The 57,671-nt window shown below is 46.1% G+C and carries 46 protein-coding genes and 1 pseudogene; 35 read left to right on the forward strand and 12 right to left on the reverse strand.

Going from position 1 to position 57,671, the window contains the following annotated elements; all coding sequences use genetic code 11:
- The 7 genes and pseudogenes from LPW36_RS06545 to ggt all read left to right on the forward strand — a co-directional run.
- Positions 1–110, forward strand: a 110-nt coding sequence (locus tag LPW36_RS06545) for an IS1 family transposase (protein ID WP_230608631.1), incomplete at its 5' end; no start/stop codon positions are given.
- Positions 80–958, forward strand: a complete 879-nt coding sequence (locus tag LPW36_RS06550) for a hypothetical protein (RefSeq protein ID WP_230608709.1) — start codon at positions 80–82, stop codon at positions 956–958. The genes LPW36_RS06545 and LPW36_RS06550, both read left to right, overlap by 31 nt.
- 13 nt (positions 959–971) lie before the next feature.
- Positions 972–1,532, forward strand: a complete 561-nt coding sequence (locus tag LPW36_RS06555; protein WP_230608710.1) for a LemA family protein — start codon at positions 972–974, stop codon at positions 1,530–1,532.
- A complete protein-coding gene (locus LPW36_RS06560) occupies positions 1,513–1,902 on the forward strand; it encodes a hypothetical protein (protein ID WP_230608711.1) in 390 nt (129 codons plus the stop codon). Before LPW36_RS06555 ends, LPW36_RS06560 begins: the two co-directional genes overlap by 20 nt.
- Before the next feature lie 419 nt (positions 1,903–2,321).
- A pseudogene (gene rlmF / locus LPW36_RS06565) lies at positions 2,322–3,296 on the forward strand (23S rRNA (adenine(1618)-N(6))-methyltransferase RlmF).
- 89 nt (positions 3,297–3,385) lie between these two features.
- A complete protein-coding gene (locus LPW36_RS06570; RefSeq protein WP_230608712.1) occupies positions 3,386–3,781 on the forward strand; it encodes a GFA family protein in 396 nt (131 codons plus the stop codon).
- 209 nt (positions 3,782–3,990) lie between these two features.
- Positions 3,991–5,718, forward strand: a complete 1,728-nt coding sequence (ggt, locus tag LPW36_RS06575) for a gamma-glutamyltransferase (RefSeq protein WP_230608774.1) — start codon at positions 3,991–3,993, stop codon at positions 5,716–5,718.
- A gap of 310 nt (positions 5,719–6,028) precedes the next feature.
- Here ggt and LPW36_RS18075 read toward each other — a convergent pair whose 3' ends face one another.
- The 5 genes from LPW36_RS18075 to LPW36_RS06595 form a co-directional block, all read right to left on the reverse strand.
- Positions 6,029–6,277 carry a DUF1540 domain-containing protein gene (locus tag LPW36_RS18075; protein ID WP_476738493.1) on the reverse strand — a complete coding sequence of 83 codons (249 nt, stop codon included), beginning with the start codon at positions 6,275–6,277 and terminating at the stop codon, positions 6,029–6,031.
- A gap of 236 nt (positions 6,278–6,513) precedes the next feature.
- Positions 6,514–7,086, reverse strand: a complete 573-nt coding sequence (locus LPW36_RS06580; RefSeq protein ID WP_230608713.1) for a LemA family protein — start codon at positions 7,084–7,086, stop codon at positions 6,514–6,516.
- The gene (locus LPW36_RS06585; protein WP_230608714.1) at positions 7,086–8,120 is read right to left on the reverse strand and encodes a hypothetical protein; all 1,035 of its coding nucleotides are present in this window, start codon (positions 8,118–8,120) and stop codon (positions 7,086–7,088) included. The genes LPW36_RS06580 and LPW36_RS06585 overlap by 1 nt, the downstream gene beginning before the upstream one ends.
- Before the next feature lie 106 nt (positions 8,121–8,226).
- A complete protein-coding gene (locus LPW36_RS06590; protein WP_230608715.1) occupies positions 8,227–9,387 on the reverse strand; it encodes a serine hydrolase domain-containing protein in 1,161 nt (386 codons plus the stop codon).
- Positions 9,388–9,451: 64 nt separating this feature from the next.
- Positions 9,452–10,372 carry a Gfo/Idh/MocA family protein gene (locus LPW36_RS06595; protein ID WP_230608716.1) on the reverse strand — a complete coding sequence of 307 codons (921 nt, stop codon included), beginning with the start codon at positions 10,370–10,372 and terminating at the stop codon, positions 9,452–9,454.
- 114 nt (positions 10,373–10,486) lie between these two features.
- On the opposite strand from LPW36_RS06595, the gene LPW36_RS06600 reads away from it, so the two are divergent.
- Positions 10,487–11,230 (forward strand): hypothetical protein, encoded by a 744-nt coding sequence (locus LPW36_RS06600; protein ID WP_230608717.1) that lies wholly within the window; start codon positions 10,487–10,489, stop codon positions 11,228–11,230.
- Positions 11,231–11,300: 70 nt separating this feature from the next.
- Here LPW36_RS06600 and LPW36_RS06605 read toward each other — a convergent pair whose 3' ends face one another.
- The 4 genes from LPW36_RS06605 to LPW36_RS06620 all read right to left on the reverse strand — a co-directional run bounded on the left by LPW36_RS06605 (position 11,301) and on the right by LPW36_RS06620 (position 14,094).
- Positions 11,301–11,612 carry a hypothetical protein gene (locus LPW36_RS06605; RefSeq protein WP_230608718.1) on the reverse strand — a complete coding sequence of 104 codons (312 nt, stop codon included), beginning with the start codon at positions 11,610–11,612 and terminating at the stop codon, positions 11,301–11,303.
- 782 nt (positions 11,613–12,394) lie between these two features.
- Positions 12,395–12,628: a hypothetical protein gene (locus tag LPW36_RS06610; RefSeq protein ID WP_230608719.1), complete on the reverse strand. Its 234-nt coding sequence runs from the start codon at positions 12,626–12,628 to the stop codon at positions 12,395–12,397.
- Between the two features lie 22 nt (positions 12,629–12,650).
- A complete protein-coding gene (locus LPW36_RS06615; protein ID WP_230608720.1) occupies positions 12,651–13,385 on the reverse strand; it encodes a hypothetical protein in 735 nt (244 codons plus the stop codon).
- A 58-nt stretch (positions 13,386–13,443) separates the two neighbouring features.
- A complete protein-coding gene (locus LPW36_RS06620) occupies positions 13,444–14,094 on the reverse strand; it encodes a 4'-phosphopantetheinyl transferase family protein (RefSeq protein WP_230608721.1) in 651 nt (216 codons plus the stop codon).
- Positions 14,095–14,416: 322 nt separating this feature from the next.
- Here LPW36_RS06620 and LPW36_RS06625 point away from each other — a divergent pair, with 322 nt between their 5' ends.
- The 8 genes from LPW36_RS06625 to LPW36_RS06660 all read left to right on the forward strand — a co-directional run bounded on the left by LPW36_RS06625 (position 14,417) and on the right by LPW36_RS06660 (position 33,691).
- Complete coding sequence (locus tag LPW36_RS06625) at positions 14,417–14,818, forward strand: hypothetical protein (RefSeq protein ID WP_230608722.1); 402 nt, start codon at positions 14,417–14,419, stop codon at positions 14,816–14,818.
- 253 nt (positions 14,819–15,071) lie between these two features.
- Positions 15,072–16,913 carry an AAA family ATPase gene (locus LPW36_RS06630; protein ID WP_230608723.1) on the forward strand — a complete coding sequence of 614 codons (1,842 nt, stop codon included), beginning with the start codon at positions 15,072–15,074 and terminating at the stop codon, positions 16,911–16,913.
- Entirely contained in the window at positions 16,913–17,542 is a 630-nt protein-coding gene (locus tag LPW36_RS06635; RefSeq protein WP_230608724.1) for a 4Fe-4S single cluster domain-containing protein, read from the forward strand. The genes LPW36_RS06630 and LPW36_RS06635 overlap by 1 nt, the downstream gene beginning before the upstream one ends.
- Positions 17,543–17,563: 21 nt before the next feature.
- Positions 17,564–23,887 carry a protein kinase domain-containing protein gene (locus tag LPW36_RS06640; RefSeq protein ID WP_230608725.1) on the forward strand — a complete coding sequence of 2,108 codons (6,324 nt, stop codon included), beginning with the start codon at positions 17,564–17,566 and terminating at the stop codon, positions 23,885–23,887.
- Complete coding sequence (locus tag LPW36_RS06645; protein ID WP_230608726.1) at positions 23,884–25,251, forward strand: hypothetical protein; 1,368 nt, start codon at positions 23,884–23,886, stop codon at positions 25,249–25,251. The genes LPW36_RS06640 and LPW36_RS06645 overlap by 4 nt, the downstream gene beginning before the upstream one ends.
- A 66-nt stretch (positions 25,252–25,317) precedes the next feature.
- Entirely contained in the window at positions 25,318–25,881 is a 564-nt protein-coding gene (locus tag LPW36_RS06650; protein WP_230608727.1) for a LemA family protein, read from the forward strand.
- Positions 25,882–25,904: 23 nt separating this feature from the next.
- Positions 25,905–32,600 (forward strand): Ig-like domain-containing protein, encoded by a 6,696-nt coding sequence (locus LPW36_RS06655; protein ID WP_338085970.1) that lies wholly within the window; start codon positions 25,905–25,907, stop codon positions 32,598–32,600.
- Between the two features lie 86 nt (positions 32,601–32,686).
- Positions 32,687–33,691 carry an OmpA family protein gene (locus tag LPW36_RS06660; RefSeq protein ID WP_230608728.1) on the forward strand — a complete coding sequence of 335 codons (1,005 nt, stop codon included), beginning with the start codon at positions 32,687–32,689 and terminating at the stop codon, positions 33,689–33,691.
- A 63-nt stretch (positions 33,692–33,754) separates the two neighbouring features.
- Here the strand turns inward: LPW36_RS06660 and LPW36_RS06665 are convergent, their stop codons facing one another.
- Positions 33,755–35,089 carry an NCS2 family permease gene (locus LPW36_RS06665; RefSeq protein WP_230608729.1) on the reverse strand — a complete coding sequence of 445 codons (1,335 nt, stop codon included), beginning with the start codon at positions 35,087–35,089 and terminating at the stop codon, positions 33,755–33,757.
- A 256-nt stretch (positions 35,090–35,345) separates the two neighbouring features.
- Between LPW36_RS06665 and yieH the strand changes: the two genes are divergently transcribed.
- The 4 genes from yieH to mdtD all read left to right on the forward strand — a co-directional run bounded on the left by yieH (position 35,346) and on the right by mdtD (position 39,774).
- Positions 35,346–36,014 carry a 6-phosphogluconate phosphatase gene (gene yieH / locus LPW36_RS06670; protein WP_230608730.1) on the forward strand — a complete coding sequence of 223 codons (669 nt, stop codon included), beginning with the start codon at positions 35,346–35,348 and terminating at the stop codon, positions 36,012–36,014.
- A 113-nt stretch (positions 36,015–36,127) separates the two neighbouring features.
- Positions 36,128–37,372: a multidrug efflux MFS transporter MdtG gene (gene mdtG, locus LPW36_RS06675; protein ID WP_230608731.1), complete on the forward strand. Its 1,245-nt coding sequence runs from the start codon at positions 36,128–36,130 to the stop codon at positions 37,370–37,372.
- A gap of 284 nt (positions 37,373–37,656) precedes the next feature.
- A complete protein-coding gene (locus tag LPW36_RS06680; RefSeq protein WP_230608732.1) occupies positions 37,657–38,376 on the forward strand; it encodes a FadR/GntR family transcriptional regulator in 720 nt (239 codons plus the stop codon).
- Between the two features lie 3 nt (positions 38,377–38,379).
- Positions 38,380–39,774, forward strand: coding sequence for a multidrug transporter subunit MdtD (gene mdtD / locus LPW36_RS06685; RefSeq protein ID WP_230608733.1), 1,395 nt, complete (start codon positions 38,380–38,382; stop codon positions 39,772–39,774).
- Between the two features lie 262 nt (positions 39,775–40,036).
- Here mdtD and kup read toward each other — a convergent pair whose 3' ends face one another.
- Positions 40,037–41,905 (reverse strand): low affinity potassium transporter Kup, encoded by a 1,869-nt coding sequence (gene kup, locus LPW36_RS06690; RefSeq protein ID WP_230608734.1) that lies wholly within the window; start codon positions 41,903–41,905, stop codon positions 40,037–40,039.
- Positions 41,906–42,115: 210 nt separating this feature from the next.
- Between kup and ravA the strand changes: the two genes are divergently transcribed.
- Complete coding sequence (gene ravA / locus LPW36_RS06695; protein WP_230608735.1) at positions 42,116–43,633, forward strand: ATPase RavA; 1,518 nt, start codon at positions 42,116–42,118, stop codon at positions 43,631–43,633.
- On the forward strand, positions 43,633–45,087 hold the full coding sequence (viaA, locus tag LPW36_RS06700) for an ATPase RavA stimulator ViaA (RefSeq protein ID WP_230608776.1): 1,455 nt from the start codon (positions 43,633–43,635) through the stop codon (positions 45,085–45,087). Before ravA ends, viaA begins: the two co-directional genes overlap by 1 nt.
- Here the strand turns inward: viaA and asnA are convergent, their stop codons facing one another.
- Positions 45,088–46,077, reverse strand: a complete 990-nt coding sequence (gene asnA / locus LPW36_RS06705; RefSeq protein WP_230608736.1) for an aspartate--ammonia ligase — start codon at positions 46,075–46,077, stop codon at positions 45,088–45,090.
- A 154-nt stretch (positions 46,078–46,231) separates the two neighbouring features.
- On the opposite strand from asnA, the gene asnC reads away from it, so the two are divergent.
- The 13 genes from asnC (at position 46,232) to LPW36_RS06770 (ending at position 57,637) form a co-directional block, all read left to right on the forward strand.
- Entirely contained in the window at positions 46,232–46,693 is a 462-nt protein-coding gene (gene asnC / locus LPW36_RS06710) for a transcriptional regulator AsnC (protein WP_230608737.1), read from the forward strand.
- A 92-nt stretch (positions 46,694–46,785) separates the two neighbouring features.
- Positions 46,786–47,235 carry an FMN-binding protein MioC gene (mioC, locus tag LPW36_RS06715; RefSeq protein WP_230608738.1) on the forward strand — a complete coding sequence of 150 codons (450 nt, stop codon included), beginning with the start codon at positions 46,786–46,788 and terminating at the stop codon, positions 47,233–47,235.
- A gap of 372 nt (positions 47,236–47,607) precedes the next feature.
- Positions 47,608–49,497 (forward strand): tRNA uridine-5-carboxymethylaminomethyl(34) synthesis enzyme MnmG, encoded by a 1,890-nt coding sequence (gene mnmG / locus LPW36_RS06720; protein ID WP_230608739.1) that lies wholly within the window; start codon positions 47,608–47,610, stop codon positions 49,495–49,497.
- A gap of 9 nt (positions 49,498–49,506) precedes the next feature.
- The gene (gene rsmG / locus LPW36_RS06725; RefSeq protein WP_230608740.1) at positions 49,507–50,124 is read left to right on the forward strand and encodes a 16S rRNA (guanine(527)-N(7))-methyltransferase RsmG; all 618 of its coding nucleotides are present in this window, start codon (positions 49,507–49,509) and stop codon (positions 50,122–50,124) included.
- 604 nt (positions 50,125–50,728) lie between these two features.
- On the forward strand, positions 50,729–51,112 hold the full coding sequence (gene atpI, locus LPW36_RS06730) for a F0F1 ATP synthase subunit I (protein ID WP_230608741.1): 384 nt from the start codon (positions 50,729–50,731) through the stop codon (positions 51,110–51,112).
- Between the two features lie 25 nt (positions 51,113–51,137).
- Positions 51,138–51,956, forward strand: a complete 819-nt coding sequence (gene atpB / locus LPW36_RS06735) for a F0F1 ATP synthase subunit A (protein ID WP_230608742.1) — start codon at positions 51,138–51,140, stop codon at positions 51,954–51,956.
- A gap of 47 nt (positions 51,957–52,003) precedes the next feature.
- Positions 52,004–52,246 (forward strand): F0F1 ATP synthase subunit C, encoded by a 243-nt coding sequence (gene atpE, locus LPW36_RS06740; RefSeq protein ID WP_108900914.1) that lies wholly within the window; start codon positions 52,004–52,006, stop codon positions 52,244–52,246.
- A 53-nt stretch (positions 52,247–52,299) separates the two neighbouring features.
- Positions 52,300–52,770: a F0F1 ATP synthase subunit B gene (gene atpF / locus LPW36_RS06745; RefSeq protein WP_108900913.1), complete on the forward strand. Its 471-nt coding sequence runs from the start codon at positions 52,300–52,302 to the stop codon at positions 52,768–52,770.
- A 14-nt stretch (positions 52,771–52,784) separates the two neighbouring features.
- Positions 52,785–53,318: a F0F1 ATP synthase subunit delta gene (gene atpH, locus LPW36_RS06750; RefSeq protein ID WP_230608743.1), complete on the forward strand. Its 534-nt coding sequence runs from the start codon at positions 52,785–52,787 to the stop codon at positions 53,316–53,318.
- Positions 53,319–53,330: 12 nt separating this feature from the next.
- Positions 53,331–54,872, forward strand: a complete 1,542-nt coding sequence (gene atpA / locus LPW36_RS06755; protein WP_230608744.1) for a F0F1 ATP synthase subunit alpha — start codon at positions 53,331–53,333, stop codon at positions 54,870–54,872.
- Between the two features lie 46 nt (positions 54,873–54,918).
- Entirely contained in the window at positions 54,919–55,782 is an 864-nt protein-coding gene (gene atpG, locus LPW36_RS06760) for a F0F1 ATP synthase subunit gamma (protein WP_230608745.1), read from the forward strand.
- A 33-nt stretch (positions 55,783–55,815) separates the two neighbouring features.
- The gene (gene atpD, locus LPW36_RS06765) at positions 55,816–57,195 is read left to right on the forward strand and encodes a F0F1 ATP synthase subunit beta (protein WP_108900909.1); all 1,380 of its coding nucleotides are present in this window, start codon (positions 55,816–55,818) and stop codon (positions 57,193–57,195) included.
- 19 nt (positions 57,196–57,214) lie between these two features.
- Positions 57,215–57,637: a F0F1 ATP synthase subunit epsilon gene (locus tag LPW36_RS06770; protein ID WP_230608746.1), complete on the forward strand. Its 423-nt coding sequence runs from the start codon at positions 57,215–57,217 to the stop codon at positions 57,635–57,637.
- Positions 57,638–57,671 lie beyond the last annotated feature (34 nt).

Below are 57,671 nucleotides of genomic sequence, written 5' to 3' on the forward strand. Positions count from 1 at the left end.
TGCGAACCCATCTTAAACGGTTGACCCGCAAGACTATCTGCTTCTCAAAGTCAGAAGAAATGCACGATAAGATCATCGGATGGTATCTGACGATCAATCATTACCACTAAATCTGCGTCACGACCCTTTTATCTACCAATTCTTCAGCGGATTAAAAGAGCGTTTTATTGAAGAACAGCAAAAAAGCCAATCCACGCCAAAAACCATTCTCAAATTTATTGCCTCCGGATTACTGCTACTGATTTTTTACGGTGCATTAAGCTACGGCCCTATCGCTTTCGTTGGCCTGTTTTTGCTGATTTTTATTATTTCCTGGCTGAAACCCACCACTAAAGGCCAGTTTTTTAAGTTACAGCAAATCTTACCCACATCGAAAATTCGTTCACTGGCCATGGGGCTGGTTGAAGTTGAAGGGAAAGTATCGTCATCAAAGCAGGTCGCCGCCCCGCTCAGTAAAGAAAAGTGTATTGCTTATTACTATACAATACATGAAGTCAGCCGGGACTCAGATGGTGATAAGCACTATCGCCTGATCTCCACTTCAGAAGAGTATCTGCCGTTTGAAATCACAGATGATACCGGAACGGTTTCTATTGTACCGGAAGGTCTGGAACTGGTGAGTTTTTCTCCTTCCGCCGAACAGGAGTATGGTGGCCGTAGTTATACGGAGTATGCATTGTTTAATAATGACAAAATGATGTTGATTGGTGCAGCCAGTGAGCAAAACAATCAGGTCGTTATTGTTAAAGACCGGATAAAAAATATTCTGGCTATATCTCCCGTGACCAAGGTGTCCATGTGGAATAAAAGCCGCCCATTGGTAAATACCGTGCTGGTGTTTTGTGGTACTACCGCTTTTCTGATCGCTATCATATTAACCATCCCCTATACCTTTGATGGTCACACGCTAACGCTAAACTTTTGGCAGTCGCCGTTTTTCAGTTGGCTAAAACCATAACAGGATGAATGAAATGAATTCACTGATTGCATTGGTTATTGTTGTGGTGCTGGCTCTACTGGTCGTTCGCTATCTGGTGGTGCTGTATAACAAAATCGTGATGCTCAAAAATTATGTGGAAAAGTCTTTTGCCAATATTGATGTATTACTGAAACAGCGGATCGATGAGATCCCTGAACTGATTAAAGTGGCAGAAAAGGTAATGACACACCAAAGCGAGTTGTTTATTCAGTTAGCTCAATTACGCGACCGCTATTTGAACAGCCGAAAAACGGAAGAAAAGGTTCAGGTGACGAACCAAACCGATACGTTACTCAACCAGGTTTTTATGCTGGCGGAAAACTACCCGGAATTAAAATCCATTCACAGTCTGGTCGCATTACAACAGCGGATCTCTCTGCTGGAAAACCGCATCGCCGATCGTCGGGAGTTTTTTAACCAGAGCGTCATGTTATATAACATTGGCATTCAGGAGTTTCCCAATATCATTCTGGCCAAACTGCTGGGCTACCAAACCCGTTCATTATTGAATATCACTGAGGGAGAGAAACAATATGATGGAATTACCCTTTGAGCTGTTTGGTTTTACCCAATTTATTGAAAATGAACCGGCGAGGATGGCATTTGTTGCCTCGTTTGGTGTACTGATAGCGGCTTTTATTATTGCGCTATTTATTCGCCTTCCACTCTTAAAAACTTTTTTCGGCATTATTGCCGGAGGATTGGCTTTGGCGCTGTTTCCCGGATTTATTGTCTGTATGATTTTTGCTTTTTCCGGCATTGCCGGTATGCATATCTTCTTCTCCTGGATAGTGAATGTTATCTCTTGTACGGTGTTTGTGATGTTTAATCACCCGAGGTTGACGGGCATGGTAGGTGATTTAACGCTGGTAAAAGACAACGGCACTAAAAAGCGTACATCAAAGAAAAAGAAATCGCGGTAACTATCCCAATTTCATCCCATTGATTTTAAAACTTGAAATACCGTTTCAATTCGTCCAGCATGTGCGACTACAGCCATAGCATTACCGTCTTATATGACCGTTAAACAGGAACATCGCCGTGCAGGACAAAAGCGTATTCTTCACCCAAAAACATGCGGCTGCTTTTTGCTGTCTGCTTTAGGGAAGCGCCTATCCGGCAATTAAGCTACTGAAAAAGAATATTTTCCAGTGGAAATATGCGGTGGCATTAGTGCTGGTCTGCACCGGTATTTATCTGGTGAATCGGGTGAAAAAAATCACCTGAAGTGCAAAGCTGATTTCTTCTGCCAGTCGGTTTCTAATTCACGTACAATGCCCCCATTGTGGTTCAGTTAACTGAGCCTGACGTTTCACCTTCTGCAATGGTAGCTGACCCCACTATGACGCCATCTAAAAAGCCGTTTCCGACGCAAAAATCAGAATTACACCCGCATAACCTGCATCGCCAACGCTATGATTTTCCTGCGCTGATGGCCAGTTGCCCTGAACTTGCCCCTTTTGTTTCGCCCAATAAGTATGGCGATCTATCGGTCAATTTTTCCGATCCTGCGGCAGTCAAAATGTTGAATAAAGCGCTGCTAAAACACTTTTACCATATCGAACAGTGGGATATTCCGGCAGGCTACCTTTGCCCGCCGATTCCCGGTCGGGCCGACTATATTCACTATCTGGCAGATATTCTGGCACAAAATAATGGCGGACAAATTCCACGGGGTAATTCAGTTCATGCGCTGGATATCGGCGTTGGAGCTAACGCCATCTATCCAATTATTGGTCATATCAGCTATGGCTGGAAATTTGTAGGTACCGATATCGATCCGGTATCGGTCAGCAGCGCCAAACTGATTGCAGAAGCCAACCGTAACCTTTCGAAAGCACTGGATATCCGCCTGCAAAAAGAAGCCGGGCGTATTTTCAGCGGCATAATCAAACCCACTGACCGGTTTGATATAACCCTGTGTAATCCCCCGTTCCACGCTTCCGCTCAGGAGGCCGAAGCGGTTAACCTGAAAAAACAGCGCAATTTAGGCCATCTGAAAAATGACGATAAGCCGGTACTTAACTTTGGCGGTAAGAATCATGAGCTCTGGTGTGAAGGGGGAGAAGAACAGTTTGTACGTCAAATGGCACAGGAAAGCGCAACTTTTGCCCGACAGTGCCTGTGGTTTACTACACTGGTATCTAAAAAAACCACCTTACCAATTTTGTATCATGCCCTGCGTTATGCGGGAGCCACTGAGATAAAAACCATCGATATGGCCTAGGGGCAGAAAGCCAGCCGTATTGTGGCATGGACTTTCTTATCCAATGAACAGCAGGAACAATGGGCCGTCACCCACTGGAAAAAGGCCTGATGTAATCAAGGCTGACGTTGCCAGATTTGCAGCATCAGCCGATAAGTATATATTTTAATCTATCAATGATTATCAACCCGGAGCGTATCATGTTAAAAGGCAGTTGCCTGTGCGGCGCAGTAACTTATCAATTAGATGAACCCATTAATCAGCTCTTTTTCTGTCACTGCTCTAAGTGTCGTAAAGCAACGGGAACGGCGTTTAATTCCGCTGCTTTGATTCATTCTGACAAATTCACTTTGCTAACCGGCAAAGCGAGTTTAAAAAGCTTTTCGTCTACTCCGGGAGTTCATCGTATTTTCTGTGGTGAGTGCGGCTCTCCACTTTACAGCGCCAGAGATAATCAACCCGAAGCCTATCGTCTGCGAATAGGTACGCTGGACACACACATTAATCCGGCAGAGAAGATGCATATTTTCACCGCTTCAAAAGCGGAATGGGAAGATCTCTGTGACGATAATCCCAAGTTTGAAGAACGCCCTTAAAGATGACGTTCAGGGGCAATGCCCCTGAATCGATTTTTGTTCCATTGATTATTACAAAACGCCTGTTTTGTTTTAAAACGTGATGTCCCCCAAATTTCTGCCCCTGTTCTTGCCATTTCTTTGCTGGTCAAAGCCTGAATAATCCTCTAATGTAAATTTATTGTTACAAATCTGAGCTATTTCATCACAGAGGAAACGTTATGTTGAGTATGTTAAGAAAAGGCAGTGTGCGATATCTGATCTTAGCTTTTCTGCTGTTCTGGCAGGGAACATTAGCTGCGAAAGTCGTCTCCTACGGTGTTGAAGAGGATATCTTCCACCCGGTGTATGCAAAAAACGGGATGGTTTCTTCCGTTAATAGCACTGCAACTCAGGTAGGAGTCGAGGTACTGAAACAGGGGGGTAATGCTGTCGATGCCGCTGTGGCTATTGGCTATACGCTGGCGGTTACTCATCCGCAGGCCGGAAATATTGGCGGCGGTGGCTTTATGCTTATTCGTACCAAAGATGGCAAAACAACCGCTATCGATTTCCGGGAAATGGCACCGTCAAAAGCGACGCGGGATATGTTTCTGGATGAAAAAGGTAACGCTGACAGCAAAAAATCACTCACCAGCCATCTGGCGTCAGGGGTTCCTGGTACCGTTGCCGGTTTTGCTTTAGCCAATGAGAAATATGGCTCAATACCCGTGGCAGAACTATTAAAGCCTGCCATTAAGCTGGCAAAAGAGGGCTTTGTGGTAAATGATGCGCTGGCAGATGATTTAGCGGTTTATGGTCAGGAAGTTCTGCTTGATAACCCTAATAGCCGCGCCATCTTTATTAAACCGGATGGTACTCCGTGGAAAAAGGGTGATACGCTGGTTCAGGCCGATCTGGCAAACAGCCTGAGTATGATCGCCGCTGACGGTCCCGCCGCTTTTTATCAGGGCAAGATTGCCGATGAAATAGCCGACGAGATGGCAAAAAATGGCGGTCTGATTACCAAACAGGATTTGGCCGCGTATAAAGCCGTTGAGCGCACGCCGGTTTCCGGTACCTATAAGGGCTATGAAATTTACTCAATGCCAGCCCCTTCTTCGGGCGGTATTCATATTATTCAGATTCTGAATATTCTGGAAAACTTCGATCTGAAAGCCATGGGGCAAAACAGCGCTGATGCTATTCACGTTATGTCAGAAGCGATGAAGTATGCTTATGCCGACCGTTCAGAATATCTGGGCGATCCGGACTTCGTTAAAGTACCGGTTAGCGCGCTGACCAGTAAGAAATATGCTAAACAGTTAGCTTCACAGATTCATCTCGATAAGGCTAATCCATCCAGCACGATCAAGCCGGGCAAGCTGGAGCCATATGAGAGTGACCAAACCACTCACTACTCGGTAGTTGACTCTCAGGGTAATGCCGTTGCGGTGACCTATACCCTGAATACTAACTTTGGTAGCGGTATTGTGGCGGGAAAAAGCGGTATTTTGCTGAATAACCAAATGGACGACTTTTCCGCCAAGCCGGGTGTTCCCAACGTTTATGGTTTAATCGGTGGCGAAGCCAACGCGGTTCAGGCCGGTAAACGTCCGCTGTCGTCTATGTCACCAACCATCGTGACTCAGGACGGCAAAGTGGTTCTGGTAACGGGTAGTCCGGGGGGTAGCCGTATCATTACGACGGTATTACAGATTGTTCTTAATACCATCGAATTCAATATGAATATCGCCGAAGCGACTAACGCACCGCGAATTCACCATCAGTGGCTGCCGGAAGAGATTCGGGTTGAGAAAGGCATCAGTACTGACACTATTAAGCTGTTAGAGAAAAAGGGCCATAAAGTCAGCGTTAAACCAACAATGGGCAGCACACAGAGTATTATTGTTACGCCAGAAGGGCTGTTTGGGGCAGCGGACCCGAGGTCTAAGGATGATTTAGCGGCGGGGTATTAAGTAATATTTCGATCGGAAGATCATCTGCACTTGATTCTGGTGTTCGGCGGGCTAAGCCCGCCGATTGATATTTTACTATTGGCTGCTGTGGGTATTTCGGCCGTAAACACGGTGTTGCTCATATTATCTTTGTGCTCGGCCGGAAGACCATTTGTACTCTAGTTCAGAGAGCTTCAGGCCAGCGCTAGCGCTGTTCAAACAGGCGAAGCCTGTTTGTCGTTGGCTTACGCCAAGTCGACCCCCACGGCGGTCTCTCCCTCCGATTGGCAATGCTAACTACCTGTCAGATGATTCATTCAGGCATTTATTATTATATTTTGCCCTTTGCCCTTTGCCCTTTGCCCTTTGCCCTTTGCCCTTTGCCCTTTGCCCTTTGCCCTTTGCCCTTTGCCCTTTGCCCTTTGCCCTTCAGGTTAAAGCATCCGAATGTTGCCTCAGCCAATAAAAAAGTAGCACGACCAACATGAATGTTGGTCGAGGCGCAGCGACGTCGGACAAAATTGTAGGAGCAATTTTGAACAGCACAAAGTGCTGGCCCAAAGGGCCGAGCCTCATGGATGAGGCGAGTACTCCGGCTCTGCGCCGGTGCGTCATTTTTTTGCTGACTGAGGTTGCCGCCGCAACGCGGCGGTCAACAATCGGCTGCGCAGGCGCGGGGAGTGCAGAGGGGCGTTCGCCCCAACGCCCCTTTGCTCGACGCAAGCTCCACCGCCAAGACAAACACAACACTTAAAGCGGCGAAACTTACACCAGACCAAACATTCAAACCTCAACGCTAAAACACCACCCAAAGCATCAATGTATATCCGGTCGATACTCAAACCCGCTCTCAGCCTGTGCATCACTAAACGTCTTCAGCTTTCTCTTTTTATTAAACAGGCTGTTAATCAGCGAATTGGGTACCACTTCGATGCCGTTATTAAAATCTTCCACATTCTGGTTAAAGATGCGGATAGCAGCACCAATATTCTCCTGCTGTTCTGAAATTTCAGCCATTAGATTGTTATATAAAGATGATGCCTTCAGGTCCGGGTAGTTTTCTGCTACGGCATACAGCCCGCTTAACAGGCTGCTGGTTTTAGTCCGGGTTTCTGACAGCATTGCCAGATCCATATCTTCAGTATTCAGACGATTCAGGGAAGTGCGCAGCTCAGTCACCTTGGCCATAATGGATGACTCATACTGGCTGTACTGGGCAGCAATCTTTTCCAGATCGGGAATAATATTGTTCTTTTGCCGTTCCTGAACCACGACATCGGCCCAGGCACGGGCGACGGCGTTCATGCGGCTAACGATACCGTTATAAATCACGATACCAATAACAATCACCAGTACGATGATGCCTAAAGGGATCCATAGTTCTAACATTATGAAGTTTTCCTGAAGTTACTGTCTGAATAGACCATTAAAGTTTCAATATGCGCTAATGCTGCTTTTAGCTTTGGTAGTTCGTTATGCTGCCTGATTAACTGAATAAAATCATCAGGGGCATTAAAATCGCTGCTTCTTTCCAGCGTAATTACGTTGCTGTCCCTGAAGGACATGCAGAGTTCAGCCTGTGAATTGAATTCAAAATTCAGCTCACTCAACGTGGCTGAAATTTCCTCACAGGCAAGCACCAGAGCAGGCTTAAGAAATTTTGCTGCAGTCATTTCGCTATCGCCAACCACACGATAAAGCTTATTAAAGCGATTAGAGGCGGGCTTATAGATGGAGCCAGACAACCCGCTCACCGATTTACCAACCAAAGCTAAACTGCTGACGTAATTAAAGAGTAAATAGATGCCATAGCGGTCGTAATGATCGTAGGTTGTATGAGTTCTGGGCCGCCCTTTGCTGTCAGTGGTTACCGTGGTTCGCTTATCCACATAGTGGAAATGGTAAAAATGATAATCAAAGGCGTGATCTTTTCCCTGATAATGCCCCTGATACAATGCCTTAATCTCTTGTGAGTAGTTGCCCCGATTAAACTCGTGAAACCGTGACATTAATTCGCCCACGGCCTCTTCCGGTTCAACAGCGACCTGTCGCAGACCGTTATCAAACAGTAAATCCTGTTGAAACAGCTCATCCGCCAGTTTGTTAATAGAACCGTTTTTACGCCAGCTCCAAACCATCATGGCGATCGCCGTAATTGCCAGTAGCACCAGCAAAATGGTGGTACCGCTACTCAGATGACGATACTGATACCATTGAACACCCGCGATAATAAAACCAGCCAGCACGGCAACAATAGCCACCGCATAGCGCTTACCGTGGTTAAATTTTAACGGTCCGCCAAAAGCCTTAACCTGCTCAATGGCATCAATCAGTTGCTGTTGATCCTGCGCGACACTTACTTTCTCTTTTACCGAAGTTAAAAGCGCGCTCAGTTTTTGATTATGGGTTTTAGGTTCAACCATATGGAATGGTTACATCCTTGTCATATTGGCCAATATCCTGGCTATCATACCCTATTTTCCACCACACATTATCATCAACCATCACATCCGGTAGCGACTCCTCATATCAGGATGCCTTGGCCAGTAACGCCATATAAACCGCATCGCGAATATCTTCAATAAACTCCCCAAACAGCCCTTCCGGAGCAGTATTGGTCATCACCACCACGCTGAGATCCTGTTCAAAATCGATAAACCAGCTATGGCCGTATACGCCTCCCCAACCGATAGTACCCGGCGACTGTGGAGAGTTAGCTAACAGTGGATCTCTTAACACCTGCCAGCTGGAAGCAAACCCCCAACCAGGGTTGAACTCCAGCTCTCCAGCCCGATCGGTTAATAACTGGTTTAGCGTCTGCTTACCAAACAGTGGATGGCCTCCGGTCCTGAACACCTGTAATAGCCGCTCAACATCTTCTGTTGTTCCCACCATACCGGCCCCACCAGAAAAAAACTCCGTGCTCTCCAGCGCCCTGCCGGGAGAAAAATGGATGCCGCCAGCAATACCGGCTTCAGGATCCACCAGCCATTCATCGGCTTCCATTCTTCTTGGCTTTGGTGAACTGTTGACATAAGGCACCGCAAGCCGTTCCGGTTCAGAAACCATAAACCCGCTCTCGGTGATCCCCAGTGGTTCCGTGACCAGTTGATGAATCACCTCCGCCAGATTAGTGCCACACACCTGCGCAATCACTGCCCCCAACACATCCGTTGCCACTGAATATTGCATTGATGTTCCCGGTGGGTATAGCAACGGCACGCTGGCTATACGTTGCAGATTTTCCTCCAGCGTTAATCCGGAAATATCCAGCCCATCTGAAACCCCCAACTGATGATAAGGGCCATCAGGTTCTTCAGAAAAACCATAATTTAACCCAGCAGAGTGAGAGAGCAGATGGGCAATAGTAATATCGGGTTGGCTACCATCCGGTAAAGATGGCGTAAAATCAGGCAACCACTTAGTAACAGGATCGCTCAGTTCAATTTTCCCTTGCTCCAGCAGCACGCCTGCCGCTGCCGTAACAAAAGGTTTAGTGACCGATGATAAACGAAACAATGTATCCATCATCATCAGGATCCGGTTTTCCCGATCGGCATATCCGGCTGCCCGTTGATATAACCGTTTTCCACACTGTGAAACTAATACCACTGTACCAACAATAGTTGGCGTCAGGCCCGCTTCTGGCTGAATGGCTTCCTCAATGACTTTATCTAAAGAACGCTGCATAGTCGTATCCTCGTTGGCGGGGTATTAAGCCGGGTAATTCATCTCGGAATATATCTATTTTAGGTTACTCACCACAGCTCTGCAGAAGTTGTTCTACAATCCTCTGGGCATAAATCGCTTGTTCACCGGAGGTTTCAGCCTGAGTCTGATTACTTACTGTATCAATAAAATGGCGAATCGCCCCGTCAAAACCGCGCTGCTCGAGGGTGGTTTGCCAGCCAGGAGCCGGTAATTCAATGATTCCCTGAGCGCTTTCATTTTGCCAACGGCGCATATCATCAACCTGAAAAACCGCTCCGGAAGCGATTGCCTGTACGCTTTCTCGCTGGCTACCCGCCTGTCGATGCATACTGGTAGTCACAATAAGATTGCCACAGCGGAAGTGATGTTCAGCATACAGCATCTGTTTTTCCTGGTTTACCTGCAACTGTTCACTCATCAGTTTAGCGTCCTGACCAGCCAACCAGAGGGCTGTATCTACAACATGCAGATAATCATCCAACATGGTAAAACGTACATCATTTGGTCCTACGCTATTGGTTCGGTGTTTATCCATACGTAAAGAACAAGCTTGAGCCATATGCTGTTTAAGCTGCTGATACAGCGGTGCAAAACGTCGGTTAAAACCAACCATTAAGGTTTTTTGCTGTCGGTGAGCCAGTTCAATCAATTGCTCTGACTGCTCCAGAGTTTCCGCCAGCGGCTTATCAACATAAACATGTACCCCCAGTTTTAACAGTTCACTAACCACCTGAAAGTGGCTGGCGGTACTGCTGTGAACCAAAACCGCATCACAGTGACGAGCCAGTTCAGACAAGCTGGAAAAGCACGAAATACGGTAGCTGTCACAAATCACTTTAGCCTTTTGCTGATTTGGCGAAAACGCCCCAACCAGCGCCCAGTTTTCACTCCGGCTGAGTATCGGTAAGTAAGCTTTTTGAGCAATACCGCCTAACCCGGCAACACCAATGCGTAATTGAGACATCATCTCTCCAGAGAATAAAAAGTTTCTGATATTGTTTAGTTTATATGAAGCAGGTAAGGTTCCCTCATCAATTCCTGTCATCACATTGATTATAAAACGATCCCACTATTTAAAATGATAGATAAATCAATACCTTCTTCTGAAATAAAAGAACAGTACCTGACAGATCTGGCTGAACAGACTGACGATCCGACCTATATGCTGGCACTCACCGACTTCTATCTGACAGAGCAACATCAGCCGCAAAAGCTTTGGTACTGGCTGAATAAACTGTTAGCAAAAGATTACCTGCCCGCCAGTCTGGTACAGGCACAGCTGTACTTATCGGGTAACACCGTGCAGCAAGATTTGGATAAAGCCGCCGAAATATTCAGGCAACTGGTAGAACGTTATGGTCAACGTGAAGATATCGAAGATAACCTCCATCAGTTAGCATTTTGCCACCTTTCTCTGGCGCGGATATCTCACACCCAACACCATACCGCTCTTATGCTGATGCACTACTTCTATGCTTTACAGTTTGATAGTGTGGAAGCAGCGGAAGACTTAGCCGCTATGTTCTCGCCGGATCGGGCGGAAAACTCACAGATGACAGGGTATCTGGCGATACGACAGTGCGTTTTCTTAACGTTAAGCGCCGTATTTTTACAGCAGCAAAGCGACAACAGTAATGATGAACAACAGCAGCAAAGATTGTTGCAATATTATGCGAAAAGAAAGAACCAGATACTGGAGAACATCACCCGTTATCAGTTAACTTCCTCTCAACGTGACGACATTCGCCAGCGAGTGAATCAGTGGAACAAGGGTGAACATCAATATTTGATGGAAGAAGTTGTTAGCTATATCAATAGCTGACAAGGATTATATATTATGAATAAAGAGGAATATTCGGGGATAACTACCCCCGAAATAGAAGATATATTAATTAACCATCGGTCACCATATAGGCATACAGTTGACCGTCTTCGGCCATACCCAGTAAGGTCTGGTCATTACCTGTGGCATAGTAATCTTCAATAACAATTGCTGGTGTTGAATCACCTTCAAGAATTACATTCAGATTATCGCCATTACGCTGGAGCGTTATATTCTCTGGTGCAAAGTTATCATCTTCATTTTTCAGAACATATTTACTTCCCGGTTGGATTTTTATCTTGATAGTTTTTTGGGCATTAAGAGAAATAACTTGAGAGGTACTGCTTCCTGAATTCACTAATAAACTGGCGTTCTTACTCATGTGGATAGCTCCGTTAGACTGTGTTCGTTTACCCGAAATTAGCGTTTATCTAATAATGATGTGTTGTTACCATCGTTTAGATGCAGCAAACGCGAACAACATATTTGTTTTTCGCGTCATTTATACGGGGTGTGGGAATATAATAGTTGTGTTGTTTTTTGTTTTCGCTGTCTGATAACGGATAGGGGATTTCTGAATGAATTTTAAAGTTGTTTTTTTTATTTTTTGGAGATCGTTTATATAAGGTTTAAATATAGTTTTTCTATATTAATATAAATTATGTTAATTAATTTTATTTATTACATTGATTTTACTTGTATTTGTTCTTTGTTGATAATTTTTTTAACGATTTATTGGGGTTTTTAATGTATGGTTTTTTATGTAATGAATATATATTTAAGTTAATGTTAATTGGGTTGTTGTCTTTTAAAGGATACCTGTTGGCTATTGATAATGAATAAAAAGACCCGATGGTAGTTACCCTATCTGATATCAGATAGTAGTCAAAGTGACTGATAAAGAGGTAGGGATAAATAAACACGATTTATTCATTTTTAATATCGTTAAATAATTACTCAGAAAGTTATTAAATGGATACATTTAAACCAAATTTTTTAGCCAGGAAACCAGTAGATAATGTGAATCTGCTGATTGCCTGACATCGCCCGATGGCTAATTCAGTTAATGGGCTCGAATGATCGGGGAGTCAGGTGAATCAGAGTGAACCTCCGTCCATTTTCCTCACTGACAGCCGGGTGGGTATCCCGATAGGCTTTAAGGAATTAGCTGAAGAATCCATTCGTTGGATACCATTTATCGTCTTTCTTGATGACTGGCATATCGATATGTAATTCCAGCTCTTTATTTTTTTGGGTTTCGCCCAGTCGGCTAAACAGGCTATCGTCATAATCAATTGCAAGCGGGCATATATAATAAGGATCTGTTGCTACCTCACATTCACCAAGTGTTTTTTCAGTGCTGCTAAAACGCTCTGAATAATCATTGGATGATCGCAATTTGCCACCACTATCGGCTCTGCTATTGAAGGTACTGGTTGTTCCGAACGGGTTGATGGTGCTCCGAAGTCGGTGGAATATCAGCTACCGGCAATGGAGCAATAGATTCAGAACGCTGAGGTGTAGAAGCAGGATTATTCGTCTTGCTGCATTTATTTACCCAGCTAATTAACATCATAAATATAATAAAGGGCAACAGTTTACCCTTTATAAATCCTCTCTTTTTCTTTGGCTGATTGACTGTTCCTGGTGGTGGCTGCTGAACCACTACCGGTTCACTGGCTTCTCGCTGTATCGAGTGCTGGGTTGCCGCATGGTCGGCTTGCTCTTGAGCAATTCCCTGTTCCACCAGCCATAAGAAAAGGCGGTAAGAGGTATTAAATTTAAGATTATTATTGCTTAAAAGCAGCGAGCGGGCGGCAACAAACTGTTGGTCATCAATAAAATTGGTATTGTGAAGCTGAGTCAGCAAATCGATATGTTGCTGTTGCTGAGGGCTAACGCGGTTTTCTGGTTGAGTGATTCTGGCCGAGAGTTGTGCCGCTGATGGTGTTGTTTCAGAAGCTCTCTCTTCTGGCAGTGCGTCAATAATTTTGTTATTTAGCAACCAGGTGATAGCACTTGATTCATTGTCAAAGCTGTTGGCCGTTCCGGATAACAGGCAGGCCGTTGCTTTTCGTCTTTCCTGATCGGTAATTACGTTTTGACTGGCGAGTTCTTCTAATAACGCGATCTGTTTATCGATGGAGAGTGCCATAATTGAGCTGAAAATTCCCTGTCTGTTTTCCTGATAGTTTGTTATAGCATTTTTTAGGCTACTTTGGTGTAGTGAACCCCACTAACTCCGGTAATGCCATAGGGATAAGTGCACACTTTTCACTGTCTGCCAGCCAGCTTTCAATATGCTGAATGGGCAAATTAGTGCTGATAGCCCAGGCAATATCCTGATGGCGGCTGGTAATGCAAAACAGCTCGGGCTGGAAGTCTGCAAATAGCTTTTTCTCTTGTGGCATAACCTGAATTTGCTTCATCTGCCAGACGCCTTTAGCGGAGAGTTTTAGTACTGATTCTCTCAGGGTCCAGAGTTGCCAGAAACCGTCGGTCTGTTTTGACTCCGGTAAGTTTCTCAACCACTGATATTCATTATCACTGAAACTGTATTGTGCTAATTCCATCAGTTTTCTTCTGGGGCGAATGTGTTCTACATCCAGCCCTATTCGAGCGTTTTGTGTCAGCGCCACCATAATGTATTCACCGCTGTGGCTGATATTAAAATCAGGCAATCCGGCATCAATAAATATTGGGCGTCCATTATCTGAGGTAAGGACAGCAGGAAGTTCGGAGCAGCCCAACTGATGGAACATCAACTCGGCCAACAGCCAACGACCTGAAATAAATTGCTGGCGACGCTTAGGGTTAAACTGTTCCCCTTGTTGCCGTATGGATAGCGGAAGCCGCGATTGCATCGATGGCAGCCATTCCTCATTCGGTAGGCGTAGCGTGGCGATGGTAATTTTCGTTGAGTTTAGATTCATTGTGTCATGATAGGCTTGCGGAATTGTACTGTCAAAAAGCCATAAAGATTTCAGGTCAGTAATGCGTTTGTTCTTGAAATAGCTTTGGTTTATCGAGTTATTCCATAAAATTTAATTAGTTATCGTAAAACGATATTTTTCCTCAGTAGCTAAATGGTAAAGTATTGCAGTATTATTCAGGCAGGTAATAATCAGGACATATGAATAACTATTGATAGTTAGTTCAGAGATATATTAATGGAGAGCAGATAGCATGAATATGAAAAGAATAAAGTCATTGCTGCTGGGTGTGCTGGCAGTTGCGCTTATTGCAGGTTGTAGTACCCGAGTCGCCCGTAATGTGAACTCAGATATTAATGGTGCTTTTGTTATGCCTCAAGTAGAAAAAGCGATTATTGATTCAGGCAGAGCGCAGCACTGGGAAATGAAAAAGATGCGTGACGGGTTGATTATCGGCAAGCTGGTCACTGATGATAGTTTGGCAGAAATCCGTATTCCTTATACATTAGCTAATTATTCAATTGAATATGTTGGTAGTCAGAATCTGAATTCTGGCACTGATAAAGTACCAAGTGGTTACAACGATTGGGTATCCGATCTGAATAAAGAAATTCAAAACCGTTTATTAGCGCAGCAACAACTTTATAATAAATAAGATAATTTAACGGATAGTTATTTAATAACTATCCATTATCATTTTTTCTCCTGATGGTTTTCTCCCTTTTAAATTATCCTTCTGTTTTTTCGTGTGTTTTTATTAACCAAACGAATACATTGGACGACGTTATTCTGTCTGTAATAATGGCTAAATATTTACCATATTGAATCGGCTATCCGGATGGTTCGGATTTTTATTCTGAGGGAGTACAATCACCACACCCTCAGAAAAAGAACAGAAAGGAATCTTAATGCAGCATTATCAGAAGCCTCGTTGGATGCGTGATTTACTCCGCTTTCTACCACTGAAAAGCCAGTTTGTGCTTTCTGGTAATGTTCGGGATCTTCAGGCCAGCGAAATTACTCCCGAAGTAGTGACCCCTCTCCCCTTTAATCATGCGTTACATAATGCGCTAAGAGAGGCGGGCTATCGGCATATCATTGTGTTTAATCCGCTCAATGGTTTTTCGCCAATGGTACCACCGGGGGAGGATCCGGTTCCCACGCAGAAGTTACTCAGTCAGCTTGGTCTTAACGTGGTTGAGGGGCGCGTTAGCGGTGGGATCGATCTGTTGAGCAGTACGCTGGAGAGATTAATTGAACTACCGGGAGAGCCGGTTGCGTTGATTGTCGATTTTGCCTCTTGTCTGATTAACCACCGGGATAACCTTTCTCCTGTAGAACATAACCTGTTTACCCGTGCGCTGGTGCTTTCCCATCAGGCTCGTGCGCGCCCCTGTGGTGAACAGCGTCAGGCTTTCTTTAATACTGTACTGTGGGTGGTGGAAAAAGAGGGTGATTTACCTGACTGGTTTCTGATCAATAATCCGCGTATTCGCCATATCCCGGTTGCTAAACCGGATCGCATTGCCCGTCGGGCATTAGCACCAGCGCTGCTGCGTTCATTACCGGGGCAGCCTGAAGATATCGCAATGCAAGAAAAAATCGCGCAGGATTTTGTTGATGAAACCGAAGGGTTATTGCTGCTGGATATGAATGCCATTGCTCAACTGGCTCGTATTGAGGGCGTTAGTCAGGAGCGAATCAGCGATGCGGTTCGCCGTTATAAAGTCGGTATCACTGAAGATCCGTGGTTAAAAATTGAAAAAGATAAAATTCGTAGCGCCGGAACTATCATTCAAAAACGGGTGAAGGGGCAGACTCACGCCGTTACCCATATGCTGGACATTATTAAGCGAGCTGTAACCGGGGTCGGTGGCGGAAAGCAGGGGGGAAGACCGCGGGGCGTGGTATTTCTGGCCGGGCCTACCGGGGTGGGGAAAACTGAACTGGCGAAAACCGTTACTCAATTGCTGTTTGGTGATGAAAGTGCCTACATCCGCTTTGATATGTCAGAATTTAGCGCGGAACATGCAGACCAACGCCTGATTGGTGCACCGCCGGGTTATATTGGTTATAACGTTGGCGGTGAATTAACTAACGCCATTCGGGAAAAGCCGTTTAGCGTCGTGCTGTTTGATGAGATAGAAAAAGCTCACCCACGGCTGATGGATAAATTTCTACAGATTATTGATGATGGTGTACTGACTTCCGGTCGTGGCGATAGGGTCTATTTTTCTGAAGCGCTGATTATTTTTACCTCCAATCTGGGCATTTACCGTTTGGATAGTGGCGGCGAACGGGTTGCTAACGTGCGGCCAGAAGAACCCTTTGAAACGGTACAAAAAAATGTCAAAGCAGAAATTGAGCGCCACTTTAAGCTGGTGCTCAATCGTCCTGAACTGCTTAACCGTATTGGGGAAAATATAATTGTCTTTGATTTTATTCGTCCCGATGTGGCAGAGCAGATATTCAGTCAGATGGTGGAGAATACGCTGGAAGGGTTAACCAAGCTTGATTTGACGGTAACCATCAGCGAGACAGCGTTACATGCCTTACGCCAACTCTGTCTGGCGGATTTATCTAACGGTGGACGGGGGATTCGTAACCATCTGGAAGCGCATTTGGTTAATCCTCTTTCCCGAGCCCTGTTTGATATGGATGCCCAGCCGGGAGATAGCTACCAGATAGCAGGTTTACTCACCGGCGAATCAACACAATTAGCACTGACTAAGCAGGGACAGCCGTTCTGATGGTCGTTGGCCTGTCGCGTTTGCATTTTCCGGTCACTACGCTGGGGCCGGGAAAACGTATTGGTATTTGGTTTCAGGGGTGCTCGATTCGTTGTGCTGGCTGCCTCTCACCAGAAACCTGGCGCTTTACTCGCGACAAGATAGCCATTGATACGTTGATAGAACAGATAGCGCCTTGGTATTCACAGGCGGATGGCATCATCATTTCCGGAGGCGAGCCCTTCGACCAGCCTGAAGCATTAAGTGCACTGTTATGCGCTATTCGCCAGGATTTTCACGGCGACGTTCTGGTGTTTAGCGGCTATTCATTGGCGGCAATTGGTACGCATCTTAATGCGATGCATGGGCTGATTGATGCACTGGTTTCCGGCCCCTTTGAGCAGCATAGCCCACAGACTATGAGGCTTAGAGGCAGTGATAATCAGGTTTTACACCGGTTGACGGAGTCAGGAAAGACAAACTTTCGTGACTTTGATCGGCCGTTAAATGATGAAGAAAAAGTACTGGATATGACTATTGATGGGCAGGGTGTTGTTAACCTGATAGGTATTCCCCGTCGCGATGATATGACTCGTTTACAGGCGATTCTTCAACAGCAGGGGCATCATTTCGCCCCCATCACTAAATAACCCGGTCCGGAATTTATCGCTATGATGCGTTTTTGCCCAAATTGCCACACGGAACGTGCATTAACAGAAATTTTCTGTGAGGGGCACATTGACGATCATTCCTGCGGTTGGGATCTCTCTTCTGAGCCCGTCCATGCCGAAGGCTGGCGGCCTGTCGCCATTGTTAGTGTGGAAGATGTCCTTCAGGAGACGACAGAAAGTGTCGTAATCCCATCTGCGGCTACTCATTGCCAGAATGGTCATCTGATGGAGGAAGGGGATCTAATTTGTATGTTGTGCGGCGCGGATGCTGCCACCGTTATTTTAGATAATTTTGATGTTTCAGCACCCGATATTACCGAAGGGGTTGATACGAATACGGTGACCCGCATTGGCAACTGGCAAATTCTGCGGCGAATTAACCGCAATGACAGTATTCGTGAACGTTATCAGGTACAGAATCAACAAAGCGGTCAGCAGGCGGTATTAACCCTGTATACCTATGGTGCAGAACCCGACCCGGCCATCTATGAAGTTATTCGCAGGCTACCCCATGAACATGTCCCGGATATTATAGAAACAGGCCGCTGGAACGATCGGGCCTGGCAAGTAGCCGAAGAGTTAACCGGCGGCTCACTGGCAGACTCGGCAACCCGAGGGGATTTCTGGCTGCCGGATGAAATACCCCATATTGTGCGTGAATTGGGTAGCGCATTATCCAGTTTTTCTGAGCATGGCTTGCGCCATCGCGACCTTCGGCCCGGTAACCTGCTGATCCGTACCCGTCATCCGCTGGATATTGTAATTATCGAGTTTGGTTCGGCCTGTCTGTCTGAATTTGATTTGGATATTGTTTCTCCGCTTGATATTAGTCGCTATAGCGCCCCAGAAACGTTAGCGGGCGGCGTTGCTGCTGCGTCTGACTGGTGGAGCTTAGGCATTATATTGTTGGAGCAGGTGACTCAGGGGCGCTGCTTTGAAAATATTCATCCACATGCATTTTTAATTCAGGTCCTGGCCAATGGCGTGACGCTGCCTGAAACCCTTGATGCGAATTTACGCCTTCTGCTGCGTGGATTATTAATTCGCGATCGTCACCAGCGTTGGCAGTGGCCGGAGGTACAAGCCTGGCTGGAGGGCCGACCGGTTGCGGTAGCGGATGAAACCCTCTCTGTTTCCGGTAAGCAAAACTTTGGCATTACCCTAAACCAGCAACACTATACTCAACCTGCCATTTTTGCCCTGGCAGCCGCTAAACATCAATGCTGGCAAGAGGCTCTGGAGCTGATGCAGCGCGGTGCCATTACCTCATGGGCAGAACAGGTAGGATTGGCTGACTCGTTATTAACCATGTTGCAGCAGGTGGCTGAGTTAACGGACCTGGATGATAACTATCGCCTGATGTTGGTGTTAAAGCTGCTGAATCCAAATATGCCGCTGATTCTTCAGGGGGAGATAGTTACTCCTTCCTGGCTGCTGGAACATCCGCTGGAAGGTTATGAATTATTACTCAGCTCATTGCCCGATTTACTTGGTCAGATGGAATCGGGCCATTGGCTGTCACAAATCAAAGTACGGCAGGTAAAAGTTCGGCAGCGGGGAAAAAGCCTGAAAATAGCCTTCGATGAAGAGGCTCTGCGCATTCATTTGTTGGCCACTTCCCGGGCACGATTGCTGGCTATCTGGGAGGAACAGCGCAAGCTTTTCCCGGATACTACCCATAATGGACTGAGAACGCTGATCGACAGGCGTAATCTGAACGAAGAAGAGCTGATTCTGTTGCTGAGTGCGGATATCGGGCAGTTTACCTCAGCAGAAAGTTTGCTGGTGCAAGCCAGCGGGTTAGCAGAACGCTATAACGTGATGAGTTTCGATAGGGAAGAGTCGCGGGCATTATTAACGCTTCCTCGCGCTGATATTTATCAGCAGTTGGCGGATCGTCTGGATGGTTTTAACCGTAGTAATATTGCCGATATTGATAGTTGGGCCGAACGCTTTTTACTGACGCGTCGCCTGCCACTGGAACAGGTTTTGGTGATGCTGGCGATTCCGCCAGAGCACTGGATGGTGCCGGAAAAGCAGCGCTATATTCATCAGGTTCTGGATTTCTTTACCCGAAAAATTACCGCCTCCACCATGCGCGGCTCACTGGTTCGTATGAGTATCAGCCCCCACGCAGGGCGAGTGGACCTTTATGAATTGGGGGGCGAGAAAAAAAGCTCAGAAGCGCTGCTTAACCATCTGTTGACGCGCAACCGGCAGGCGATTCCCGTTGATAGTCAAACCCTGCTGGATAATGAACTGGTCAGTGGGCGCTTACGTGCTTTGAACGCCCAAACTCAGCTCTATATGCGGGATACCGGCATTAACGGCATGTATCTTGGTTTTCCTTTTTTGTTGATTAATACCCAGCCTAAACAGATGAAACCGCGGATTGCGCCACTGCTGCTGTGGCCGGTGAATATCAATATGGAAGCCGGTATTCGAGGGGTTGCCAGCCTGCGTTTCGATCACGATCGGGGGGCGGTACGTTTAAACCCGGCGCTGGAGAATTTTGTTGGTATTCCGGCAATAAAGCGCTGGCAAGAGGTAGCAGACCAACTGCTGAGTCAGGCGGCTTTAAGTGTTGAAGAGGTGATGGAGAGTTTTGCTTCACTGGTGGCCGCCAGAGAAAATCAGCTGGTCAGGTTACCGCCGTTGGATGTTGAAGTTCCGGAAAATGCCAGTCAACTGGTGTGCTCTGCGGTATTGTTTCACGCCTCTTTTATTGGTCAGGCTATCAGTGAAGATTTACGCCAACTCAGCACTCAATCTCCGGGGGGAACCTCGCTGGAAACGGCGCTGGGCCTGAATCGTGAAGTGAGTGCCGTAGCGCAACCTGTCGGTGCCGGTGAATGTTATTTTACCGCCGCCAGCGACCCTTCTCAGGAGTCTGCCGTTCTGGCAGCCCGCAATGCTCCCGGATTATTGATTGAAGGCCCTCCGGGCACCGGCAAAAGTCAGACTATCGTTAATATGGTGGCCGATGCCATTGGGCAAAAACGCAGTTTGTTAATTATCTGCCAGAAGCCAGCGGCCCTTGAAGTGGTGTTTAAACGCATAATGGCGGGTGGGCTGGGCGACCGGATTGTAATGGTTAAAGATGCACAAAAAGATCGCGATACCATTATCCGTAACGTGCGGGCCCAGCTTGAGACACTGTATAAACCCGCTGAAACCGGTGAAGTAAATCCGTGGGTCACCTCCAGAGAAAATAGCGGTCGCCATCTCGACAGGCTGGAGCAGGAGCTGGATAACTATTATCAAGCCCTGTATCAACCCGATGAGCAAATGGGTATTAGCTATCGCTCACTGTTAGGTGAGCTGATGAAGCTGGAAGCCTCCCCGGATCGTCTGGAGATTCCTGCGTTACAACCAATAGTGCAGCATTGCTCTTTTGAGCAAATTGAAGTGATTAAGCAGGCGATTATTCCCGGTATCGCCCTATGGCTGGAAGCAAATTATGAGCAGAGCCCGCTGGCACAGCTGAGTCCCTTCTTATCGAATCAGGCAACGTTGCTTGATTTTACCCACCGCTTTGAGCAGTTTTGTCAGGTGGAGCGACAAAGGGATGTGATTCTGGCTAACCCGCATCGCGCTTTCGAGGTAACGGAAGAGAGTCAGCACCGGGAAAGTTTAGCCAATTGCCGGGCATCACTAACATTGTTAACTCTCGCCGGGTGGGAGAATCTGGCCCGGTGGTTACCGTTATTTTACGCTTATAACGGTAGCATTGTGCAGGGTGAGCAGATACTGGCCCAGTTGGAGCAATTGTCTGGTCGGTTACAGCAGATAGACTCTTCCGGCAGCGATCCACTGCTGTTTGAACCTCTGGCTCATTGTGACAGTCAGCAGTTATTACAGCTCATTGCAGCAGCAGCGGCAGAAACCGAAAAGCGCGGATTTTTGCAGGCATTGAATCCGTTTTATTACCTGCGTCGCAGTAAGTTGAACGCATTTTTGTTGCAACGAGGGTTACAAAACAGTCATGACACCGTGGTTCGTTTACTGATTTCTGCACGTTCAGAACAGCAATGGCGCGGGGTCAGAACAGAGCTTAATCGCCTGCATCAGCGTTTGAGCTTGCCGCAGGTAGAGCTGCCAGACAGTCTGGAGCTGGCTAATCAGTTGGGTTCCACCCTGAGGGATTTCCGACACATTGCTTCACTGTATCAGCCGCTGTCTGTTTCTCCGGATATTAACCGCCTGGTGCCGGCGATTATTGAGCGTCAGCAAGCGGGGTTTGAGAGTGAATGTGAGGAAATCATCGCTGCTATTGAGCGCAGTCAGGCGCGGGCTGTAAGTTTAAGCGCGCTGGAAAACCTGCGAGACTGGCTGGAAGCATCGGCAACGGATGAATTTACGTTAGCGATTAACCATAATCATCCGCTGACCGACGCGCTTACCGCCATTACAACAGCGTTACCTTCTCTGGCTGCTTATCAACAGTTTCGCCCCGTGGCGGCTCAATTGGATAATACTTGTCTGACGGTGCTGGGAATTTTGCGTCAACAGCAGGAGGCTCTGAAAGGTTTCAGTCAATCGCAACTGGAGCTGGTGGTTGCCAGAGCGCTGGATCGTGAAGTGCGCTTAGTCTGGAAGCAGCAACTGGAATGGCGCTCACCCATACTGTTGCAGGAACAGAGCACTATCAATGACAAGATTGAACAACTGGCACAGGCGGATAGCCAGATGCGGGCATTGAACCGGCTGGAATTGACCGAAGTTTTCAAGACTCATCATATTAGCCCATTGCGGGCATGGGAAGAGATCACCCGTCTGACGGGAAAACGGGCGCGGCGATTGCGGGAGTTTATGGAGCAGGGTAGTACGCTGGGGCTAATGCAGCTAAGACCGGTGTGGTTAATGACCCCGGACGTTGCCAGTCAGGTATTACCGTTAAAAGCCGGGCTGTTCGATACGGTGATTTATGATGAAGCCTCGCAGATGCCGGTAGAATATGCCCTTCCCACCCTGTTTCGCAGCCGTAACATGGTGGTCAGCGGTGATGAGAAGCAGATGCCGCCATCCACGTTCTTCTCCGGCAGGGGGATTGTTGATGAGGATGCTGATGATAACGACGATGAGCTTGAAGTGGACAACAACCAGCAGGAAGAAGCCGCCGAGAGCTGGAACTATCGACAAATTAGCGACTGTCCGGACTTGCTGCATCTGGCCCGAACCGTATTACCGGTACAAACCCTGGAAATTCACTATCGTTCCGCCTATCGGGAGCTGATTAACTTCTCCAATCATGCCTTCTATGAAAACCGTTTAAATATTCCGGTACAGCATTCCGGCAAAGTTATTGGCTCAGTTAAACCCGTTTCCCTGATGATGGTGAATGGGCTGTATCAAAACCAGAGTAATCAGCAGGAAGCGGAGCAGGTTGCCGCGACGCTGGCAGAAATCTGGCAACAACCTTATGCACAGCGCCCTTCTGTTGGTGTAGTGACCTTTAACCAGAAGCAGGCGCAGCTGATTCAAAACGTACTGGAAGCAAAAGCGGAACAGAATGAGGGATTCCGTCTGGCTTACTATGAAGAACAGCAGCGGCTGGAAGATGACGAAAATATGTCGTTCTTTGTGAAGAATGTGGAAAACGTACAGGGGGATGAGCGGGATGTGATTATCTTCTCTACCACCTTTGGACGTAACCGGCAGGGGACTTTTCGCCGTAACTTCGGCATTCTCGGTCAACAGGGGGGAGAACGGCGGTTAAATGTCGCGATTACCCGGGCCAGAAAGCAGGTCATGATTATGTCCTCTATGCCAATTGAAGAGATCTCGGATTTACTCTCTACTCGTCGTCAGCCTGATATTCCCCGCGATTTTCTGCAAGGGTATCTGGAATACGCCCGTAGCCTGTCGGCGGGTGAATTCGCCAGCGGTCAGGCGCTATTGACCAGAATGAACCGGACAGAATTAGCGGGCAGGGCACAGGCAGAACAACAGGATGGCTTTATTGCCTCAGTTGTTGAGTATATCTGTTCTCAGGGCTGGTTGATTGCGGAGTCCCGTCAGGAAGGCGCTTTCTATTTTGACTGTATTATTGAAGATCCGCTAACGGGACGCTATCTGTTGGGAATTGAGTGCGATATGCCGCGTCATGGCTTATTACAACATGCCAGAGCGCGTGAGTTATGGCGTCCGTCAGTATTGAAACGGGTTACCCCATTCCGCCATCGTATCTCAATACAAAACTGGTATAACCATGGCCCACAGGAACAGGTTCGTTTAAAACAGGCCATTTTACAGGCAATTAATTCAGAACAGCCCGAGGCAGCGATTGTGACCTCTCATAACATAAACGAGGAAGCCCCATGAGTTCATCAGTACATATTATTCGTGCCAGAAGTGAGGATATCGCAGAGTACCGCCGCTCAATGGCCTGCCTGAGCGCACTGATGAAGCAATGGGAAGCGATTAACCGGCAATATACTGAGGCGGATACACTAAAGATAGAACAGATACGCCAGCGTTTTCAGGAGATAAAGCAATATCAACAGAATATCCGCCAGTATAGTGCGGAAGCGTTTGCCCGCTTAACCGAACAAATCCCCGGGATGATTGAGTTTATTGGTCAGGATATTGAGCAGATGCAGGAAGCGCTGATTGAACAACATCCTGTGCAACGTCAACATCAGCGTGTGCAGCAGGAAAATGCAGCAATGTTGTTAAACCTTGTGCAACAGAGAATGCCGGAACAGCAGGCATTGCTACAACAGCTTGCCGCAGTGGCAAAAGGTGAACAAACCGGCAGTGCAGAACAGATATTAAGCCAGGCTGTCATGATGATTGGCCAACAGCCCACCCGCCTGACGGAGGCTCAACAGGTACTGGCCCGGCGCTTAAAAGAACCAGAGTCTGAAAACACTCAGGCCAGCGTTCAGCAGGATGACCATTATCCTGGTCATCCTTTGCAGCGTATTGATCGACATATTGCCGAACTGGCGGTGCTGGACCCTCAACAGGATATCGCTTCTTTTATTCAGCGGGCAGCGGAGCTGGAACGGCAGGTACAGGATCCAAACTGGAACATGCTAAGTGATTCACTGATTCTGGATTTAGCACAGGCTACTCGCAACGCCAGAGCCCTGATGGAAAAAAGGCAGCAGCTTGGTTTGCTGATAGCCGGGCTGGAGAGTTATCACGCTTCTGAGGTGACCGTACTGATTGAGCGACTGAATCTGGCGCTCACTTCCCGCGAGTTATCACCGCTGGTTGAAGCTATCGCCGCCGCACAGGCCGCCACAGAACAACAGCAGCAAAATATTGCTGCCTTAGCCAGACGTGAAGCCGTTCTGGAAGGGTTGGCAAAATTAGGTTATGAAGTTCGTGAAAGCGACGCAGAAGCATGGCTGGATGATGGCAAAGTGGTGATTCGTAAACCGGCGACACCGGGCTACGGTCTGGAATTAGCGGGTGCTAAAGGCAGCGAACGTTTTCAGGTTCGGGCTGTGGCGTTTTCAGAACAGCGGGATACCCAGCGTGATGAGGACATTGAATCAATCTGGTGTGGTGAACATCAACAGCTTCAGCAGATACTGGCAGAAACCGGTGATAGATTTACCGTGGAGCGCGCTATGGCGGCAGGGGCCTCTCCTCTTAAAGTTGCCAGACCGGCAGATGCACCAGCGGAGCAGGCGGATTACCACTATCGTGGAGAGGGGAGCCGTAGTCTTGACTAAAGGGGGTTGCTATACTTAGCGCTCATATTTCAGCCATTAAATTAACAGACCAGGGAGCAAATCGAGATGGGATTACTGATTACGATTGTGGTTGTCATTTTTGTCGTGTTGGGCCTCGGTGGCTGGGCAATAAGCATTTATAACCGTTTAGTGGCGCTGCGTAATAATATTGATGCATCTTTTGCCAATATCGATGTGATCTTAAAGCAGCGTGCAGACCAGATTCCCGCATTGATTCAAGTGGTTTCTAAAGCGATGTCTCATGAACAGGAAATCTTTACCAACCTGAGTGAAGCCAGAGCGGCTTATCTGAATGCCGGTTCGATAAAAGATAAAGTGGATGCCGCTAATCAGATGGAGACGGCGTTAAAGTCAGTTATCGCCATTTCAGAAAATTACCCAACTCTTATTTCTGGTGAGACCTTTATTGAACTGCAAAAATCAGTCAGTGAAGTAGAGGATAAGATTGCCCACCGTCGGGAATTTTTTAATGATGCAGTAAACCTCTACAATATCGGTATTGCGCTGTTTCCTGATGTGTTGTGTGCCAAAGCGATGGGTTATCAACGGATGTCACTGTTAAAAATCAGTGCTGAAGAGATCGCTTATAACGGCATTACATTTAACTAGCTAATTAGTTCCAGCCTTAATTTATAGTAGATACCACCGCGCCAGCTACCCCGGCAGCACCGGCCATTACCGATAACGTCGGTGATAAAACCGGCCCAATCAATAACGGTGACAAGACTGACGATACCCAGCCGGAGTTTAACGGTAAGGGTGAAGCCGGTGACGTTATCGCTATCATTGATAACGGTGAAGTGATTGGTACGGCGATCGTTGATGACAACGGTAACTGGTCATGGACACCGGAAGCACCTTTAGCGGAAGGCGAGCACAGCATCACCATTGTAGAAACCGATGAAGCCGGTAACTCAAGCCAGCCGTCTGCACCGGTTGCCTTTGAAGTGGACACCACCGCGCCAGCTACCCCGGCAGCACCGGCCATCACCGATAACGTCGGTGATAAAACCGGCCCAATCAATAACGGTGACAAGACTGACGATAACCAGCCAGAGTTTAATGGCAAGGGTGAAGCCGGTGACGTTATCGCCATTATTGATAATGGCACCGTGATTGGCAGCACCGTTGTGGATGATAACGGCAACTGGTCATGGACACCGGAAGCACCTTTAGCGGAAGGCGAGCACAGCATCACCATTGTAGAAACCGATGAAGCCGGTAACGCCAGCCAGCCGTCTGCACCTGTCGTATTCGAAGTGGATACCACCGCGCCAGCTACCCCGGCAGCACCGGCCATCACCGATAACGTCGGTGATAAAACCGGCCCAATCAATAACGGTGACAAGACTGACGATACCCAGCCGGAGTTTAACGGTAAGGGTGAAGCCGGTGACGTTATTTCCATTATTGATAACGGTGAAGTAATTGGTACGGCGATCGTTGACGATAACGGCAACTGGAGCTGGACACCGGAAGCACCTTTAGCGGAAGGCGAGCACAGTATTACCATTGTGGAAACTGATGAAGCCGGTAACCTCAGTGAGAAGTCTGCTGACTTTGTTCTGACTATGGACTTCAGCGCACCGGGTACCGTCACCGATCTGACCATTACTGACAACGTCGGGGCCGTTACCGGTGCACTGAAAGACGGCGATACCACCGATGACGCAACGCCAACCTTCAGCGGTAAAGCGGAAGCAGACAGCATTGTGACCGTTTATGACGGCGAAACGGCCATTGGCTCCGTTAAGGCTGATGCCGACGGCAGCTGGAGCTTTACGCCAGACGCACTGGATGACGGTGACCATGCGTTTAGCACCACCGTGACCGATGCCGCCGGCAATACCGGTGACGCTTCTGCCGTTGTGCATATCACCATTGATACCAGCACGGTGTCAGTCTCTATCACTAAACTGGTGGATAACGTCGGCGCTATCACCGGCGATATCAAAGCCAACGACATAACCGACGATGCCCGTCCGGAAGTGATTGGTAAAGGTAAAGCGGACAGCATTATCAACCTGTATGACGGCGAAACTTTGTTAGGTTCAACAACAACGGATGCTCAAGGCAACTGGAGCTTCACTCCGGCGGCCGATCTGAGTGAAGGTGAGCACAGCATTACCGCCACCGCGACCGATAAAGCCGGTAATGTCAGCGAGCCAACCAGCGCCTTCATCTTCACCGTGGATACTCTGGCACCGACAATGCCGACCATTGAATCTGCAGAAGATAATGTCGGTATTATTACTGGCCCAATGAGCAGCGGCAGCCACACCGATGATGCAACACCAACCCTGAGCGGTAAAGCGGAGAAAGACAGCACCGTCAGCGTATACGATGGCGAAACCTTGTTAGGTACTGTTACTGCTGACAGCAACGGTCAATGGACCTTCACCACCGATGCACTGGCAGAAGGCGAGCACAGCTTCCATGTGACCGCGACCGATAAAGCCGGTAACGTCAGTGAGAAGTCTGCCGACTTTATACTGACTATGGACTTCACCAGTCCGGATAGCAGTTTGCTGGCTATCACTGGTGTCAATGATGCCGTCGGTGCTTACACGGGTAATGTTAAGTCCGGTGAAACTACCGATGACAGCCGCCCAACTATCAGCGGTACCGGTACTTCCGGTGATACGATTATCGTATACACCAAGGACAGCAGCGGTAACCATGAAATTGGTCGTACATCTGTGGATTCTGAAGGCAAGTGGAGCCTGCAACCAGCTACAGCTCTGAAAGAAGGCGTAAACGAGTTCACCGCAGTAGAAATAGATCTGGTAGGTAATATCACCGACCCGAGTGAGAAGTACAGCGTCACACTGGATACTTCCGTACCAGAAGTACCGGTGCTGGAATCAGTTAATGATAATGTGGGTAATATCACCGGTAACCTGAATAAAGGCGACTTTACTGATGACAACACACCAACATTCTCTGGTACCGGTGCTAAAAACGGTATTGTCACTCTCTATAACGATGGCGTGAATATTGGCACAGCTACGGTTGATTCTGATGGTAAGTGGTCATTCACTCCGGCAACTGCACTGGCTGATGGTGAATATAAAATAACGGTTGATACCACTAACGCAGTAGGTCAAACCAGTACTAAGACTGATATGTTCAACTTTGTGGTGGATACGACTGCACCAGGAGCGGTTACCGACCTGACTATTACTGATAACGAGGGTGCCGTTACCGGTGCGCTGAAAGACGGCGATACCACCGATGACAACACACCAACCTTCAGCGGTAAGGCCGAAGCTAACGGCATCGTGACTCTCTATGATGGCAACACGGTAATTGGTTCCGTTAAGGCTGATGCTGATGGTAATTGGACCTTCACACCGGAAGCGTTAACTGATGGTACACATGCATTCAGCACCACAGTCACCGATGCCGCCGGTAATACTGGTGAAGCGACACCGGCTATCAATATTATTATTGATACCACGCCATTAGTGGCGACGATCACCAGATTGGAAGATAACGTCGGGGATGTCACCGGCCCAATTAAGGCCAATGGTTTCACTGATGATACTCAACCAGAAATTATTGGTACCTCTAAAGCAGGTAGCATTATCAAGGTATACGATGGTGCAACGTTACTAGGTTCAACCACGGTAGATGCCGAGGGTAACTGGAGCTTTACACCAGCCACTGCATTATCTCAGGGTGAGCACAGCATTACCGCCAAGGCCACCGATAAGACAGGTAACACCAGTGCAGCAACCGATGCATTTATGTTTACCATTGATACAGTAGCGCCAACTAAGCCAACCATCGAGTCAGCCGAGGATAACGTAGGTACTATTACTGGTCCTATGAGCAGTGGTAGTTACACTGATGATTCAACGCCTGCACTGAGTGGTAAAGCGGAGAAAGACAGCACCGTCAACGTATACGATGGCGAAACCCTGCTGGGAACGACTATTGCCGACAGCAACGGTCAGTGGACCTTCACTACCGATGCCCTGACAGAAGGTGAGCATAAGTTCCACGTTACTGCTACTGATAAAGCCGGTAACGTCAGTGATAAATCTGATGACTTTGTACTGACAATGGACTACACCAAGCCAGATGAAAGCCTGTTGGCAATTACCGGCGTGGACGACAAAGTTGGTCTTATCACCGGTAACGTAGCTAATGGTGGTGCTACTGATGATACACGTCCAACCATCAGCGGTACTGGTACTAAGGGTGATCTGATCACGGTCTACAGCAAAGACAGTACCGGCAACCATGTGATTGGTTCTGCAACGGTGGATGCTGACGGCAAGTGGTCAATGCAACCGGCAACGGCACTAACGGAAGGCCTGAACGACCTGACCGCTGTTGAAATAGATGCAGCAGGCAACGCTACCGATCCAAGCGCTAAATACAGCATTAAGCTGGATACTGCGATACCAACGACTCTGGCTAAGATCACCGATATCACTGAAGATACCGGCGTATCTGATAAAGACTTTATCACTAAAGATAAAACACTGCTGATTGGCGGTAGTCTGAATGGTGAAGTTTTACCGGATAACCAGAAGGTACAGATTTCTCTGGATAACGGTGCCTCCTGGCATTATGCCACCCTGAGCGAAGACCGTATGCGTTGGTCCTATGACAACACATCAGTAGATCTGATGGACGGTTCTTATACGTTCCAGGCGCGAGTTGTTTCTGAATCAGGTGTTGCAGGTACAACAGGTAGTCAAGTGGTTGTTATCGACACCACTGGCCCAACCAACACCACCACGGTGGATCTGGATCCGGCCAGTGACTGGGGTGACTATAGTGATGACAACATCACCGGTCTTGCCACACCAACCATCAACGGTAAGGTCAGCGCCGGTAGCGATTCGTTCAGCAAACTGACAGTTACCCTGTTCGATGATAAGAACAACGATGGCAAACTGGATGCAGGCGATACCGTCTTCCAGACCGGCATTAAGGTCAATGCAGATGGTACCTGGACAACCGATCTGCCAAGCCTGCAGGATGGTTCTTATAAACTGAAAGGGATTGTTGTTGATGAAGCGGGCAACTTGCAAACTTCAACAGCAGGTAAGCTGATTGGCGCTCATGGTGGTACCGACGATCTGGTGATCAAGTCCAATATGCGTAGTGCACTGGTCGGTGAAAAACCGGGTGACAACGCAGGCTGGATGATTACCAACGTGGGTGACTTTAACGGTGATGGTATCGATGACTTCTTCGTTACTGCACCAAACGCAGATACGCCTAGCAGTAACCTTGGTAAGTCATATCTGATTTATGGTACCGGCGCTGGTCTGCCAAACCTGACGCATCTGGGTGCACTCACCCCGAGCCAGGGACTGATCATCACCAACACCGACACTAACTATACGCAGGAAGGTATGGTGGCGACCAACATCGGTGACTGGAACGGTGACGGCTATGATGATATCGCAGTAGGTAGCCACGTTCAGGATACCATGTTCATCATTTACGGCGGTGCGCAGGGTACTTACACTAACGGCACGCTGGATATGAAGACCATCATGGCTGGCGATAACACCCATGGTTTCTCCATCTCTAACCGTAACCCGGTTACCGGACACGGTGTTGACGCCTGGATGTTCTACGGTATTACCGCAGCTGACGTTGATGGTGATGGTTATAAAGACCTGATCTTTAACAACAACAGTGGTGGTACTTACAGTAGCGGCTGGCACTCAGGCTCAGTACAAATCATCTACGGCGGTAAAACGCTGGCAGATGGCAGTGACTGGTCAAATATTTACATGAAGTACCTGGGTACTGGTGGTCTTGAATACGGTTCGTACTATGTACCGACCACTGACCTGACTAAAGAAACTCTGACGAACAATGTCCGTAATACCACAGTGGCCTTTGCCGGCACTGATGATAACGACATGGGTTCCTATATGGGCTCTGTGGGTGACGTTAACGGTGACGGCATTGAAGACTTCTTCATGCTGGGTACTGACGGCAGAACTCACTACCTGGTCTACGGTAAAGAGGGTGGATACGGTCAGATAATGGATCTGGGTAAATTCCGTGATGGTGTTGATGGCGTACGCTTTGTAACCAATGACTATGACTATCTGGTTGACCGCTGGTACGGCTACCACATGGTGACTCGCCTTGGTGATATTAACAGTGATGGCATTGACGACTTTGCCTTTGGTTTACCAAACAGCAACGTTGATAGGACGGTAGTGGTTTACGGTAAGCAAGGCGGTCTGGGCTTCCAGTCTATCGGATTACCAAGTGCTGCGAATGGCGCAGTTCCTGCCGGAACCAAAGCCTTCACCGCAGCAGACGGTATGATCATTCTGAACGCTGGTTCATCACTGACCAACTGGAGTAAATCAAGCGCTCTGTTTGGCGCAGCGCTGGCAGGCGGCGGAGACCTTAATGGTGACGGTATTGCCGACTTCGTTATTGGTGCACCGAAGGTCACTGCCAACGGTAAGAGTGAGTGTGGTGCGATCTACGTGATCTACGGTCAGGCAGATAACTATCTGACCGGTTCACCGGTGGTATCAATCAATACGTTAATCAATGACCCAAGTAAGGGCTATGTGATTTACGGTGAGAAAGCCGGTGAACATCTGGGTCAGTCAATCACGCTGGGCGACTGGAACGGTGATGGCCTGTTGGATATCGCAAGTAGTGCGCCAGAAAGTAATGTGTATGCCCGTAATCCTGACGGTTCAGAAGACAGAACCCACGGTGGTAACAGCTCCGGTGCAGCATACATTTACTACTCGAAGGTAGACTTCACCAAGGTCTATACCACCGGTGACGACATCCTGATCGCAGATGGTAAAGGTATCGACGGTAAGCCAGTTGACCATGACCTGATCCTGGGTGGTGCAGGAAACGACATCATTCTGGGTATCAGTACCGGTGACTTTGCTAACGGCGGTGCAGGCAACGATACCATCCATGTAGCCTCTCTGGACTTCCTGTCAGTGAACGGCGGCAGTGGTATCGATACGCTGGTTCTGGACGGTAATGACTTAGTCCTTAACCTGGGTGCCCTGCAGGCTAAGGTGCAGAACTTCGAGAAGTTCGACCTGGGCAGCGGCCATAACACATTGACGGTTAAGCTGGATGATGTTCTGCGCATGGGTTCAGAAGAGTTGGCCATTAAGAGCGGTGATAAAGCGATTGTTGTTGAAGGCGAAACTGGCAGCACCCTGAAATTAGAAGGCGCAGGCCAGTGGGCAATGACACAGAGCAATTATCAGCATGACGGCCATACCTATAACGTATGGAGCATGAGCACCTCAGGCGTCGAAGTTCTGGTAGAAGAAACCGTAACACCAATCATCATGTAATTGAGTGACTAAAGTGACCGCTATTTAGCGGTCACTCTGGAACACTTTATCTAATTTTCAGTGAGTAAGTCACTCAGGAGTAAAAAATGTTTAGGAAAAATAAAATATCACAAGTCAGTCAATCATCAGCGTGGTTACGTGCATCAGCAGTAGGTTTGATCACTGCTCTATTCGCTTTTAATGTTATGGCCAGAGGTGCGGTAGACAGTGACACGATGATCATTAATTCTATGGATGAATCATCTAATATCCCGGAAGTTTCAACACCGGGACCTGCCGTCATTATGAAGCAGACTGGTTTACAGTATCTACCCGTTGGTAACATTGGTGATTCACTGTCCCAGATCGTTTTCTATAACCCTAAAAGAGCTAACAATGGCGGTGTTGGCGTTGCCAATATCTATGTAGATCGTGAGTTTCAGGGCGCGATAAGAAGCGGTCAATTTAGCGTATTTTGTCTGGTACCCGGAAAAAACATTATTGAGGTCTATCAAAATGATGCGCCCAACTATACGGGCAAAGCAGCACCTAAAACTATGGCCAGTTTAAAGGGGGGGAAAACCTATTTTGTTGAAACTAATCCCGATCAAAATACAGGTACTCCGGTATCAGTAAACCGCGTCGCCGCCGAAAGCCAACTGTTTGGCTATAAGAGTAGCGCGACTATTAACCGGGCTTCAGCAGTCAAACCCTGTGAGTATGTTGGCGGTATGTCACAGTTAGGTAATGTACTGTTCAGCTTTGCCGGTAATAAAGTATCGGATATAGAATCCGGTGGCATAAATATCGTTAAAAATATGGCAAAACATATTAATAGTCTGCCTCAAATTCAACGAGTGAATATTGTGGGTCATGCTGACCCAATTGGTACACCGGAATTTAACCAGAAACTGTCAGAACAACGGGCAGAAACCGTGAAGAAATTACTGATATCCTACGGTGTACCAGGGTCAGTACTGTTTACCAGCGGTGAGGGAGCTAATAACCCAACGGTAAATTGTGACAGTCTGGAGAGCAAAGAGCGCAACTACTGTAACCGGGCAAACCGTCGGGTAGATGCTTTGATTAAAACCAATGATAGTGCGGAATAAAATCCGTTAACCCACCGAATAAGAAACCGGCCTGAAAATCAGGCCGGTTTTATTTTCATCAGATTAATGATCGACAAAAATAATCTTAATCAAAAACAGTAAAGCAACAATCAGTACGCAAGGGCTGATTTCTCTCCAACGACCAACACCCGCTTTCATTACGCAATAAGAGATAAAGCCTAAAGCAATCCCTTCGGTAATGGAGAACGTAAACGGCATCATGACCGCGGTAATAAACGCCGGCGTTGCTTCCGTTAAATCGTTCCACTTCACGCGAGACAGGCTGGAGGTCATCAGAACCCCCACATAAATCAACGCTCCGGCAACCGCATAAGGCTGAACCATTTTAGCCAGCGGCGACAGGAAAATAACCAGCAGGAACAACAGACCAACCACCACTGCCGTCAGCCCGGTTCTCCCGCCAACCGAAACGCCGGAAGAGCTTTCAATATAGGTAGAGATAGAAGACGTTCCCAGATAAGCACCAGCGGTAGAAGTAATACTGTCGACCATAAGTGCCTGCTTCATGCGCGGAAACTTACCGTTTTCATCCGCCAGTCCAGCCTTATCGGTTACCGCAATTAAAGTACCAGAAGAGTCAAACAGGTTAATCAGCATAAAGGAGAATATTATTCCGGCTAAACCGACATCCAGTGCTCCTTTTACATCTACCTGGCCAACAATACTGGCAATGCTCGGCGGTGCAGAGAATATGCCCTGATAGGTTACATCCCCCACCAGCAGGCCAATTCCCGTAGTAACCACAATAGAGATCAGTACTGCTGCATGAATATTTTTTGCCGCCAGTACTGCAATAATAAAGAAGCCTAAAATACCTAACGCAACATTTAGAGAGGTCAGATTACCAACCGCCACCAGCGTATCCGGATTCGGAACAATAATACCGGCGTTTTTTAGCCCCATCATACCGATAAACAGACCAATACCGCTGGTAATACCAACCCGCAGACTGACCGGAATACTGGAGATCATCCAGTAGCGAATTCGAAACAGCGTCAACAACAGAAAACCAAATGAACCCCAGAAAATAGCCCCCATAGCAACTTGCCATGAATGCCCCATCGCCCCGACAACCACGAAAGCAAAAAAGGCGTTTAACCCCATGGCCGGCGCCAGCGCAACAGGAAGGTTAGCTAAAACCCCCATAAAGATGCTGCCAAATGCAGCAACCAGACAAGTGGTAACAAAAACCGCTTCGGTATCCATTCCTGCTACCCCTAAAATTTGAGGGTTAACAAAAACGATATAAACCATAGTTAAAAAGGTGGTAAAGCCAGCTACAATCTCAGTTCTTATGGTTGTACCATGTTGATTTAACTGAAATATGCGCTCTAGTAATCCTTGCCCATTAGCAGGTCCAGAAACTGGTTTGTTCATTTTGATATCCGGGAAAAAGATGAAGTAATAGAAAACTAAGCCGCTACATATACCAAAATACGCAATCGATTACATGATTTATTTATGTTTTTATCATTAAGTTCTGACCCTGGCGGGTCATTTTGCACTACAAACAATATGATAAGTATCAAAAAATTCAAAATAAACAAAGATCTATCATTTTTTAAAACAGTGTTTTAATATGTAAGATGCCACGTGGCATGAAACATATTGGTCACTTGTAAAGGAATAAATTATGCAACCGGTTGAATGCGTGCTGTTTGATAGTGATGGCACCTTAGTAGACAGCGAGATTTTATGTTGTGAATCTTTTTCTAACGTTTTTAAGAGCTATGGCATTCCGCTTTCTACAGAAGAGTGCATAAAACAGTTTAAGGGTACCAATCTTTATAAAGTGTTTGCTCAAGTCAGGGAGACTTATGGTCTCGAGCAGCCTGACGAAAAACTGGAGAAAGAGTACCGGCAGGATATGGCGCGGTTGTTCGAACTGAGCCTGAAGCCTATTGAAGGGATCCGTCCTTTGTTGGAAGGCATTACGGTGCCTATGGCCGTTGTTTCTAATGGTCCGGTCAGTAAAATGCAACACTCTCTGGGGTTAACCAAACTGATCGATTTCTTTGGCGACCATCTGTATAGCGCTTTTGATATTCAGCGTTGGAAACCCGATCCGGCACTGTTGGCATTTGCCTGTGACGGTCTCGATATCCCATTGGAAAAATGCATTTTAGTTGAGGACTCGATCGCAGGTGCCCATGCGGGTATTGCTGCCGGTATTCCGGTATTTTACTACTGTGCCGATCCACACAACCAGCCAATCAATCACCCTCTGGTCACCACGTTCTATAATATGAATGAACTACCAGAATTATGGAAAGGAAGAGGCTGGAATATTTATCAGCCGTAAAATTGATTTACCGCCCTGTTTTAGCTGAATTCCAGTTTTAAAAGGGCGGTATTAGTAGCATTCTGAGGTTGTATATTAAACACTTACCCTAATGTCACCCTAGCAGGTCAAACATGCCAACAGAAGATCCCGACACGATAGAACTTTCTTCGCCAGTTAACTGGCAGAGAAACTTGATGGTGGTCTGGATTGGATGTTTTCTCACCGGCGCAGCCTTTAGTCTGGTGATGCCTTTCTTACCCTTATATATAGAACAACTCGGCATAACTGGCCACCGTGAACTGAATTTATGGTCAGGTCTGGTTTTTAGTATCACTTTTTTATTTTCTGCTCTGGCTTCACCTTTTTGGGGTGGATTAGCAGATCGTCGTGGCCGAAAACTGATGCTGCTTCGTTCAGCGCTGGGTATGGCAATTATTATGGTACTAATGGGGCTTGCTCAAAATATCTGGCAGTTCCTTGGTCTGCGCGCAATGTTAGGGGTATTAGGAGGGTTTGTACCCAATGCCAATGCGCTAATTGCTACTCAGGTACCCCGTAATCGCAGCGGATGGGCACTGGGAACCTTATCAACCGGTTCCGTTAGTGGCGCACTGTTAGGACCACTGATTGGTGGTTTTCTGGCTGACCGTTATGGCCTGAGGCCGGTATTCTTTATTACCGCCAGCGTACTATTTATCTGTTTCCTGCTTACCTGGTATGCGGTTAAAGAGCAGTTCACCCGCGTTCATAAAAAAGACATGTTAAGTGGACGACAAGTTTTTGCCTCTCTGAATAAACCCAGGCTGGTATTAGGGCTGTTTGTTACCACCCTGATTATTCAGGTCGCTACCGGCTCTATTGCACCAATTCTGACCCTGTATGTGCGTGAAATTTCTAATAATATCGAGAATCTTGCCTTTATTAGCGGATTTATTGCTTCCGTTCCAGGATTTGCCGCCCTGTTGAGTGCACCACGATTGGGGAAATTGGGCGATCGCATAGGCCCGGAGCGCATTTTGATAGCTATGCTGATTTTCTCCATTCTGGTACTGATACCCATGGCGTTTATGCAAAACCCATGGCAGCTGGCAGCATTGCGTTTTCTACTGGGGATAGCTGATGGTGCGCTGTTACCTGCGGTACAAACTTTGCTAATTTATAACTGTAACAATCAGGTAGCCGGACGTATATTTAGCTATAACCAATCATTTCGTGATATCGGCAACGTCAGTGGCCCACTTTTGGGTTCCAGCGTGGCAGCAACCCTCGGATTTCGTGCAGTATTTATCGTTACTGCTATAGTGGTATTGTTTAATGCCGTTTACTCTTACTGGTTTCTGGCAAGAAAAGTACATAAGCCGCCATCGGAAGAGTAATTTGTATCCTAAAGGGTATCTCATTCGATAAAACGATTATCTGAGATTCATTGTTTATCCCAAAGACCAAAAAGTTTATCCACAAATCGTTCAGGTAGATAACGCCCATCTTATTTAACTGGATTAAACACGTTATCGATTGTGTGTGATCATAATATGGTGAAGAGTTTGTTATTTTATCGACCTTTATGGGATAAAATGAGATGTTCATCTCTGAATAACAAAAAATAATTATTAAAAATCAAATAGTTTATATTGATAACCGCGAAAGGATACTTAACATAATGCAATTTAATGTTCAGCAGCAGGCTGCCCATCGAAATCTGTCTTACCTGGTTGCAGAGAAGATAGCGCACCGCATTTTGTCTGGCGAATTTGCAGCAGAAAGCATACTGCCGGGTGAAAATGAACTCTGTGAAATTTATAGCGTTAGCAGAACCGCTATCAGAGAAGCCGTAAAAATGCTTACCGCTAAAGGAATGTTACTTGCCCGACCGCGGATTGGTACGCGGGTTATGCCAAAGTATTACTGGAATTTTCTCGATAAAGATCTGCTTTCATGGTGGATTAGTAAAGATAACTTTTTTGAAGTCACTCAGCACTTTGTGGTATTACGCCGGGCGTTAGAGCCTCAGGCAGCCGCTTTGGCTGCAATCTACGCCAGCAATGAACAACGTTATCAACTCTCTCTTTTAATGGCTGAAATGCGTTCATTACATAAAAATTTTGATGCCGAAAAATGGATTCAGGTAGATACGGAATTCCATAAGCTTATCTACAATGCCAGCTGTAATCCGCTTTTAACATCATTCTCCAGCCTGTTTAGTTCGGTCTATCAAACCTATTTCAGGTCGGTTACCAATAATGAAGTTATCAAGCTGGAACACCATCAATCTATTGTTGATGCTATTCTAAAAAAAGATAGTGCTGAAGCACTTAAGGCCACGCAGGAATTATTAGAAAAAGATATTAAGATCTACAATATTGAATTAACCGCAGGATAATGAATGACTCAATCAGCACGTAGTGTAGCGGGCCTACCCTGGATTGCCGCTACTGCGTTCTTTATGCAAGCTCTGGACGCCACCATATTAAATACGGCAATTCCAGCTATTGCTAAAAGTCTTAATCATTCCCCTTTGGCAATGCAGTCAGCCATTATCAGTTATACGCTTACGGTTGCCATGTTGATTCCTATTAGCGGTTGGTTGGCCGATCGTTTTGGCACCCGCAAAGTTTTTATGATTTCTGTCTTATTGTTTGTGCTTGGTTCGCTGTTTTGTGCACTATCACATTCACTCTCAATATTAGTTATTTCCCGAATTATTCAGGGTGTGGGCGGGGCTATGATGATGCCCGTTGCCCGCCTTGCGCTGTTAAGAGCCTATCCACGCAGTGAACTGTTACCCGTATTAAATTTTGTTACTATCCCCGGACTCATTGGCCCTATTGTTGGCCCATTGCTGGGGGGATGGTTAGTTACATACGCTACCTGGCATTGGATATTTCTGATAAATATCCCTATCGGGTTAATTGGGATGTTCTACGCCCGTAAATATATGCCTGACTTTACCGTTCCCGGCCGCAAATTCGATATTTTGGGTTTTCTGCTGTTTGGCTTAAGCCTGGTTATGTTACTTAGCGGATTATCACTGTTTAGCGAACGTATTGTTTCAACGCAATTAGCCATACTTATCTTTATTTCAGGAATAATTTTACTTTTCCTGTATGTGTGGCATGCACTTAGATATCGCCATCCATTGTTTCATTTATCGCTGTTTAAAATTCGAACTTTCTCCGTCGGTATTTTGGGCAGTATCGTTTCGCGTTTAGGAACCGGAAGCGTTCCTTTCCTGATGCCGCTAATGTTACAAATCGGATTTGGTTATTCAGCGTTGATAGCGGGCTGTATGATGGCACCAACGGCCATTGGTTCGCTGCTGGCTAAATCGATAGTCACTAAGGTGCTGAATAAGTTTGGCTATCGTAATACTCTGATTGGCGTGACTCTGCTAATTGGCGCCATGATCTCTCAATTTTCATTACAGGATCCGGCAGAACCGCTATGGATGCTGATTATCCCACTGTTTTTAATAGGGATGGTGATGTCTATACAGTTCACCGCCATGAATACCATCACGCTGGGCGACTTAACTGATAAAACCGCCAGTTCCGGCAATAGCCTGATGGCAGTAACCCAGCAGCTCTCCATTAGCTTTGGTGTCGCCATCAGTGCAACGGTACTTCACGCTTACGAAACCTTCTCTAACGGAAACACCATCGACCACTTCCACTACACTTTCATCACCATGGGCGTTATCACCTTCTTATCCTCGCTGGTATTCATCATGCTAAAACCTGGCGATGGAGATAATTTGATAACGGGTAGAAGAACTAAATAAGTTATGTGTTAACAAAGTTAATCGTCGGGAGAGACCGCTGTTGGGATCGACTTGGCGTAAGCCAACGACAAACAGGCAAAGCCTGTTTGAACAGCGCTCGCGCTGGCCCGCAGGGTGTTTCATAACCGCCCCTAAGCGGGCTAGGCCCGACACACTCCGGGCTTAAGTACTGACGGTCTTCCGGCCAAGCACTATGCCAATATACGCAATAGTGCTTTTACGGTCGGAATATTCATAGCATCTAACTTAAAACAATAAAAAACTATATATCTATCTGCGTCCCCAACTCAATCACCCTGTTCGGCGGTATCTTAAACTGATCCGGTGCCCGCAAAGCATTACGATTAAGCGCCAGGAACAGCTGCCCTCTGATTTTTAAATACCACGGACGTTTACCTAACTTCACGGATTCATGGGAAAGGAAAAATGAAGTTTCCTCCATGCTAAATGACAAGCCTTCCAACCCACACAGATAAAAGATGTTTTCAACATTTGGCGTTTCTTTATAACCATAACTGGATACTACACGCCAGAACGATGGTGAAAGCTGCTCAATCGTCACCCGCTGAACGTTATGTACATAAGGGGTATCAACAGTTTTTATCGTCATCAGAATGACTCTCTCATGCAGCACTTTGTTATGGGTTAAATTATGCAGCAAAGAGAATGGGATCACGTTGGTTGTGCGTATCATAAAGACCGCAGTCCCCTTCACCCGCGTAGGAGGGTTCTTTTCCAGTGAAGCAATCAACGCTTCCAGAGAATTACCATGCTCATGTATACGACGTAACAACCGGAACCGCTCGCTTTTCCAGGAGGTCATCACAATAAACATACATAACCCTAGCAGTAACGGTAACCAACCCTCTGAGAACACCTTAACGGCGTTAGCTGAAAACAGCGGCACATCAACACACAGCAAAACCGCCAGAATAGTGGCAGTAGCAATACGCGGCCAGTGCCAGTTTTGATTCGCCACCGTACAGGAGAGAATTGAAGTTATTACCATGGTTCCCGTTACGGCAATACCGTAAGCAGCCGCAAGGTTACTGGAGTGTTTGAAAGTAACAATCACCAGTACTACAGCGATATACAACAGCCAGTTAATCACCGGAATATAGATTTGCCCTGCCTCCATATCAGAGGTGTGCAAAATCTTCATCGGTGGTAAATAGCCTAAATGCACCGCCTGCCGCGTCAGCGAGAAAACACCGGAAATAACAGCCTGAGAAGCGATAACCGTCGCCAGTGCAGCCAAAATCAGCAGAGGAATAAGCGCCCAATCCGGAGCCAGTAAGAAGAACGGGTTCTTTATTGCTTCAGGATTTCTTAACAATAATGCGCCCTGACCAAAGTAGTTTAGAACCAGACAAGGCAACACTATGGTGAACCAGGCATAACGAATAGGCATTTTACCAAAGTGGCCCATATCCGCATACAACGCTTCTACGCCGGTAATCGCCAGAACCACGGCGCCAAGAGCAAAAAACGATAACGCTTTATATTCCAGAAAAAAACCAATCGCCCAGGAAGGATTCAGTGCATACAGCACTTCCGGGCTGGCTATAACGCTACGTACGCCCAATAAACCAATAACTAAAAACCAAAGTAGCATAACGGGAGCAAATACTTTACTGATACCGCTGGTTCCATGCTTTTGAATACAAAAAAGAATGGTTAAAACCACCACCGCACAGGGGACAATATAGGCTTCAAGAGAAGGCGCCAGAATCTCTAACCCTTCCAACGCTGACATCACGGAAACTGCCGGGGTAATCACCACTTCGCCATAAAAGAAGCTGCCACCAATTAGCCCAATAATCACCACAAATGCAGTTTTCTTATCGCTGGCATACCTACCCGCCAGAGACATTAACGTCAAAATCCCGCCTTCCCCTGCATTATCCGCTCGCATAACGAAGCTTAAATACTTAAGGGATACCACCAAAATAAGCATCCAGAAGATTAAAGACAGGAAACCAAAAATGACATCCGGTTCAACGCTAAATCCATAATAGCCTGAGAAACATTCCCTTAAGGTATAAAGAGGACTGGTACCTATATCACCATAAACCACACCAATGGTGGCTAACATGGCTGCTGGCAACGAGCGTTTATTATCTGTACTCATAAGTGCTTCTTATATCCGCGTTTGCATACGGTGGTTGGAGAACCAAAGGCATAGTGAAAATATCTGCTTTATATAAAACAGATACAATAATATATTCAATAGTAACGTTTAACTTTCCCTGATAGCTCTATTTTAGTTGGAAAGTAAAAGTATTACTAATCATAGATCTGCTATAATTTTCTTATTATTTATTATTCAGTCATCCTCATCATGCTTAAATCTAAATACCTGTCAGAACGAATAACCCGTTTAAGCAGCATTCTTGAAACCGATCTCTATGAACGCCAGCACGTCATCAGACTTTGTTTATTAGCCGCACTCTGTGGAGAAAGCGTTTTTCTGCTGGGGCCACCGGGCATAGCTAAAAGCATGATCGCTCGCCGGTTAAAATACTCATTTAAACAGGCTAATGCTTTCGAATATCTAATGACCCGCTTTTCAACACCGGAAGAAGTTTTTGGGCCATTATCTATTCAGGCATTAAAAGAAGATGGTCGATATATTCGATTAACTAAAAACTATCTACCTGAAGCTGAAATAGTTTTTTTAGATGAAATATGGAAAGCAGGGCCCGCTATTCTTAATACCCTGCTGACGGCAATAAATGAAAGACATTTTCGCAATGGTGACGCTGAAGTAGCTATGCCATTACGATTATTAGTTACCGCTTCTAACGAACTTCCCGAAGAAGATAACAGCCTTGAAGCGCTATATGACCGGATGTTAATCCGTTTATCTCTGAATAACATTCAGGATAAAGCTAACTTTTTATCAATGATTAATCATCAAAGCAGTGAAAAGCTTAATTCTGCTATTGAATCATTAAGTATCAGTGATGAAGAATATGTTGAATGGCAACAACAAATTAATCAGGTAAAACTGCCGGATGATGTATTTGAGCTAATTTATTCACTGCGCCAAAATCTTAACGCTTTGAATAATGGTCCTTATATTTCTGACAGACGTTGGAAAAAAGCCATTCGACTATTACAAGCCAGCGCATTTTTTAGCGACAGAGAATCCATAAGCCCTGTCGATCTTATCTTATTAAAAGATTGTCTGTGGCACGATATTAATTCTTTATCACTGGTAGAACATCAAATTGAATTATTAATAAGTGAAAAAGCATTTCAACAGCAAAGTATTACATTACAAATTCAACAAGTTAATTCTGACTGGCTAAAATACAAACAACAACAATCTAACCAGTTATCTTTGAAATTAGAGCGTAAAACTAATCTGTTTAACCGTAAACAAACCTATGCTTTACCTGCAAATATTACCGAAGCCAGAATAACACTATTATTGCAAACACCACTAAAACTTCACGGTATTGAAGTAACGCATATTGTTATTGAAAAACAGCAAATTGAATTATGGTTAACTAAAGGCGAGTCGCCAAAAGGTAAACTTAATGGGATTGGTTTTTCACAATCTTTAGATATGGCCGTTGATGATAATTCGCAACTCATTATCCGGGATTTAAGCCTGTCTCCTTCTGTCTTATCTCTGTCAGATAAGAATTTTCATCTACAACCAACAGAAGAGTTGGTCCAACGTCTGGAAAATGCGCAATCCAGGCTCAATCAACAACGCAAATATTTTACTGATGCTCAACCCTGCCTGTTTATTAATAAACAGTGGCTGGAGAAAATCGAAGCCAGTTTGTTTGCGGTACATGAAGAAATCAGCAAGCAAAAGCAGCGTTTTGCCGGGGCTGAACAGTAATTATGAGCCTGCAAACTATCGAATTATTACTTTCCATCAGTGAAGGTGAAATAATCGAAGAATTACTTATAGGTTTGCTGACAGCACCCCAGTTGGTTATCTTTTTTGAAAAATATCCAAAAATCAGAAACGCTTTTAATAAAGAGATCGCTGGCTGGAAGATAAAACTTCAGGATAAGTTACAACAATCTGAAGTACCTGCGGCGATTTCTGCAGAGTTCACTCTCTATAAACAGAGCATTTCTTCAGATAATTCGCTGTTTTTTGAACAGTTAGACAATGTTGTTAAGCAACTTGAAGAGCTTCACTCCCCTTTCTTTGAACGGGCTAAAAAACTCTCCATTACCGCAGAATATCGCAATGAAAGCTTTCGCAGCCTCTTTTTGCATCAGTGGAGAAAAAGCCTTTCAGCTCAGGTTACCACATTACATAAATCACTGATTGAAGGGGACTGGGAGCAGTTAATATCTCAGCTTCAGGATCGACTGGCTATTAACAGTGCACTGGAACCCTTTTTGGTAGAAAACGATCGAAGTTCTGGCCACCTGTGGGATATGAGTCGTGGTGAAAAATACCGTTCCGACTGCAATACATTAATTGAATACGGTAAATTTCTGACACAGCAACCTGAATTACAAAAACTGGCTGAACAGCTGGGGAGAAGCTATCAGCCAACTTCTGTCGATCGCAAAGACACTCAATATGAAAAGTATCGGGTCATGGTCAGAGAGCCAGCGACCTTACCTGAAAGCGTTAATGGTATCTTCCAGAGTAACGACATCGTCAGAATGTTACCCACAGAGATGGTGCTGCTGAATATTGATGAACTGGAATTAGAATTTTACCGGCGCTTTTTAGAACAGCAGCTTCTGACCTATCAGCTAAAAGGCGATGTCTGGCGTGAGCAGGTGAAAGTTAGAGCAATTTCAAAAACCGTAAATGAGCAGCTCCCCAGAGGGCCGTTTATCGTTTGTGTCGATACCTCAGGATCCATGAGCGGTTTTAATGAACACTGCGCCAAAGCGTTTTGTTTAGCCTTATTACGTATAGCTATGGCTGACAATCGGCGCTGTTATATCTTACTTTTATCCACCGAAGTAGTGCATTACGAACTGACATCATCAACGGGTATCAGTGAAGCTATTCGCTTTCTTAGTCAGAGCTTCAGAGGGGGTACCGATCTGGCAGCTTGTCTGTCAGAAACGGTAGAAAAACTGAATCAACAGGACTGGATCGATGCCGATGTGGTGATCGTTTCCGACTTTATTGCCCAGCGTTTACCAGAAAATTTAATCAGTCAGATAAAGAATAAACAAAAAAAACATAACCACCGTTTTCACGCGGTGGCTATGTCTAAACATGGTAAACCAAACATTATGAAAATCTTCGATCATGTCTGGCGGTTTGATACCGGGCTTGGCCAGCGGTTACATCGCCGCTGGCATGCTGGCTAATTACAGCATGCAATCTACGCTTTCACGCAGTTCCTGGCTCCATACGCCACACTGCACCTGACCAATGTGTTTTTGTTGCAGTAATAACATCACTAAACGAGACTGACCGATACCACCACCAATGGTTTGTGGCATTTCACCACGCAGTAACGCCTGATGCCATTCCAGCGATAAGCGATCTTCATTATTGGTTAAAGCTAATTGACGCTTCAGCGTTTCCGTATCAACACGGATACCCATAGACGATAATTCAAATGCGTCTTCCAGTATTGGGTTCCATACCAGAATATCACCATTCAGGCCTTCACCATCGGCACCCGGCGTTGTCCAGTCATCGTAATCCGGCGCACGTATATCGTGTGATTCACCATGAGATAACTTACCGCCAATACCAATCAGGAAAACCGCGCCCAAATCTTTAGCAATAGCGCGTTCACGGCCTTTAGCATCCAGATCGGGATAGCGTTTTAACAAGGATTCACTGTGAACAAACTGAATCTCTGCCGGCAGGAAAGGTTTAAAACCAAACTCCTGAGCCACTGCTGCTTCTGTCGCTTTCATTGCTGCATAAATATCGCGAACGGTTTGTTTCAGATAATCAGAATTACGCTCAGAGTCAGACATTACGCGCTCCCAGTCCCATTGATCCACATATACCGAGTGAATAGGACTCAGACGATCTTCATCAGGACGCAGGGCTTTCATATTGGTGTAAATACCTTCACCCGGAACAAAACCAAAACGGCCCAGCGTTTGGCGCTTCCATTTGGCTAATGAGTGAACCACTTCAAAGATGGCACCAGGAAGGGCTTTAACTTTTACCTGAACCGCTTTTTCGCAGCCGGACAGGTTGTCCTGAGTACCATCACCAATACGGCTTAAAATAGGTGCCTGAATCTCAACCAAACCAAGCTTTTGTTCCAGCTGGCGAGAAAAGAAAGATTTAACAAACGTAATTTGCTGCTGTTTTTGAATAAAGGGCTGTTTCATTGTGATTATCTCAATACTGTGATGTCGTTGATGAGCATTAAGCAACAGAATCACACCTAAATTCAATATTCATTAATAAATATAGCTATATCAGTTTCAATTATTCATTTTTAAAGCTAATTTAATAAAAATCCATCAAAAAAGAGAGCTAAAAATGACCGATAATTACCAGATCGATAATTTAGACCGCAGCATACTGAACGAATTAATGAAAAATGCCCGGGTTCCTTATGCTGAACTGGCAAAAATCTTCAATGTCAGCCCGGGAACTATCCACGTAAGGGTAGAAAAGATGAAGCAGTCAGGGATCATTTTAGGTACTCAGGTTGAAATCAGTCCAAAGCAGCTGGGCTACGACGTTTGCTGCTTTATTGGTATTATTTTAAAAAGTGCTAAAGATTACCCATCAGCCCTGGCCAAACTTGAAAACCTGGAAGAAGTGGTCGAAGCCTATTACACCACCGGCCACTACAGCATCTTTATTAAAGTCATGACTAAATCTATTGATGGGTTACAACAGGTACTTATCAACAAGATCCAAACCATTGATGAAATCCAATCTACAGAGACACTGATCTCCCTTCAAAACCCTATTATGAGGACCATCAGGCCATAAACATCATTTTATTATACCCACATTATCCACAGGTAGATCCCAGCTGTTTCACAGCGTACAATACGCACAAAACTGAATAATTAAGGATGGGTATGCCTGATATAACGCTGATTAGCGGCAGTACTTTAGGTAGTGCTGAATATGTTGCTGAACACCTGGAAGAGAAACTCGCTGAAGCGGGTTTTACTACAGAAGTTTTGCATGGTGCTGAACTGGATGAATTAACTCCTGAAGGTATCTGGTTGATAGTGACATCAACCCATGGAGCAGGCGAATTACCTGATAACCTACAACCTCTATTTGAACAAATAGAACAGCAGAAGCCAGATCTTACTCAAGTCAGATTTGGTGCTATTGGTTTAGGCAGTAAAGAATATGACACTTTCTGCTGTGGTATTAAAACGGCAGATCGTATTTTGCAGGATCGTGGCGCAAAACGCATAGGCGATCGACTGGAAATTGACGTCACTGAACATGAGATTCCTGAGGATCCCGCAGGAATTTGGATCGAAAGCTGGATTAATTTAATCAAAAACGATTAATTAATGCGCAGTCAGTTGTGCATAAGTATAGTTAAAAGCAGCTATTAACCTGTAGTTATCCAAATAATAACTTAACTACTCGGTAGTGTATGTGGATAACTACCACTATTATGCTCAGCTTATACGGTTCAGGATCACCGATCGTCCACAGTAAAAGGATCTATTTAATAAATTGATCCCAAAGATGAAATATTGCTTATCCACAGCAGTGAAGGATCCTAATAGTAGATCCAATAAGAAGATCTCTAAATAAAAAGATCTTTCTTTAATTAGCCAAGATCCAAACCAGTTGGACTAAGCTTTAAACTCAAGTAGAATCGCTGACTCAAGATCATTTTATTCGATCGTCCGAACATCCCGAGGTGTAATACCATGTTTTATCCAGATTCCTTTGACGTCATCGTTGTTGGTGGTGGTCATGCCGGAACTGAAGCCGCTATGGCTGCTGCCCGTATGGGGCAACAAACACTTTTATTAACCCATAACATCGATACGCTGGGTCAGATGTCCTGTAATCCAGCCATTGGTGGTATTGGTAAAGGTCATCTGGTTAAAGAAGTGGATGCTTTAGGCGGATTAATGGCTCATGCTATTGATAAAGCAGGAATTCAGTTCAGAATATTAAATGCCAGTAAAGGCCCGGCGGTAAGAGCAACCAGAGCTCAGGCAGATCGTGCTTTGTACAAACAGGCAGTAAGATCCGCACTGGAAAACCAACCCAATTTGATGATCTTCCAACAGCCTGCAGAAGATCTCATCGTTGAAAACGATAAAGTCACCAGTGTAGTGACCAAAATGGGCTTAAAGTTCAGAGCCAAAGCCGTTGTGCTGACAGTAGGAACTTTCCTGGATGGCAAAATTCATATTGGACTTGAGAATTACAGCGGTGGCAGAGCAGGGGATCCGCCTTCTATTGGCTTATCTCAACGGCTGCGCGAACTTCCTTTGCGGGTAAGTCGTTTAAAAACCGGTACACCTCCAAGAATTGATGCCAGAACGATCAATTTTGATATTCTTCAACAGCAACACGGCGATACCCCACTACCGGTATTCTCATTTATGGGAAATGCCAGTGAGCATCCAACGCAGATCCCGTGTTACATCACCTACACCAATGAACAAACACATGATGTGATCCGCAATAATTTGGATCGTAGTCCGATGTATACCGGGATCATCGAAGGGATCGGACCGCGCTACTGCCCATCGATTGAAGATAAGGTGATGCGTTTTGCCGACCGTAATGCCCATCAGATCTTTCTGGAACCAGAAGGTTTAACCAGCAATGAAGTCTATCCTAACGGGATCTCAACCAGCTTGCCTTTTGATGTGCAGATGAAGATCGTTAGATCCATGGTAGGCATGGAAAACGCAAGGATCGTTCGTCCTGGTTATGCCATTGAATATGATTTCTTCGATCCACGGGATCTTAAACCAACGCTGGAAAGTAAATTTATTCAGGGTCTGTTCTTTGCTGGTCAGATTAACGGCACAACCGGTTATGAAGAAGCCGCTGCTCAAGGGCTACTTGCCGGCCTTAATGCGGGTCGTTTCTCGGCGGAGAAGGAAGGATGGTCACCACGTCGCGATCAGGCTTACATTGGCGTTCTGGTTGACGATTTATGCACTCTCGGTACCAAAGAGCCTTACCGCATGTTTACCTCAAGGGCGGAATATCGCCTGATGTTGCGTGAAGACAATGCGGATTTACGTTTAACTGAAATCGGACGGGAAATGGGTCTGGTTGACGACCAACGCTGGGAGCACTTCGTTACCAAGCAAGAGAGCATTGAACAGGAACGCCAGCGTTTAAGAAGCATTCTGGTCCATCCAAACATGGATCGGGTTGAAGAAATTAACACCTTACTGAAATCGCCATTGTCCAAAGAAGCTACCGGTGAAGAATTGCTAAAACGCCCTGAAGTTGATTATGCAACTTTATCTACCCTGTCGCTGTTTGCGCCGGGATTATCTGACGAGCAGGCCGCTGAACAGGTAGAAATTCAGGTTAAATACGAAGGCTATATTGCCCGTCAGCAGGGTGAAATAGAAAAACACCTGCGTAATGAAAATGCGATCCTACCGCCAGATCTGGACTATCGCCAGGTTCCCGGGTTGTCTAACGAAGTGAGCATCAAGCTTAACGAACATAAACCGAGTTCTATTGGTCAGGCATCACGTATTTCTGGTATTACACCGGCTGCTATCTCCATTTTACTGATTTGGCTGAAAAAACAGGGCATGCTGCGTCGTAGCGCTTAAGGATAAGTTTTGCAAAATCAATTTGATAAGCTGCTTAAAGCAGCCAGAATAGAACTGAGTCAGCTTCAGAAAGAGCAGCTTCTGGGCTATGTAGCCTTATTGCACAAATGGAATAAGGCTTACAACCTCACTTCAGTCAGGGATCCTCAACAGATGTTGATCCGCCACATCATGGATAGCATCGTGGTTAATCCTCATCTTCAGGGAAATCTTTTTATCGATGTGGGAACCGGACCGGGTTTACCCGGTATTCCACTGGCCATTGTTCGTCCTGATGCTCAATTTACGCTACTGGATAGTTTAGGTAAGCGTATTCGCTTTATTCGTCAGGTCATGCATGAGCTGAATATTACTAACGTCACGCCTGTTCAGAGCCGCGTGGAAGAGTACTCCATACCTCAAGGATTTGATGGGGTTATCAGCCGGGCTTTTGCTTCGCTTCAGGACATGCTGGAGTGGTGTCACCACTTACCATCGAAACAGCAAGGTAAGTTTTATGCACTAAAAGGAATTATCTCTGAAGAAGAGTTGTCACTGGTACCGGCAGGCTTTCATGTGCAAGAAATTGTTACTCTAGATGTGCCTGAGCTGGATGGTGAACGTCATCTGGTTATCATTAGTGGTTAAATGTTAATCACTCAGATTAGGTATTTATACTTTTAATGAGTAAAACGTGCTCTTATAGATTTATTTTAAAAGATAAAATTATTTTACATAACTGGTCTGATATTAGTTTTTAATCTGTATCTATTTAACCTGTCGTTTACAAATTTTTATCTATAGTCTCAACGCGTTTCCATTGTGTTTTTCAGCTAAAAACCAAAAAGATAAGATTTAGCCATTATGACCATTAAATTTTTGTTGAATCCTTTCAGGTCTTTGATTTTATATAAAATCAATAATAATTAGTAAGATATGTAATATTTAATCAAGTTAAGAAACTAAAATTATTTGTGTGATTAACTTCACAAAAGGATAATTAATCAAAACATATTTAACATTATTAGTAATAATAGGCCGCGCTTTCGTTAAAAATGCCAAAAAGTGAACATTTGGGAATTTAATCATCTGTTCACTTTTTTGTTACTTAAATATAGAATCAACCGCGTTTGTTCGTATAATTCACGGTTTTTTTCCGGCTTGACTCTGGTCGATAAAGGCAGTTTTATACACTACTCGGTTTCTACTTTTTAAGTAGGAAGAAAGCTAACGCTCAAAGAGAGTATATGCCATGTCTGTAGCGCTTTATGATTCGGTCACAGCCCGCAGACTTTTGTTAGCACAATTCGCCATTGTTATTATACTTAGCGTGGTTTTTTGTCTTAACAGCCAAAAATGGGCTATTTCTGCTTTTTTGGGTGGTTTGTCCGGATGTTTGCCTAACGCGGTGTTTTTATTGTTAACATGGCGGCATCAGGATAACGATCGGGTTCAGGGTAAACTGGCCTGGTCATTTTTTATCGGTGAGATTGTAAAAATTATTTTGACCATTGCGCTGCTGGTTATCGCGTTGGTTGTGTTTAAGGCGGAGTTTTTGCCTCTTTGCGTAACTTATTTGGCTGTGTTGATAGTACAAGTAGTGGCGCCGGCTATAATAAATATTTTTCGTAATTAATTGATAATAAAGAGTGAGAGGCATCATGTCTGCATCAGGGGAAATCTCTACTCCACAGGATTATATCGGCCACCATTTGAACAACCTTCAAATGGATCTGCGTACTATGGAGCTTGTTAAGCACGGTGATACACCGGGCTTTTGGGCGATTAACATCGACTCGATGTTCTTTTCCATTGTTCTTGGTTTACTGTTTCTGTTTATTTTTCGCCGTGTTGCGGTTAAGGCCAGCAGCGGTGTTCCGGGTAAACTTCAGTGTGCAGTTGAGCTGATTATTGATTTTGTTAATGGTACGGTCAAAGACATGTACCACGGCAATAGTAAGCTGATTGCTCCACTGGCGCTTACCGTATTCGTCTGGGTTTTCCTGATGAATACCATGGATTTATTGCCAATCGATTTACTTCCTTATCTTGGAGAACACGTTCTTGGTTTACCTGCTTTACGCGTGGTACCAACTGCGGACGTGAGCGTTACTCTCTCAATGGCGCTGGGCGTATTCATTCTGATTCTGTTTTACAGCATTAAGATGAAAGGCGTGTCAGGTTTCGTTAAAGAACTCACCATGCAGCCGTTCAATCACTGGGCGTTTATTCCAGTTAACCTAATTTTGGAAGGCGTTAGCTTGCTGTCCAAACCTGTTTCCCTCGGTCTGCGACTGTTCGGAAACATGTATGCGGGTGAGTTAATTTTCATCCTAATTGCTGGTCTGCTTCCTTGGTGGTCACAGTGGTTACTTAATGTCCCATGGGCAATATTCCACATACTGATCATTACGTTACAGGCCTTTATCTTTATGGTTCTGACGATTGTCTATCTGTCGATGGCTTCTGAAGAACATTAATATTAACAACCCTGCTAAGTTTTAACTGAAATAAACTGGAGACTGTCATGGAAAACCTAAACATGGATCTGCTGTACATGGCTGCTGCTGTAATGATGGGCCTTGCAGCGATCGGTGCTGCTATCGGTATCGGCATTTTGGGTGGTAAATTCCTGGAAGGTGCTGCTCGCCAACCAGATCTTATCCCATTATTACGTACACAGTTCTTCATCGTTATGGGTCTGGTTGACGCCATTCCGATGATTGCTGTTGGTCTGGGCCTGTATGTTATGTTCGCCGTCGCCGGTTAACATTGCACATTGAAACCACACCAAACTGTTAAATTAACAAGAGGCATTGTGCTGTGAATATTAATGCAACAATCCTCGGCCAGGCGATAGCGTTTGTCCTGTTTGTCTGGTTCTGTATGAGGTTCGTATGGCCGCCGATTATCTCTGCCATCGAAAAACGTCAAAAAGAGATTGCTGACGGTTTAGCTTCTGCAGAACGAGCTAAAAAAGATCTGGATTTAGCGCAAGCCAATGTGACCGACCAGTTAGCTCAAGCTAAAGCTGATGCTCAGGTAATTATCGAGCAGGCAAATAAGCGTAAAGCTCAAATAGTCGACGAAGCTAAAGTTGAAGCTGAACAAGAACGCTCGCGTATTCTTGCTCAGGCTCAGGCTGAAATAGACGCAGAACGCAAAAGAGCGCGTGAAGAATTGCGTAAGCAAGTGGCTATGCTGGCGATTGCTGGTGCTGAGAAAATTATCGAACGTTCCGTGGATGAAGCTGCTAATAGCGACATCGTTGATAAACTGGTCGCTGAACTGTAAGGAGGGAGGGGCAGATGTCTGAATTTATTACTGTAGCTCGCCCCTACGCCAAAGCAGCTTTTGACTTTGCCGTTGAGCAGAATGACCTGGATAACTGGCAACAAATGCTGACGTTTGCTGCTGAAGTTAGCCGTAATGAGCAAGTTGCTGATCTGCTGTCCGGGGCGATGGCGCCGGAACATTTAGCCAGCACGTTTATTACCATTTGTGGTGAACAGCTCAACGAAAGTGGTCAAAACCTGATAAAGGTCATGGCCGAAAATGGACGTTTAATCGTGCTTCCTGACGTGTTAGAACAGTTTATTCAATTGCGTTCAGAGCAGGAGTCAACCATTGAAGTGGATGTTACTACCGCTGCTCCATTGAATGATGCCCAGTTGGCAAAAATTGCCACCGCGATGGAAAAACGTTTGTCACGCAAAGTTAAGCTAAATTGCAAAATTGATAAGTCTGTTATAGCCGGTTTTGTCATCCGTGCGGGTGACATGGTGATAGACGACAGTGTACGTGGTCGTCTTGAACGTTTAACAGACGTCTTGCAGTCTTAAGGGGACTGGAGCATGCAACTGAATTCCACAGAAATCAGCGAACTGATCAAGCAACGCATTGCTCAGTTCAATGTTGTGAGTGAAGCTCACAACGAAGGTACTATTGTTTCCGTTAGTGACGGAATTATCCGTATTCACGGTTTAGCCGATGTTATGCAGGGCGAGATGATCGCACTGCCAGGTAGCCGCTATGCGATTGCACTTAACCTTGAACGTGACTCCGTTGGTGCGGTAGTTATGGGTCCATACACTGACCTTGCCGAAGGCATGAAAGTTAAGTGTACTGGCCGTATTCTTGAGGTTCCGGTCGGTCGTGGTCTGCTTGGTCGTGTTGTTAACACCCTGGGTGCGCCAATCGACGGTAAAGGTCCGGTTGAGCACGATGGTTTCTCCGCTGTTGAAGCTATCGCACCGGGCGTTATCGAGCGTCAATCGGTAGACCAGCCGGTTCAGACCGGTTATAAGTCTGTTGACTCCATGATTCCAATCGGCCGTGGTCAGCGTGAGCTGATTATCGGTGACCGTCAGACAGGTAAAACTGCACTGGCGATCGATGCCATCATCAACCAGCGTGATTCTGGTATTAAATGTATTTATGTGGCTATCGGCCAGAAAGCTTCAACTATCGCCAACGTTGTGCGTAAGTTAGAAGAGCATAATGCATTAGCCAACACCATTGTTGTGGTTGCTTCAGCATCCGAATCTGCCGCACTGCAATATCTGGCTCCTTATGCCGGATGTGCAATGGGTGAATATTTCCGCGATCGCGGTGAAGATGCACTGATTATTTATGATGACCTGTCTAAGCAGGCTGTTGCATATCGTCAGATCTCTCTGCTGCTGCGCCGTCCACCGGGTCGTGAAGCATTCCCTGGTGACGTATTCTATCTCCACTCCCGTTTACTGGAGCGTGCTGCTCGCGTTAACGAAGAGTACGTTGAAGCCTTTACCAAAGGCGAAGTGAAAGGTAAAACAGGTTCATTAACCGCGTTACCGATCATCGAAACTCAGGCGGGTGACGTTTCTGCGTTCGTTCCGACCAACGTAATCTCCATTACCGACGGCCAGATCTTCCTGGAATCTAACCTGTTTAACGCGGGTATTCGCCCGGCGGTTAACCCGGGTATTTCCGTATCGCGGGTTGGTGGTGCAGCACAGACTAAAATCATGAAAAAACTGTCCGGTGGTATTCGTACCGCTCTGGCACAGTATCGTGAGCTGGCGGCATTCTCCCAGTTCGCTTCTGATTTGGACGATGCAACACGTAAACAGCTGAGCCACGGTCAGAAAGTTACCGAATTACTGAAACAGAAACAGTATGATCCTATGTCAGTTGCCGACCAGTCTCTGGTTCTTTTCGCAGCTGAACGCGGTTATCTGGAAGATGTTGCGTTAGATAAGGTTGGTAGCTTTGAAACGGCTTTATTAGCCTATGCCGAGCGTGACCACGCTGAGCTTTTACAGAAAATCAACCAAACCGGTGGTTACAACGATGAGATCGAGGCAGGCTTTAAGGCCATTCTCGATACCTTCAAGGCAACCCAGTCTTGGTAATACCAAACGGCCTTCAGGGGCCGTAAGGTAGTGAGGAGAAGCTTAAATGGCCGGCGCAAAAGAAATACGTAGTAAGATCGGCAGCGTACAAAATACGCAAAAGATCACCAAAGCGATGGAGATGGTTGCCGCGTCTAAAATGCGTAAATCGCAAGAACGCATGGCGGCAAGCCGTCCTTATGCTGAGATGATGCGCAAAGTGATTGGTCACCTTGCGTTAGGTAATCTTGAGTATAAGCACCCTTATCTGGATGAACGTGACGTTAAGCGCGTTGGTTATCTGGTAGTGTCTACCGACCGTGGCCTGTGTGGCGGATTGAACATTAACCTGTTCAAGAAGCTGCTGGCTGAAATGAAAGAGTGGAACGATAAAGGCGTTAACGTTGATTTAGCGTTAATCGGCTCTAAAGGTGCCTCTTTCTTCTCATCGGTGGGTGGCAATATTGTGGCTCAGGTTACCGGTATGGGTGATAGCCCATCGGTATCTGAACTGATAGGCCCGGTAAAAGTTATGTTACAGGCCTATGATGAAGGTCGTTTAGACAGACTCTATGTTGCTAACAACAAGTTTGTAAACACCATGTCACAATCGCCAGAAATCAGACAGCTGTTACCGCTGCCGCCGTCAGATGACGAAGAGATTAAAAACAAGTCCTGGGATTATCTATACGAGCCCGATCCGAAGTCGCTGCTGGATACCTTGCTGCGTCGTTATGTCGAATCGCAGGTTTATCAAAGTGTAGTTGAGAACCTGGCAAGCGAGCAGGCCGCCCGAATGGTAGCGATGAAAGCCGCAACCGATAACGGTGGCGAGCTGATTAAAGAGCTTCAGTTAGTTTATAACAAAGCGCGTCAGACCAGCATCACTCAGGAACTTACCGAGATTGTCTCGGGAGCTTCGGCGGTCTAGGGCTTGGTTTAGGAATTACGTAGAGGATTCAAGATGGCTACTGGAAAGATTATCCAGGTTATCGGCGCCGTAGTGGACGTCGAGTTCCCTCAAGACGCCGTACCTAAAGTGTACGACGCGCTTGAAGTTCAGATCGATGCCAAACTGGTGCTGGAAGTTCAACAACAGCTCGGTGGTGGTGTAGTTCGTTGTATCGCAATGGGTACATCCGATGGCCTGAGCCGCGGTCTGAAAGTATTAGATTTAGAGCACCCTATCGAAGTACCAGTTGGTACTGCGACGCTGGGACGTATCATGAACGTACTTGGTCAGCCAATCGATATGAAAGGTGACATTGGTGAAGAAGAGCGTTGGGCTATTCACCGTGAAGCACCAAGCTACGAAGATCTGTCTGGCGCAACTGAACTGCTGGAAACGGGTATCAAGGTTATCGACCTGATTTGTCCGTTTGCTAAAGGTGGTAAAGTTGGTCTGTTCGGTGGTGCGGGTGTAGGTAAAACCGTAAACATGATGGAGCTGATTCGTAACATTGCGACTGAGCACTCAGGTTACTCTGTATTTGCGGGTGTAGGTGAACGTACTCGTGAAGGTAACGACTTCTATCATGAAATGACCGAATCAAACGTACTGGATAAAGTATCACTGGTTTATGGCCAAATGAATGAGCCGCCAGGAAACCGCCTGCGCGTTGCATTAACCGGCTTAACCATGGCGGAGAAATTCCGTGATGAAGGCCGTGACGTTCTGTTATTTATCGATAACATCTATCGTTATACCCTGGCCGGTACGGAAGTATCCGCACTGTTAGGTCGTATGCCATCAGCGGTAGGCTATCAGCCAACGCTGGCTGAAGAGATGGGTGTATTGCAGGAACGTATTACATCAACTAAAACCGGTTCAATCACCTCGGTACAGGCAGTATATGTACCTGCGGATGACTTGACTGACCCATCACCGGCAACCACCTTCGCCCACCTGGACGCAACGGTCGTATTAAGTCGTCAAATCGCTTCTCTGGGTATTTACCCTGCGGTTGACCCACTTGATTCAACCAGCCGCCAGCTGGATCCATTAGTGGTTGGTCAGGAGCACTATGATTGTGCGCGTGGCGTTCAGTCAATTCTGCAACGTTATCAGGAATTGAAAGACATCATTGCGATTCTGGGTATGGACGAGCTGTCAGAAAGTGACAAGCTGGTGGTATCTCGTGCTCGTAAGATTCAACGCTTCCTGTCTCAGCCATTCTTCGTTGCAGAAGTATTTACCGGTTCTTCTGGTAAGTACGTATCGCTGAAAGACACTATCCGTGGCTTTAACGGTATTATGAACGGTGAGTACGATCATCTGCCTGAGCAGGCGTTCTACATGGTTGGCTCCATTGACGAAGCTGTGGAAAAAGCCAAGAAACTGTAAGCTGCAATAGGAGGGCTACATGGCTGTATCAACTTTCCATCTGGACGTAGTGAGCGCGGAAAATAATCTGTTTTCCGGCGAAGTACAAAGAATCCAGGTGACGGGTAGCGAAGGTGAACTGGGGATTTATCCTCAGCATACGCCGCTGCTCACTGCCATCAAGCCGGGCCTGATTCGTATCGTTAAGCTAAACGGTGATGAAGAGTTTATCTACCTTTCTGGTGGTATTCTTGAGGTTCAACCGACCATCGTTACCGTTTTATCTGATACGGCTATCCGCGGACAGGATCTTGATGAAGCTCGGGCAATGGAATCCAAGCGTAAAGCGGAAGAACACATCCGTAATTCGCATGGTGACATCGATTATGCACAGGCATCAGCAGAGCTGAGTAAAGCCATTGCAAAACTGCGCGTTATCGAATTGACCAAGAAAATGATGTAATCAGCACCCAGTATTTTGATTGCTATGTGCGTTA

This window comes from Limnobaculum eriocheiris, assembly GCF_021010575.1.
Lineage (GTDB): Bacteria > Pseudomonadota > Gammaproteobacteria > Enterobacterales > Enterobacteriaceae > Limnobaculum > Limnobaculum eriocheiris.

Excerpts from the sequence above, each read along its gene's own strand:
- LPW36_RS06550 (WP_230608709.1), top strand. The coding sequence starts at position 80 with ATGGTATCTGACGATCAATCATTACCACTAAATCTGCGTCACGACCCT.
- LPW36_RS06555 (WP_230608710.1), top strand. The coding sequence starts at position 972 with ATGAATTCACTGATTGCATTGGTTATTGTTGTGGTGCTGGCTCTACTG.
- LPW36_RS06560 (WP_230608711.1), top strand. The coding sequence starts at position 1,513 with ATGATGGAATTACCCTTTGAGCTGTTTGGTTTTACCCAATTTATTGAA.
- LPW36_RS06570 (WP_230608712.1), top strand. The coding sequence starts at position 3,386 with ATGTTAAAAGGCAGTTGCCTGTGCGGCGCAGTAACTTATCAATTAGAT.
- ggt (WP_230608774.1), top strand. The coding sequence starts at position 3,991 with ATGTTAAGAAAAGGCAGTGTGCGATATCTGATCTTAGCTTTTCTGCTG.
- LPW36_RS06580 (WP_230608713.1), bottom strand. The coding sequence starts at position 7,086 with ATGTTAGAACTATGGATCCCTTTAGGCATCATCGTACTGGTGATTGTT.
- LPW36_RS06585 (WP_230608714.1), bottom strand. The coding sequence starts at position 8,120 with ATGGTTGAACCTAAAACCCATAATCAAAAACTGAGCGCGCTTTTAACT.
- LPW36_RS06590 (WP_230608715.1), bottom strand. The coding sequence starts at position 9,387 with ATGCAGCGTTCTTTAGATAAAGTCATTGAGGAAGCCATTCAGCCAGAA.
- LPW36_RS06595 (WP_230608716.1), bottom strand. The coding sequence starts at position 10,372 with ATGTCTCAATTACGCATTGGTGTTGCCGGGTTAGGCGGTATTGCTCAA.
- LPW36_RS06600 (WP_230608717.1), top strand. The coding sequence starts at position 10,487 with ATGATAGATAAATCAATACCTTCTTCTGAAATAAAAGAACAGTACCTG.
- LPW36_RS06605 (WP_230608718.1), bottom strand. The coding sequence starts at position 11,612 with ATGAGTAAGAACGCCAGTTTATTAGTGAATTCAGGAAGCAGTACCTCT.
- LPW36_RS06615 (WP_230608720.1), bottom strand. The coding sequence starts at position 13,385 with ATGGCACTCTCCATCGATAAACAGATCGCGTTATTAGAAGAACTCGCC.
- LPW36_RS06620 (WP_230608721.1), bottom strand. The coding sequence starts at position 14,094 with ATGCAATCGCGGCTTCCGCTATCCATACGGCAACAAGGGGAACAGTTT.
- LPW36_RS06625 (WP_230608722.1), top strand. The coding sequence starts at position 14,417 with ATGAATATGAAAAGAATAAAGTCATTGCTGCTGGGTGTGCTGGCAGTT.
- LPW36_RS06630 (WP_230608723.1), top strand. The coding sequence starts at position 15,072 with ATGCAGCATTATCAGAAGCCTCGTTGGATGCGTGATTTACTCCGCTTT.
- LPW36_RS06635 (WP_230608724.1), top strand. The coding sequence starts at position 16,913 with ATGGTCGTTGGCCTGTCGCGTTTGCATTTTCCGGTCACTACGCTGGGG.
- LPW36_RS06640 (WP_230608725.1), top strand. The coding sequence starts at position 17,564 with ATGATGCGTTTTTGCCCAAATTGCCACACGGAACGTGCATTAACAGAA.
- LPW36_RS06645 (WP_230608726.1), top strand. The coding sequence starts at position 23,884 with ATGAGTTCATCAGTACATATTATTCGTGCCAGAAGTGAGGATATCGCA.
- LPW36_RS06650 (WP_230608727.1), top strand. The coding sequence starts at position 25,318 with ATGGGATTACTGATTACGATTGTGGTTGTCATTTTTGTCGTGTTGGGC.
- LPW36_RS06660 (WP_230608728.1), top strand. The coding sequence starts at position 32,687 with ATGTTTAGGAAAAATAAAATATCACAAGTCAGTCAATCATCAGCGTGG.
- LPW36_RS06665 (WP_230608729.1), bottom strand. The coding sequence starts at position 35,089 with ATGAACAAACCAGTTTCTGGACCTGCTAATGGGCAAGGATTACTAGAG.
- yieH (WP_230608730.1), top strand. The coding sequence starts at position 35,346 with ATGCAACCGGTTGAATGCGTGCTGTTTGATAGTGATGGCACCTTAGTA.
- mdtG (WP_230608731.1), top strand. The coding sequence starts at position 36,128 with ATGCCAACAGAAGATCCCGACACGATAGAACTTTCTTCGCCAGTTAAC.
- LPW36_RS06680 (WP_230608732.1), top strand. The coding sequence starts at position 37,657 with ATGCAATTTAATGTTCAGCAGCAGGCTGCCCATCGAAATCTGTCTTAC.
- mdtD (WP_230608733.1), top strand. The coding sequence starts at position 38,380 with ATGACTCAATCAGCACGTAGTGTAGCGGGCCTACCCTGGATTGCCGCT.
- kup (WP_230608734.1), bottom strand. The coding sequence starts at position 41,905 with ATGAGTACAGATAATAAACGCTCGTTGCCAGCAGCCATGTTAGCCACC.
- ravA (WP_230608735.1), top strand. The coding sequence starts at position 42,116 with ATGCTTAAATCTAAATACCTGTCAGAACGAATAACCCGTTTAAGCAGC.
- asnA (WP_230608736.1), bottom strand. The coding sequence starts at position 46,077 with ATGAAACAGCCCTTTATTCAAAAACAGCAGCAAATTACGTTTGTTAAA.
- asnC (WP_230608737.1), top strand. The coding sequence starts at position 46,232 with ATGACCGATAATTACCAGATCGATAATTTAGACCGCAGCATACTGAAC.
- mioC (WP_230608738.1), top strand. The coding sequence starts at position 46,786 with ATGCCTGATATAACGCTGATTAGCGGCAGTACTTTAGGTAGTGCTGAA.
- mnmG (WP_230608739.1), top strand. The coding sequence starts at position 47,608 with ATGTTTTATCCAGATTCCTTTGACGTCATCGTTGTTGGTGGTGGTCAT.
- atpI (WP_230608741.1), top strand. The coding sequence starts at position 50,729 with ATGTCTGTAGCGCTTTATGATTCGGTCACAGCCCGCAGACTTTTGTTA.
- atpB (WP_230608742.1), top strand. The coding sequence starts at position 51,138 with ATGTCTGCATCAGGGGAAATCTCTACTCCACAGGATTATATCGGCCAC.
- atpE (WP_108900914.1), top strand. The coding sequence starts at position 52,004 with ATGGAAAACCTAAACATGGATCTGCTGTACATGGCTGCTGCTGTAATG.
- atpH (WP_230608743.1), top strand. The coding sequence starts at position 52,785 with ATGTCTGAATTTATTACTGTAGCTCGCCCCTACGCCAAAGCAGCTTTT.
- atpA (WP_230608744.1), top strand. The coding sequence starts at position 53,331 with ATGCAACTGAATTCCACAGAAATCAGCGAACTGATCAAGCAACGCATT.
- atpG (WP_230608745.1), top strand. The coding sequence starts at position 54,919 with ATGGCCGGCGCAAAAGAAATACGTAGTAAGATCGGCAGCGTACAAAAT.
- atpD (WP_108900909.1), top strand. The coding sequence starts at position 55,816 with ATGGCTACTGGAAAGATTATCCAGGTTATCGGCGCCGTAGTGGACGTC.
- LPW36_RS06770 (WP_230608746.1), top strand. The coding sequence starts at position 57,215 with ATGGCTGTATCAACTTTCCATCTGGACGTAGTGAGCGCGGAAAATAAT.